This is a genomic window from Nocardiopsis sp. CA-288880, assembly GCF_050955985.1.
In the GTDB taxonomy this organism is placed as follows: Bacteria; Actinomycetota; Actinomycetes; order Streptosporangiales; family Streptosporangiaceae; genus Nocardiopsis; species Nocardiopsis tropica.
Genome location: NZ_CP192105.1, coordinates 4,430,665 through 4,487,971, shown reverse-complemented (window position 1 = coordinate 4,487,971; position 57,307 = coordinate 4,430,665). Strand labels below are relative to the sequence as shown.

51 protein-coding genes and 1 pseudogene (2 of these 52 running past the window's edge) are annotated in these 57,307 nt (G+C 69.2%); 26 read left to right on the top strand and 26 right to left on the bottom strand.

Annotated elements, in window-relative coordinates; genetic code table 11:
* The 6 genes in view from ACQPYD_RS19620 to ACQPYD_RS19595 are tightly spaced (at most 20 nt apart) and all read left to right on the top strand, a layout consistent with a single transcriptional unit that may run on beyond the window.
* Positions 1-309: the end of a type II secretion system F family protein gene (locus tag ACQPYD_RS19620; RefSeq protein ID WP_433697046.1), read on the top strand. 570 nt of this gene lie to the left of the window's left edge; the window shows 309 of its 879 coding nt (coding positions 571-879); its start codon lies off the left edge, out of view; it ends in the stop codon at positions 307-309.
* A gap of 20 nt (positions 310-329) precedes the next feature.
* The gene (locus ACQPYD_RS19615; protein WP_433697045.1) at positions 330-533 is read left to right on the top strand and encodes a hypothetical protein; all 204 of its coding nucleotides are present in this window, start codon (positions 330-332) and stop codon (positions 531-533) included.
* Positions 530-916: a TadE family protein gene (locus tag ACQPYD_RS19610; RefSeq protein WP_433697044.1), complete on the top strand. Its 387-nt coding sequence runs from the start codon at positions 530-532 to the stop codon at positions 914-916. Before ACQPYD_RS19615 ends, ACQPYD_RS19610 begins: the two co-directional genes overlap by 4 nt.
* Positions 913-1,335 (top strand): TadE/TadG family type IV pilus assembly protein, encoded by a 423-nt coding sequence (locus tag ACQPYD_RS19605; RefSeq protein ID WP_433697043.1) that lies wholly within the window; start codon positions 913-915, stop codon positions 1,333-1,335. The genes ACQPYD_RS19610 and ACQPYD_RS19605 overlap by 4 nt, the downstream gene beginning before the upstream one ends.
* Positions 1,335-1,712, top strand: coding sequence for a hypothetical protein (locus ACQPYD_RS19600; protein ID WP_433697042.1), 378 nt, complete (start codon positions 1,335-1,337; stop codon positions 1,710-1,712). The genes ACQPYD_RS19605 and ACQPYD_RS19600 overlap by 1 nt, the downstream gene beginning before the upstream one ends.
* A 14-nt stretch (positions 1,713-1,726) precedes the next feature.
* Positions 1,727-4,228, top strand: a complete 2,502-nt coding sequence (locus tag ACQPYD_RS19595; RefSeq protein WP_433697041.1) for an OmpA family protein — start codon at positions 1,727-1,729, stop codon at positions 4,226-4,228.
* Positions 4,229-4,723: 495 nt separating this feature from the next.
* Here the strand turns inward: ACQPYD_RS19595 and ACQPYD_RS19590 are convergent, their stop codons facing one another.
* The 3 genes from ACQPYD_RS19590 to ACQPYD_RS19580 all read right to left on the bottom strand — a co-directional run bounded on the left by ACQPYD_RS19590 (position 4,724) and on the right by ACQPYD_RS19580 (position 8,182).
* Positions 4,724-5,194 (bottom strand): HIT family protein, encoded by a 471-nt coding sequence (locus tag ACQPYD_RS19590; RefSeq protein ID WP_433697040.1) that lies wholly within the window; start codon positions 5,192-5,194, stop codon positions 4,724-4,726.
* Positions 5,195-5,410: 216 nt separating this feature from the next.
* Entirely contained in the window at positions 5,411-6,733 is a 1,323-nt protein-coding gene (locus ACQPYD_RS19585; protein WP_433697039.1) for a pentapeptide repeat-containing protein, read from the bottom strand.
* Positions 6,734-6,976: 243 nt separating this feature from the next.
* Positions 6,977-8,182, bottom strand: a complete 1,206-nt coding sequence (locus ACQPYD_RS19580) for a pentapeptide repeat-containing protein (RefSeq protein WP_433697038.1) — start codon at positions 8,180-8,182, stop codon at positions 6,977-6,979.
* Between the two features lie 428 nt (positions 8,183-8,610).
* Here ACQPYD_RS19580 and ACQPYD_RS19575 point away from each other — a divergent pair, with 428 nt between their 5' ends.
* Positions 8,611-9,741, top strand: a complete 1,131-nt coding sequence (locus ACQPYD_RS19575) for a tyrosine-type recombinase/integrase (protein ID WP_433697037.1) — start codon at positions 8,611-8,613, stop codon at positions 9,739-9,741.
* Between the two features lie 876 nt (positions 9,742-10,617).
* Positions 10,618-10,854 carry a helix-turn-helix domain-containing protein gene (locus ACQPYD_RS19570; RefSeq protein WP_433697036.1) on the top strand — a complete coding sequence of 79 codons (237 nt, stop codon included), beginning with the start codon at positions 10,618-10,620 and terminating at the stop codon, positions 10,852-10,854.
* A 106-nt stretch (positions 10,855-10,960) separates the two neighbouring features.
* Here the strand turns inward: ACQPYD_RS19570 and ACQPYD_RS19565 are convergent, their stop codons facing one another.
* Positions 10,961-11,944 carry a hypothetical protein gene (locus ACQPYD_RS19565; RefSeq protein ID WP_433697034.1) on the bottom strand — a complete coding sequence of 328 codons (984 nt, stop codon included), beginning with the start codon at positions 11,942-11,944 and terminating at the stop codon, positions 10,961-10,963.
* Positions 11,945-12,768: 824 nt separating this feature from the next.
* On the bottom strand, positions 12,769-13,719 hold the full coding sequence (locus ACQPYD_RS19560; protein WP_433697033.1) for a tyrosine-type recombinase/integrase: 951 nt from the start codon (positions 13,717-13,719) through the stop codon (positions 12,769-12,771).
* A 257-nt stretch (positions 13,720-13,976) separates the two neighbouring features.
* On the opposite strand from ACQPYD_RS19560, the gene ACQPYD_RS19555 reads away from it, so the two are divergent.
* The 3 genes from ACQPYD_RS19555 to ACQPYD_RS19545 all read left to right on the top strand — a co-directional run bounded on the left by ACQPYD_RS19555 (position 13,977) and on the right by ACQPYD_RS19545 (position 17,904).
* Positions 13,977-14,471 carry a hypothetical protein gene (locus ACQPYD_RS19555; protein ID WP_433697032.1) on the top strand — a complete coding sequence of 165 codons (495 nt, stop codon included), beginning with the start codon at positions 13,977-13,979 and terminating at the stop codon, positions 14,469-14,471.
* A 2-nt stretch (positions 14,472-14,473) separates the two neighbouring features.
* Positions 14,474-16,873 carry a tetratricopeptide repeat protein gene (locus tag ACQPYD_RS19550; protein WP_433697031.1) on the top strand — a complete coding sequence of 800 codons (2,400 nt, stop codon included), beginning with the start codon at positions 14,474-14,476 and terminating at the stop codon, positions 16,871-16,873.
* Between the two features lie 284 nt (positions 16,874-17,157).
* Positions 17,158-17,904 carry a hypothetical protein gene (locus ACQPYD_RS19545; protein ID WP_433697030.1) on the top strand — a complete coding sequence of 249 codons (747 nt, stop codon included), beginning with the start codon at positions 17,158-17,160 and terminating at the stop codon, positions 17,902-17,904.
* A 292-nt stretch (positions 17,905-18,196) separates the two neighbouring features.
* Here the strand turns inward: ACQPYD_RS19545 and ACQPYD_RS19540 are convergent, their stop codons facing one another.
* Complete coding sequence (locus tag ACQPYD_RS19540) at positions 18,197-22,456, bottom strand: PQQ-binding-like beta-propeller repeat protein (protein WP_433697029.1); 4,260 nt, start codon at positions 22,454-22,456, stop codon at positions 18,197-18,199.
* A 54-nt stretch (positions 22,457-22,510) separates the two neighbouring features.
* Complete coding sequence (locus ACQPYD_RS19535; protein ID WP_433697028.1) at positions 22,511-22,834, bottom strand: CU044_2847 family protein; 324 nt, start codon at positions 22,832-22,834, stop codon at positions 22,511-22,513.
* A 610-nt stretch (positions 22,835-23,444) separates the two neighbouring features.
* On the opposite strand from ACQPYD_RS19535, the gene ACQPYD_RS19530 reads away from it, so the two are divergent.
* From ACQPYD_RS19530 to ACQPYD_RS19520, 3 genes are all read left to right on the top strand, one after another.
* Positions 23,445-23,795, top strand: a complete 351-nt coding sequence (locus ACQPYD_RS19530) for a hypothetical protein (protein WP_433697027.1) — start codon at positions 23,445-23,447, stop codon at positions 23,793-23,795.
* Entirely contained in the window at positions 23,792-24,385 is a 594-nt protein-coding gene (locus ACQPYD_RS19525) for a hypothetical protein (RefSeq protein WP_433697026.1), read from the top strand. Before ACQPYD_RS19530 ends, ACQPYD_RS19525 begins: the two co-directional genes overlap by 4 nt.
* 151 nt (positions 24,386-24,536) lie before the next feature.
* Positions 24,537-24,725, top strand: a complete 189-nt coding sequence (locus ACQPYD_RS19520; protein ID WP_433697025.1) for a hypothetical protein — start codon at positions 24,537-24,539, stop codon at positions 24,723-24,725.
* 129 nt (positions 24,726-24,854) lie between these two features.
* On the opposite strand, the gene ACQPYD_RS19515 is transcribed toward ACQPYD_RS19520, so the two are convergent.
* Together ACQPYD_RS19515 and ACQPYD_RS19510 are read right to left on the bottom strand one after the other, a co-directional pair.
* Entirely contained in the window at positions 24,855-25,424 is a 570-nt protein-coding gene (locus ACQPYD_RS19515; RefSeq protein WP_433697024.1) for a peptidase inhibitor family I36 protein, read from the bottom strand.
* 280 nt (positions 25,425-25,704) lie between these two features.
* Positions 25,705-27,075 (bottom strand): helix-turn-helix transcriptional regulator, encoded by a 1,371-nt coding sequence (locus ACQPYD_RS19510; protein WP_433697023.1) that lies wholly within the window; start codon positions 27,073-27,075, stop codon positions 25,705-25,707.
* A 1,033-nt stretch (positions 27,076-28,108) separates the two neighbouring features.
* Here ACQPYD_RS19510 and ACQPYD_RS19505 point away from each other — a divergent pair.
* Complete coding sequence (locus tag ACQPYD_RS19505) at positions 28,109-28,339, top strand: hypothetical protein (protein ID WP_433697022.1); 231 nt, start codon at positions 28,109-28,111, stop codon at positions 28,337-28,339.
* A gap of 903 nt (positions 28,340-29,242) precedes the next feature.
* Here the strand turns inward: ACQPYD_RS19505 and ACQPYD_RS19500 are convergent.
* The 10 genes and pseudogenes from ACQPYD_RS19500 to ACQPYD_RS19455 all read right to left on the bottom strand — a co-directional run bounded on the left by ACQPYD_RS19500 (position 29,243) and on the right by ACQPYD_RS19455 (position 35,206).
* Positions 29,243-30,367 (bottom strand): protein-L-isoaspartate O-methyltransferase family protein, encoded by a 1,125-nt coding sequence (locus tag ACQPYD_RS19500; RefSeq protein WP_433697021.1) that lies wholly within the window; start codon positions 30,365-30,367, stop codon positions 29,243-29,245.
* The gene (locus ACQPYD_RS19495; RefSeq protein ID WP_433697020.1) at positions 30,364-30,798 is read right to left on the bottom strand and encodes a lasso peptide biosynthesis B2 protein; all 435 of its coding nucleotides are present in this window, start codon (positions 30,796-30,798) and stop codon (positions 30,364-30,366) included. Before ACQPYD_RS19495 ends, ACQPYD_RS19500 begins: the two co-directional genes overlap by 4 nt.
* Positions 30,795-31,040 (bottom strand): PqqD family peptide modification chaperone, encoded by a 246-nt coding sequence (locus ACQPYD_RS19490; RefSeq protein ID WP_433697019.1) that lies wholly within the window; start codon positions 31,038-31,040, stop codon positions 30,795-30,797. The genes ACQPYD_RS19495 and ACQPYD_RS19490 overlap by 4 nt, the downstream gene beginning before the upstream one ends.
* Positions 31,037-32,722 (bottom strand): asparagine synthase-related protein, encoded by a 1,686-nt coding sequence (locus ACQPYD_RS19485; RefSeq protein WP_433697018.1) that lies wholly within the window; start codon positions 32,720-32,722, stop codon positions 31,037-31,039. The genes ACQPYD_RS19490 and ACQPYD_RS19485 overlap by 4 nt, the downstream gene beginning before the upstream one ends.
* A gap of 65 nt (positions 32,723-32,787) precedes the next feature.
* Positions 32,788-32,937, bottom strand: coding sequence for a lasso RiPP family leader peptide-containing protein (locus ACQPYD_RS19480; RefSeq protein WP_433697017.1), 150 nt, complete (start codon positions 32,935-32,937; stop codon positions 32,788-32,790).
* Positions 32,938-33,275: 338 nt separating this feature from the next.
* Positions 33,276-33,563, bottom strand: a complete 288-nt coding sequence (locus tag ACQPYD_RS19475) for a hypothetical protein (protein WP_433697016.1) — start codon at positions 33,561-33,563, stop codon at positions 33,276-33,278.
* A gap of 13 nt (positions 33,564-33,576) precedes the next feature.
* Positions 33,577-33,909 (bottom strand): hypothetical protein, encoded by a 333-nt coding sequence (locus tag ACQPYD_RS19470; protein ID WP_433697015.1) that lies wholly within the window; start codon positions 33,907-33,909, stop codon positions 33,577-33,579.
* A gap of 140 nt (positions 33,910-34,049) precedes the next feature.
* Positions 34,050-34,253 (bottom strand): annotated as a pseudogene (locus ACQPYD_RS19465) (BldC family transcriptional regulator); the annotation flags it as partial.
* 243 nt (positions 34,254-34,496) lie between these two features.
* Complete coding sequence (locus ACQPYD_RS19460) at positions 34,497-34,724, bottom strand: hypothetical protein (protein WP_433697014.1); 228 nt, start codon at positions 34,722-34,724, stop codon at positions 34,497-34,499.
* The gene (locus ACQPYD_RS19455) at positions 34,721-35,206 is read right to left on the bottom strand and encodes an ATP-binding protein (RefSeq protein WP_433697013.1); all 486 of its coding nucleotides are present in this window, start codon (positions 35,204-35,206) and stop codon (positions 34,721-34,723) included. Before ACQPYD_RS19455 ends, ACQPYD_RS19460 begins: the two co-directional genes overlap by 4 nt.
* Positions 35,207-35,451: 245 nt before the next feature.
* On the opposite strand from ACQPYD_RS19455, the gene ACQPYD_RS19450 reads away from it, so the two are divergent.
* Positions 35,452-36,276 carry a helix-turn-helix domain-containing protein gene (locus ACQPYD_RS19450; protein WP_433697012.1) on the top strand — a complete coding sequence of 275 codons (825 nt, stop codon included), beginning with the start codon at positions 35,452-35,454 and terminating at the stop codon, positions 36,274-36,276.
* Positions 36,276-36,443: a DUF397 domain-containing protein gene (locus tag ACQPYD_RS19445; RefSeq protein ID WP_433702089.1), complete on the top strand. Its 168-nt coding sequence runs from the start codon at positions 36,276-36,278 to the stop codon at positions 36,441-36,443. The genes ACQPYD_RS19450 and ACQPYD_RS19445 overlap by 1 nt, the downstream gene beginning before the upstream one ends.
* Positions 36,444-36,940: 497 nt before the next feature.
* On the opposite strand, the gene ACQPYD_RS19440 is transcribed toward ACQPYD_RS19445, so the two are convergent.
* Together ACQPYD_RS19440 and ACQPYD_RS19435 are read right to left on the bottom strand one after the other, a co-directional pair.
* Positions 36,941-37,633 carry an SMI1/KNR4 family protein gene (locus ACQPYD_RS19440; protein ID WP_433697011.1) on the bottom strand — a complete coding sequence of 231 codons (693 nt, stop codon included), beginning with the start codon at positions 37,631-37,633 and terminating at the stop codon, positions 36,941-36,943.
* 233 nt (positions 37,634-37,866) lie between these two features.
* Complete coding sequence (locus ACQPYD_RS19435) at positions 37,867-38,865, bottom strand: GlxA family transcriptional regulator (protein WP_433697010.1); 999 nt, start codon at positions 38,863-38,865, stop codon at positions 37,867-37,869.
* A gap of 70 nt (positions 38,866-38,935) precedes the next feature.
* On the opposite strand from ACQPYD_RS19435, the gene ACQPYD_RS19430 reads away from it, so the two are divergent.
* From ACQPYD_RS19430 to ACQPYD_RS19405, 6 genes are all read left to right on the top strand, one after another.
* The gene (locus ACQPYD_RS19430; protein ID WP_433697009.1) at positions 38,936-40,294 is read left to right on the top strand and encodes an MFS transporter; all 1,359 of its coding nucleotides are present in this window, start codon (positions 38,936-38,938) and stop codon (positions 40,292-40,294) included.
* A gap of 5 nt (positions 40,295-40,299) precedes the next feature.
* Entirely contained in the window at positions 40,300-40,860 is a 561-nt protein-coding gene (locus ACQPYD_RS19425; RefSeq protein WP_433697008.1) for a hypothetical protein, read from the top strand.
* 403 nt (positions 40,861-41,263) lie between these two features.
* Positions 41,264-42,991 carry a SulP family inorganic anion transporter gene (locus ACQPYD_RS19420; protein WP_433697007.1) on the top strand — a complete coding sequence of 576 codons (1,728 nt, stop codon included), beginning with the start codon at positions 41,264-41,266 and terminating at the stop codon, positions 42,989-42,991.
* Between the two features lie 76 nt (positions 42,992-43,067).
* Positions 43,068-43,751, top strand: coding sequence for a GAP family protein (locus ACQPYD_RS19415; RefSeq protein WP_433697006.1), 684 nt, complete (start codon positions 43,068-43,070; stop codon positions 43,749-43,751).
* 264 nt (positions 43,752-44,015) lie between these two features.
* A complete protein-coding gene (locus ACQPYD_RS19410) occupies positions 44,016-44,489 on the top strand; it encodes a nitroreductase/quinone reductase family protein (protein WP_433697005.1) in 474 nt (157 codons plus the stop codon).
* 341 nt (positions 44,490-44,830) lie between these two features.
* Positions 44,831-48,268 carry a phosphodiester glycosidase family protein gene (locus ACQPYD_RS19405; RefSeq protein ID WP_433697004.1) on the top strand — a complete coding sequence of 1,146 codons (3,438 nt, stop codon included), beginning with the start codon at positions 44,831-44,833 and terminating at the stop codon, positions 48,266-48,268.
* Positions 48,269-48,853: 585 nt separating this feature from the next.
* On the opposite strand, the gene ACQPYD_RS19400 is transcribed toward ACQPYD_RS19405, so the two are convergent.
* Positions 48,854-50,134: an MFS transporter gene (locus tag ACQPYD_RS19400; protein WP_433697003.1), complete on the bottom strand. Its 1,281-nt coding sequence runs from the start codon at positions 50,132-50,134 to the stop codon at positions 48,854-48,856.
* Between the two features lie 457 nt (positions 50,135-50,591).
* Between ACQPYD_RS19400 and ACQPYD_RS19395 the strand changes: the two genes are divergently transcribed.
* The 3 genes from ACQPYD_RS19395 (at position 50,592) to ACQPYD_RS19385 (ending at position 53,493) form a co-directional block, all read left to right on the top strand.
* On the top strand, positions 50,592-51,044 hold the full coding sequence (locus ACQPYD_RS19395; RefSeq protein ID WP_433697002.1) for a CoA-binding protein: 453 nt from the start codon (positions 50,592-50,594) through the stop codon (positions 51,042-51,044).
* Between the two features lie 516 nt (positions 51,045-51,560).
* Positions 51,561-52,907: a condensation domain-containing protein gene (locus ACQPYD_RS19390; RefSeq protein WP_433697001.1), complete on the top strand. Its 1,347-nt coding sequence runs from the start codon at positions 51,561-51,563 to the stop codon at positions 52,905-52,907.
* A 313-nt stretch (positions 52,908-53,220) separates the two neighbouring features.
* On the top strand, positions 53,221-53,493 hold the full coding sequence (locus ACQPYD_RS19385; RefSeq protein WP_433697000.1) for a phosphopantetheine-binding protein: 273 nt from the start codon (positions 53,221-53,223) through the stop codon (positions 53,491-53,493).
* 33 nt (positions 53,494-53,526) lie between these two features.
* On the opposite strand, the gene ACQPYD_RS19380 is transcribed toward ACQPYD_RS19385, so the two are convergent.
* The 4 genes from ACQPYD_RS19380 to ACQPYD_RS19365 form a co-directional block, all read right to left on the bottom strand.
* Positions 53,527-54,807: a condensation domain-containing protein gene (locus ACQPYD_RS19380; protein WP_433696999.1), complete on the bottom strand. Its 1,281-nt coding sequence runs from the start codon at positions 54,805-54,807 to the stop codon at positions 53,527-53,529.
* Complete coding sequence (locus ACQPYD_RS19375; RefSeq protein WP_433696998.1) at positions 54,804-55,946, bottom strand: acyl-CoA dehydrogenase family protein; 1,143 nt, start codon at positions 55,944-55,946, stop codon at positions 54,804-54,806. The genes ACQPYD_RS19380 and ACQPYD_RS19375 overlap by 4 nt, the downstream gene beginning before the upstream one ends.
* 73 nt (positions 55,947-56,019) lie before the next feature.
* Entirely contained in the window at positions 56,020-57,198 is a 1,179-nt protein-coding gene (locus tag ACQPYD_RS19370; protein ID WP_433696997.1) for a threonine synthase, read from the bottom strand.
* 106 nt (positions 57,199-57,304) lie between these two features.
* On the bottom strand, positions 57,305-57,307 hold the 3' portion of the coding sequence (locus ACQPYD_RS19365) for a condensation domain-containing protein (RefSeq protein WP_433696996.1). 2,679 nt of this gene lie beyond the right edge of the window; the window shows 3 of its 2,682 coding nt (coding positions 2,680-2,682); its start codon lies off the right edge, out of view; the stop codon is at positions 57,305-57,307.

The following is a 57,307-nucleotide window of genomic DNA, read 5'->3' as shown; positions in this document are numbered from 1 at the left end:
TGCCTGCACGAGGCCAACCTGCGCACCCGCCCGCCCTGGGACGCCCTGGCCGAGCTCGCCGAACGCACCGGAGTGCGCGACCTGGACGAACTCGCCTCCTCCATCCGCCTGGCCGGGACCGACGGCGCCCGCGTGCGCGCCTCGGTCCGCGCCAAGGCCGCCTCCCTGCGCATCCACCGGCTCGCCGCCCTCGAGGGGGAGGCCCACCGGGCCACCGAGCGCATGACCCTGCCCGTCATGCTCCTGGTCCTCGGGTTCCTCCTGCTCATGGGCTATCCCGCCATCGTGCACGTCACCACCGGATTCTGAACCCAGGAAGGCCCGCGCCCGTGAACCAGGCCCTGCGCCGAGCACTCACCGCACTCGTCCGCGGCGGACGAGGCGGCCGCCGTACCGGCGACCGCGGATCCGGCACCACCGAGTACGTGCTGGTCCTGGTCATCACCATCGGCATCGCCACCGCCGTGGGCGCCATCCTCACCCCGATGATCACCGAGAGCGCCCAGTCCATCGACCTGGGCGTCGACCCGTGAAACGCCTCGCCGGACGCGGGGACCGGGGCAGCGCCGACGTCCTGTTCGCCGTCCCGCTGATGTTCGCGATGCTGCTCGGCATCCTCCAGTACGGGATGTGGACCCACGCCCACCACCGCGCCCAGGCCGTCGCCACCGAGGCCCTCGCGGCCGGGCGCGCCTTCGACGGCAGCGAACGGCAGGGGCGGGAACGCGGCCACGCCATGGTCCACGACCTGGGCGGCGCCGTCCTGCAGGACGTCCGCGTCCGGGTCGAACGCCGGGCCGGCACCACCCGCGCCACCGTCACCGGTACCGCGGTCAGCCTCGTCCCCGGCTGGTACCCGCCCGTGGAGACCACCCTGAGCGGCCCCACCGAACACGTCCCCGGGGCCGGGCCATGACCGGCGCGGGCAGCAGGGACCGGGGGAGCGCGGCGGTCGAACTGGCCCTGCTCGTCCCCGTCCTGCTCGCGTTCCTGGCCCTGATCGCCCTCACCGGCCGCGACTACACCGCCGCCCTGGCCGCGGACGCCCTCGCCCACTCCGCCGCCCGCGCCGGATCCCTGCACACCGACCCCGCCACCGCACAGCAGGTCGCGGCCCGGGCCGTCGCCGCGAGCGTGGGCACCTGGGGCCGCGCCTGCCAGGACCCCGCCGTCCGCCTGCGCCCCGCCACCGTCGCGGGGGCGCCGGCCGTGCGCGCGGAGGTCACCTGCACCGTCCACCGCGACGACCTCCCCGACCTCGGCGCCGGCGACACCCGCACCGTCACCGCCCGGGCCCTGTCCGTCACCGACCTGCACCGCGAACAGGCCCCCTGATGTTCGGCAGCAGCCCCAGCGCCTTCGTCGTCGCCATCGCCGCGACCCTCATCGCCTGCCTTGGGCTCGTCCACGACGGCGCCCAGATGCTCCGCACCAAGACCCGCACCACCGTCCTGGCCCACGAGTCCGCCCGGGCCGGCGCCCAGCACCTGGACCCCGACCTGCTCCGCACCGGCACCCGCGCCCTCGACCCGGCCGCCGCCCGCACCGCCGCCACGGCACACGCCCGGGCGGGCGGAGGCGACGCCGAGGTGTCCGTGGGCGCCGACACCGTCACGGTCACCGTCACGAGCACCCACCACCCCGCGCTCCTCACACTGCTCGGCGACGTCCACATCTCCTCCCGCGCCACAGCCACCGCCCACACACCGTGAGACGAGGGGGACCCGTGCACACGACGACCCGGACGGCCCTGGCCGCCGCCACCACATCGGCGCTGCTCATCGCACCGCCCGCCCTGCTGAGCCGACAGCCCTGGCCCGACACCGCAGGCGTGAGCGCGGAGCACCTGCGCCTGTCCCTGCTCAGCGGCACGCTGCCACCACCCCTCCCGCACACCCTGGCGCTCGCCCTGCTGTGGGCGCTGTGGGCCGCCTTCGCCCTGCTGGTGGCAGCCGACACGGTCGCCCTGCTGCGAGGACAGGTGCCCCGCATTGGACTGCTGCGCCTGGCCGCGACCGGCATCGCCGGAAGCTCGGTGGCCGTGTCCGCCCCCGCGGTCGCCGCCGTGGCCCCCCCCGACACCGCGCCCACCGACGGCGCACACGACGCCCACGGCGCGCCCACCGGAGAACCCGCACACGTGCTGGAGCGCACCCGCACGCTCACCGGGTTCGGACTCGACTCCGCCGACCTCACCCCCGCCATGGCGGACGAACTGGGACCCACCGTCGAACTCCTCCAGCTCTTCGGCGACCCCGACACCGCGATCACCGTCACCGGGCACACCGATGCCTCCGGCCCCGACGAGCACAACCGCGCCCTGTCCCTGCGGCGGGCCGAAACCGTCGCCGCAGCTCTCACCGACCAGCTCGGCGACGGATGGACCGTCACCACCGCAGGCGCCGGCTCCGACCACCCACGCGAACACCCCGAACTCGGCCCCACCGCCGACCGGCGCGCCGAGATCACCTACACCCTCACCACCCGCCCCCACACCACCGCCGACAGCGAGACCGAACAGAAGGAGGCGGCCGTCGGTGCCGCACCGGTCGCGCCCGCCGCCGAGGCACAGGACACCTCTTCCTTCCCCGTCGGCGCGGTGCTCGCCGGAGCCCTCGCCGGGGGCGGGGTCGGAGGCGCCCTCGGCGCGGTCGCCGGACGGCTGACGGCCCCGGGGCACCGAGGGAAACACCAGGCCGGTGAGGACGAGCACGACACCGAACCCCACGACGAACCCGGCCCTGACGACGACACCGGCGCCGACCCCGAACAGCCCCTCGGCGCCCCTGTCCCCGTCACCAGGGACACCGGCAGGGCGGTGATCAGCCCCCAGGGCCACCTGCGCGTCGCCGACAACCTCAGCGTCAGCGCACACGACGGACTCGCCGTGACCGGAACCCACGCCCTGGGCGTGTGCGCCTCCCTCATCGGCCGCGCCCTGACCGATCCGGGCATCCGCGTCATCACCACCCGCGAACTCGTGGCCCAGGCCGGGGCCTCACCCCGGGTACGGGCCCCGGGCATGACCGTCAGCGCGGACACCGCCTCGGCCGTCACCGAGGCCGAACTCGCCTACATCACCGCGGCCCGCGACGAAGGGGGCCCGTCACGCACCCTGCTCGTCGTCAAGGCCTCCGCGCACACCCTCGCCCAGGACCGGCTCCAGGCCCTCCGCGACGGGGAGGAGGAAGGGGAGGTCACGGTCGTGATCCTCGGCGAGGAATGGGGCGTGCCCGTCCTGAACTGCGACTCCTTCGACACGGTCGACGTCACCGCCCCCGACGGGAGCACCGACACCTACGACGGGCTCCGGCTCCTCCACATCGACCAGGCCACCTTCGCCGCCGGTTTCACCACCACCGCCGTTGGGGAACCCGACCGTGCCGGGGAAGCGGTGCCGACGCCCCCGGAAGAGGAGAGGGAAGAGGCCGTTCCGGAGCCGGCGGCCGAGCCTGTCGGGGCCGACCCGGAACCGGACGCCGAACGACCTCCGAAGGTCGACATCCGCCTGTTCGCGCCCCAGCCGAGCATCACCGTCGACGGCGTCGACATCGGCGTGAAGATGCGCAGCTCCTCACGCGCCATGCTCGCCCACCTCGCGCTCCACCCCCACGGGGTGGGCACCGACGCCCTCACGGAGGCCCTCTTCTCGACCGAGCCCGGCAAGAAGAGCCGCCAACTGCGCAGCAGCGCCTGCACCAGCGCACGGGTAGCCGTCCGCGAGGCGCTGGAGAACCCCGACGCGGAGATCATCGACGTGGTTCCGGGCCGCTACCAGATCCACCACGACACCGTCGACGTGGACGTGTGGCGCTTCGACCGGGCACTGCAGGCCGCAAAGAAGGCCGAGGACGACAGAACCGCCCACACCTGCCTTCGCGCCGCCGCGGCCGAGTACGACCACATGCTCCTGACCGAGAGCGACCTGCCCTGGATCGAGGAGAAGCGCCAGGCCTACCGCAGGGCCGCCGCCGACTGCTTCGTCGGCCTCGCGAAGGCGGCCGACGACCCCAGGCAGGCGCTGGCCTGGCTGGAACGGGCCCGTGAGGCCGACGACCTGAACGAGAGCATCTACCAGGAACTCATGCGGACCCAGGTCGGTCTGGGCCGCCCCGACGCCGCCGAGCGCACCTACCAGGACCTCGCGGGCAAGCTCAAGTCCATGCGGGCGCGCCCGAGCGCCGCCACGAGGAACCTCCTGGAGGACCTCACGAGGAGTCGGCGGTGAAGGGTGGGTCCACCGTTGGGGAGCGTCGGCACCGGACGCCTGTCCGGGCCGGAGGACTTAAATGAGGAACCCTGCGGCAGCCAACGGCTCCGTGGAAGCTTGCCCAGGGGGCTTTTCCTGATGAAGCCCGCCTCATTCATGGTCAGGGATCCCGTGGAGGTCGGCGGCGACCCGGTCACAGACCTCGACGCCGACCATCGGATTAGAAGTTCGCTGGTTTCGCGCCGCCACGTGTCACTACATACCGTTTCGTGCCACTCCATCCGGTCTGCTGTGCCGCCTGGGGCCGTGTGGTGCCGCTTGGTTCCGTGTCAGTACGGAACTGCGGAGCACAAACGGAGCACACACTGGCCCTTGATGACGTCCGATGGCATCTTGGTGAGGTCCTCGTTGTGTGACCGACGCTTGGGTACGTCATCAGGCGCGGTCGGAGTCGTAAGAGCGACCCACCCAAGAGGGGCGGGCCGTCGACCACGGTGGCGCCTCTGGGGGCGGTCAGGCGAGCCGGTCCAGTTCTTCGCCGATCGTCTCGCGCAGGCCGTCATGTTGCGGGCCGAGGGCAGGCCGCCCGTCGCTCCATCGCTCACGCGGATACAGCCACACAGGCCTACCGACGAGATCGGCCGGCTCCCAGACGAACCGTGGCCACACGTGCGCGTGTAGGTAGGGGCCGGTGTTCCCGAGAATTTCCAGGTTGACCCGCCGGAAGTCAGGATCCCGCTGCTGACAGGCCCGTTCAACGGCCTCCCCCAGCCTGTCCATGCTGGGCAGGAACGTTAGCCGCCTGCTCCTGGACAGCTCGGACAACCGCTGAACCTGTGGGTCATCCACCAAGAGCACCGAGTATCCCGGTAGGAATTGGACGTCCCCGATCACCGCGAAGCCTGTGTCCAGCCTCCGGAGCACTGTGGGGTTCTCTCCCCGGAGGGCACTACCGATCCGGTCGTTGCGCCAGTCGTCATCCATGATGGGCATCTTGGCGCACGGCTGATCAGGATGAGTGGGGAGCTCTCTGGTGGCGAGCGTTGCGGAGGCTGTGCTATGTGCCGGAAGCGATTCCCGGGACTTCCGCCGGAGGTGGCGCGGTAGGCGGCGGAGCAGGATCCGGGTTTGTGGCCATTAGATTACAAGGTCCTTGCGTGTGCGAGCGTGCCTTCGCGAGGCGTTCTTTTCTCGGTGATATTATTCTGTGGCATTTTCGGGACGAAGTCGATGCCAGGGCCCCTGCTCTGAATCAGATCGGAGGATCCAACCTGGGATCTTGTTTCCCCAACCGTCCTTGTCGACGAGTGCTCCCCTGAACTCAGGGGCGCGCTTGTACTGAGCTCCAGTGAAATTAACACCCATCTTCAACCTGGTTTCCGTTCCCACGGTTACTGGCCCTAGAAAGGAGGAATCACGGAAGGTTACCTGGCTCAGGTGCGACTGGGCTATAGTCAGATATCCGATAGAGGCTCTCTCGAAGTCTGTGTTGAGGATTGTGGCATTGACTGCCCACACTCCTTCGGAAATTATCGCATCAGTGAATTTTGTTCCCCAGAGCGTTGAGCTATTTATCGTAATGGGATTGACGATGACGGAGCCGCTGAAGTCGGCGTCCCGCAGCTCCTTCCCGCGTAGCTCCAGGTTCGGGATCACGGCTCCTGCCAGTTCCCAAGGGTGATGCCCCCATTCGCCGTTCGAAAATTCTATGCCCCCACGCCACTCTGTCTCGTTATTGCTAGGTAGGTGGCGGACTAGGATATTGATTGCCTGTAGGCGCTCTTGATAGGCCTCCAGCCAGTTGGGTGAAGGTGTCTCGCTGGGATCTGGTATTTTTATGCCTGAGGGCAGGGGGCGTTGAAGAAAAGAACAAAGCGTTCGAACAACCGTGGACTGCCAGTCCGGGTATTTTTCACCGATCGACTCAAGGAGTGCCAGGCCACCTTGGCGTGTTTGAGAGATTTCAGATTCCAGTAGTTGCAAGGCTGTGTTAAAAGACTCGAGGAAACGCCGTTCGTCAGCGTCACGTTGCTGTTGGGTGGCGACCCGGCGTTCGTGAAGATGAACGTTCTCTTGATGCCACTGTTTCCGTGCGATGAGCGCCAACCCAAGAGCACCTCCTGTCCCGGCAGCGACCGTCAGGCCAGATTGGATCGCGGAGAGCTGCTGTTCAGGTTGGGCGACCGAAAGCATCCATGTGGTGCTGGACCAAGTCGCGGCGATCACCGCTACGATGCCGCCAAGGACCCACCAGCGGGAGAACGGTGCAGGCGTCAACGTGTATCTCCGTTGAGCCCGCCACATCAGAGCTCCGTTGGTGAGGAGGATTGCACCACAGAGGAGACCGAACCATCCAACTGGAACGATTTTGAGAAGGGAGGAGAGCTCGCTGGCTACGTGATTATGGGAGGCTGTTATCACCCACAGGCCCAGTCCCATGACAAGCAGCGGCAGTAGCCAGGCCACCACAAAACGGTGAACGACGGAGGCCGTGTCCAGTAGCATCTGCTCAATGGTACGCAAGAGCCGCTCCTTCGAATTCTGGTCGAGATCGCCAGCGATGCCTGCTATGTACAACGTACATCGCCTTAAGCTTTTGGAGGGAAAATAGAAAACCTGAGTACCGCAGTCCGACCCTACTGACCCCGGCCCCCAGAAGGTCTCACTCATCGAGCCTGCTGGCGCATGCTGTACAGGGCGGTAGCCACATGCGGTACCTATCGGTTGATGGATCCGTTCCGCTTCCAAGGAGCCGGACAGAAGCTGTCAGTCATGATCAAAGACCTTCGGTGCGCGTGTGCTGCTGTTCGTGAACACAGATTCCCAGCGCTGTTGTGTGAATCCAAGAACATCAGAGGCATCAACGAAGGCGAAGTGGGCCAACTGAATTCCATCTGCCCCCCGGAAGCTGGTGCCTCGCATAGTTGAACGATGAAACATCGTGCCTTCCACGAGCGCCGAGGACAGGTCAGACCGAGTCAGGTCAGCGTTCACCACGAAGGCGTCTCGCAGGTCGGCGCAGATCAATGTCGCATCTTTAAGACTTGCCTGGTCGAGATGTGTCTTGGTGAGCTCAGCCTTAAGGAGGTTGGCCCCGTCAAGACGTGCCTCCTCAAGGTGAGCTCCGCTGAAATTGGCCCTGTGGAGATCGGCGTTCCTGAGATCAACCTGGTGGGCTCCCGCGTTGCGTAGTGTCGCGGAGGTGAGGTCGGACTCTCTTAGGTTCGCGTTGCCCAAGTCGGCTGCGGTCAACACTGTTCTGGAGAGGTTAGCCCGTGTCAGGTGAGCGCCGGTCAGGTCAGCACCGAGAAGATAACTGCCGTGCAGGTTAGCGCGGTCCAGACGGGCACGGGGCAACCGTGCTCCTTCCAGGTGCAACCCGGAGAGATCGATGATGAGGTCGTCTTCGGGGCGGTCAGGTCGGCGGGCGACGACCGTTAGAGCAGCTTGGATATCCGTGCGGGGAGGAACCAGAGGACCGGTCTCCTCCTGCTTGTCTGGGTGGGAGGGCGGTGCGTGCTCGCGGATGAAGGCGCACAGCACCTCGACAACCGTGGCGTGGTCCTCAGGGGACTCCCGCATGACGTGTTCCAGGGAGTAGATGCCCGCGATGCGGGTGACGACGTTCTCGGATCCCAGGTGTTCGCCGGCGTCCTTGAACCGCTGGGTTTGCTGTCCGCGCCGGTTGAGTAGATAGGAACGGGCGGTGAAGACCAACGCGGCCAGCGCCGCCGCACCCCCGGCCGCCTGGAGGATCAGCTGTCGAGTGGCATCACGTGCCTGAACGCGTTCCCTCCCGGTTAGGGTGCGTACTTCTTCTCCTGCGAGCAGGCTGGTGAACGGCCCCATCAGTAGCCAGAACACGAGCATGACTGTGGGCACAGTCATTCCGAGGAGCAGCCAGGAGGGTGGCCAGGAGCGCACCGTTGCCCATACGCGGTCGAACTGGAGTCGCGTGATCACCTTTCGCATGGCGCATTCCTAGCAGCCCCTCCGGCTCCGAACGGGTCGAAGGCCACTCTTGGCCATCTCGGGGAAACTGAGCCGTGCTCGAGTTCGTGAAGGCTGCGGTGAGTGCTGGGATCGCCTCCCGGCACTCACCTTCTCTGGCCCTCGGGGTGAGACTGGGGTTGGAGGTGGTGGTGATGTTGGGGTCGGGTTCGGTGTTCAAGCGGTGCGGGTGCCGGGTGGCCGGGTCTTCGAGCAGGTTGGGGAGTGGTTGTCCGCGGTTGCGGTGCCGTGGGCATGGGAGTTGGTACTTCTCGCTCGATTCGGACCGGGCTGCGGGTGGTCGGTGTCGGGTGCGGCGGGGCGGGTTCGCTTCCCGTGAGGCCGCGCGTGCGGCCTTGCGCAGGGCCCGAGGCGACGAGGCTGGGGCTGCGGCGCCGGTGGTGTGGACGGTGGCGGCCTGGTTGCAGCGCTGGCTGGACGGCCGAACCAGGTTGCGTTTGCGCACCCGGGTCAGCTACCAAGAGCACATCGACCGCTACCTCATCCCGCACCTGGGAGAAGCGGTGCTGGAGGAGTTGACGCCCGACCGGGTGCAGCGGGCCGTCGAGGGCATCGCCGAACACATCACGCCCAGGGGCAGGCCGGTGGCTGCGGCGACGGTGCACCGGGTGCGGGCCACGTTGCGGGCGGCGTTGAACACCGCCGTGCGCGAGCGGTTGCTGCCTTCTAATCCGGCCAACGGTCTGCGGCTGGATAGCGGGCAGAGTGCGCGGCCCATGGTGTGGACCGAGCAGGCCCTGGCCGACTGGCGTAACAGCGGGGTGCGTCCTGCAGTGGCGGTGTGGACCGTGGAGCAGACCCGCGCATTCCTGGACCACGTGGGTGAGGACCGGTTGTACGCACTGTTTCACCTGGCGGTGATGACCGGGCTACGCCGGGGCGAGGTGGTGGGGCTGCGGTGGGAGGACGTCGATTTGGAGCGGGGGACGGTGCGGGTGGTGCGCCAGCTCCAGGCCCACCGGGGCCGGGGGTTGGTGGAGGTGGCGCCCAAGAGCGCGGCGAGCCGGCGCACGCTGATGGTGGACCACGCCACTGTGGGTGTGCTGCGCCGCCACCAGTGGCGCCAGCAGAAGGAGGCCGAGAACCACGGCCGGGTGTGGGGTTGGGGCGGTTATGTGTTCACCGCGGTGGGTGGCGGTGTGTTGGCTCCGGAGCGGTTGTCGCGCTTGTTTCGGAAGGTGAACACCGCCAGTGGGTTGCCGCCGGTGCGGTTGCATGATCTACGCCATGGTGCGGCGACGTTGGCATTGGCGGCGGGGGTGGAGTTGAAGGTGGTCCAGGCGATGCTGGGTCACGCGAGCATCGTGCTGACCGCGGACACCTATGCCAGTATGCTGCCGCAGGTGGCGCGCGAAGCAGCGGAGCGCACGGCCTCACTGGTGCTCCGGGACGCGGGTCAGGTTCGCCGACAGGTGCGGGGCAGGGTTGGTCGGCGGGGTCTGGAGTTGGTCCCACCTGGGTCCCACCCTGGACCCACCACAGGGAGACCTCGGTCAGGTCAACTTCAGAGAAGACTTTGACCTGGGGTTTTGTGGCGCACCCGGCAGGATTCGAACCTGCGGCCATCGGATTAGAAGCGCCGGTCCAAAACTGCGGAGCACGAACGGAGCACGTAGCCAGGGCGAAGCGTCCGATGGCAACTCACGAGGTGGCCGGCGCTGAGCACGTCATCGGGCGCAGCCGGTGCTGTTGACCCCATCGAGTCGAGGTGGGGCTCCGATCATGACACGCTCCCTGCGGGCAGTTAGATGAGCTGGGCCAGCTTCTCACCGATGGCCTCACGAAACCCTTCCGGTTGTGGGCCAAGGCGCTGCACTCCGGTTCCGAGGGGTCTGAAACCACTTGGGGTAGGCGTGACCGATACTGGCCAGCACTGATTACTTAGGGTTCTGTGAGGGATGCTCAAAGCGAACGGATTGAGAGGACTTCATGGCTCACCCTGATCCCAAGCGCCGGTCCCAGATTGCTTCCCTCGCAGCCCACTGGTCGTGGTCAGATACCAAGGACCGGTCCGCTCGCACGCTCCCGGCTCGTAGGGCGTCCATCGCCCGCTGGCAGCGCGTAGTTGATCCCACCGGTGCGATGCCTCCAGAAGAGCGGGCGAGAGCTTCCGAATCCGCGCGTCGTGCACATTTCAAGGCCATGGCCAAGAAGCGTTGGGATGCTTACCGGGCTGAGAAGCCCGTGAATGTGCGCTGATGGCTCACCCGCGCCCGGGAAACGGCGGCAGTTCGCTCGCAGCTGTGCCAAAATCAGATGGTCACAGGGCCTAGTTTTGGCAGACGCCGACGCACGTTCAAAGGCCGCTGTGTCAGTCCATCGTGCGCACTATCAGCGGCTCGCCGTGAAAGGAGCGCGGATGCGCGCTGTTGTGGAAATTGCCAGAGGGAGATCACGTGAAGTCCGGTTCTGGATTAGTTCCCCAGTTAGCTTACAAGGTTCCCGAGGCCGCCGAGGCTCTGGCGCTTAGCGTGGCCACCGTCTGGAAGCTCGTGAAGTCCGGTGAACTGCGCTCGTACAAAGTCGGTAGCTCGCGCTTCATCCCGGTTGCAGCGCTCACCGAGTTTGTGGAAGCGCGTCTCGCAGAACAACCGATCCCTGGCTGCTGTGGTAATCACCCCGATTTCACCTGATCAATCGAAAAATGTTGAAAACTCTCTCCCGGGCGGCTTCGTCCAGCGCGACGTCTTCGACCTGAGGTAGAGCTCTGCGCCAAAGCATGAGGACTGGACCAGAGCCTCAAGCCGACGCGACGTTGCTGTCGACATGTTGCTTGAGGAGTAGGATCTCTCCACACAGGACATAGGTGTTTAGCGCGCAGAGGTTCGCAGCTTGGAGGGCTATGGAGGCGTGAACGGCCTTGTTGGTCAACTCGTCGATGGCGACAAACTTCTCATGCAACCCCCTGCCCAGAGCAACGGTTACCTTCGCCGCTGACCTGCTGCTGTTCGCCTGCTTGATGAACTCGTAGAGACGGTTGCGGTAGGCGGGCTGGTCGAGTTTGTGCCCTGACTCGCTGGGCTCGCCCTGTGCAGGAAGCACGTGGTCAACGACAGCCTCCAAAATACGTCGGCACGTCGTGAGGGCCTGCGAGAGTTCTTCGGTAGCGAGCCCGTCCGGAGTATTGTCGGCTTTCTCATTCATACGCCGGTATACTGCGGTGAACTTCTCTACCAGATCAGGAACGCCCTCAGTCAGCATCTTGTCGACCTGAGTCTTGTAGGTGCCGAAGATGGACTCATTCACTGATGTGTAGCCGAAACGCCGTTCCCATGCCAACAAGTACGAGAACGTCCGTTGCCGTGCTCTGTCCTGGATCTGACGAAAAGCCATGTCGGCTTCAAGGCCGGCGGCGCTGTTCGTGCTCGGCAAGTGCAAGATCAGGTACTCGATGTCTGCTAGCGACTGATCATGCATCAGGTGCGATCCGTCACCTTTTGCACGGTCCTTCAGGTACTCACGCATGGCTTCTACATCAGGACTCGGATCTTCGCGGTCTCCCCAACGCGACGGGTCCGCCATCAGTCGCTTGAGGTTATCGCGGTTCTGTGCCGGGTCACCACCGCGTGGCTGTAAATCGAACCCCAGCCGTACTGCCGCGTGTGAGTCGCCAGCGAGGCTCGCAATCCGTATTGCACGCCGGACTGATACCTGCAACGGGTGATCATCGAACTCGTCCAAGGCCCTACGGATGAGGGTCATGATGTGCTCAGTGGAATCCATTGGTCGAATGTATCAGTGATCCTTTTCATCCTGTCTCGCATAGCTGAAGCACGAGCGCGGCCCGGGAGATCTCGCCCGCTTGTTGTGGACAGCGGCGGAGCTTGCGCAGGGTGCGCCAGTTCTTCATCTGGGCGATGGCCCTGGGTCTCGTACCGGGGTCGATAGAGGCAGCAGCGTGTGCCGGGATCGCCTCCCGTCACTTCCGTGCAGAGAGTGGCTGTCGAAGGTGGTGTTGGGTCTGGCCGGTATTGTGTCGCCGGATGCGGCACGGTGGGCAGCTGAGCGGACCGCGTGGCTGGTGCTGCGGGTTCCCGGGGAAGGCCGGTCGGTGCATGCAGCCGCGGGGCGTGAACAGGGGTCTGGTTCCACCTTGGTCTCACTCTGGACCCACCGGCAGGATGCCCCGGCTGATTCCCGGCTCTGCGGGGATGTGAACTGGAGCTTTGCAGCGCACCCGGCAGGATTCGAACTTGCGCCAGAAACCAGCCCAAGAGACCGCCAGGTGTGCTTGGCTCCTCACTCACGGCCCTGGTGCGTGCCAGGCCACCGGACGACATCGATGTTCCGTGCCCCCCGTCCTTACCTTCGCTGACAGGCACTCTGAAGTCGCCGCCACCTGGAACGAAGTGAAAAACGGGAGGACGGCGGCCCAGCTCTCCGCTTCAGCGACAGGGAGGTGGCGCTGCCCTCGAGGCCACGAGTGGATCCAAACGGTGCGCTCTCGCATCGCCATGCCCAAGTGGAAAGCCGGCGACAAGACGGCCTGCCGCGAATGGGGGGTCGAGGAGGATTGCTACAGGATTTGGTGGTAGACCTCCGACCGCTCAGTGGTCGGTGGTGAGCACCTCCAGGGCGCGGGTCTTGTCCACCTCGGTGGGCAGGGCGTAGCGGCGGGTGGTGTTGAGGTCGGCGTGTCCCATCAGCTCCGCGACCAGGACCACGTCGACCGGCCCGGTGGTGGTGAGGTCGCCACGGCCGCGCACGAGGTCGGTGCCGAGGGTGTGGCGCAACACGTGCGGGCCGAAGGATTCGCCGTCGTCGGCCGGCCCGATCCCCGCCGCGGCTCCCAGGGCGCACACGACGGTGTTGGCGGCGCGGGTGGACAGCGCTCGGCCGTCGCGGTTGCGGATGAGCGGCCCGGCAGAGGGGCGGCCGAGCTCGTCGAGGAGCGCCTCCAGGGTGGTGCGGGCCTGGGCGTGCAGGGGGACGGTGCGGTCCCTGCCGACCGACCGGCCCTTGCCGCGCACCCGCACGCTCCCCTTCCTCGCCGAGAGGCGCAGGTCGGCCACGTCCAGGGCGACGATCTCGGCCACCCGGAGCCCGGCGTAGTAGGCCAGGTGGCAGATGGCCCCGTCCCGGGGCGAGGCGTCGCGGGCCGCGGTGCGCAGGAATCGCAGCAGGGTGCGCTGGTCCAGGGCGCCGGGCGCGGAGGGGAGGGGCAGGTGTTCGCGCACCACCGCCGGGTGCCCGGAGCCGCGCAGGGCGAAGAAGGTGTCCACGGCGGCCAGCCGGTTGTTGATGGTGGCCGCGCCCAGGCGGGTGCCCGAGCGGGTGCGGGTGTTCTTCAGGTACCAGCGCCAGTCGCGCACCGCCCAGTCCCGCGCGTCGGGGTCGGTGAGGGGGTCGCCGTCCACGGCACCGGCCTGTCTGGCCTCGGCCAGCCAGACCAGGAACGCGGCAGCGCTGCGCCGGTACTTGTCCCGGCTGACCGCACCCAGGTCGGTGGCCGAGGCCAGGCGGTCGGCGAACGCGGCGAGCTCGCCCGCCAGGTCCACTGGGAGATCGACGGTTCGGCGTGGCCGCCCAGTGCGTGTGTTTCCAGAAGTTGATTCGGAGGGCTGCGTCGGGCCAGGGAGCGTGTTTCCAGAAGTACAACGCCTGCCCCGAGTCCCTCCTTGTGACCGGTTGCGGTCGGGGCAGGGCTTTTCGCCGTGAAGCGCAGATGGGCAACCCCGCGGGCGGTTAGCGTGTCTTATCCACATGTCCCCTCCCGGCCCCTCCGAGGAGGGTGGGAGAAAGGGCGGATGCGACCGTGGTCAACGACAGCTCAGATCTGGTGGAGCAGGCCGCCACCGCCCTGGTTCGGGTCATGGCCTCCCACGACGACGGGTGGGCGCTGGTCCGAGAGGAGTTCTCCTCCCTGTTCGCCAAAGCCGCCCACGTGGCCTCTTCGGAGCTGGAGCGCTCCCGCACCGAGGTGGTCCAGGACCCCACTCTGGTCGGGGAAGCGGTGGGGGAGTGGAAGGCCAAGCTGCGCCGCCTGGTGCGCGCCAACCCCGAGGCGGCCGCACCGATGCGCGAGATCCTGGGCCGGCTGAAAGCCGACGATGCGCAGCCGCAGGTGTCCAGCACCATCACCGGCAACGTCACCGGCACCGCCGTGCAGGCACACAAGGTCCAAGGCGGGGTGGGCAACACCACCTACGGCGGCGACCACGTCGAGCAGTCCAACGTCTCAGCGGGACGGGACGTGATCGGGGTGCAGAACAACCACCACCACGGCCGCGACTCGGACCAGGAGCGCTGAGGGTGCCCAAGAAGAAAAAGAAGGCCCGGCCCCAGGCCTCGACGCGTGTGCACCAGGCCGCCTCAAAGGCAGGTCGTGACTTTGTCGGCATCGCCAACCACTTCTACGCGGACGCGCATGCCCAGGGTGCGGCTTCGCTGGTCGCGGACCTGCCCGCGATGGAGGCCGGGTTCACCGGCCGCGCAAGCGACTTGACCCGCCTCCGAGCCGCCCTAGACCCCGACCAGGCCGATAGCGCGCCGGTGGTGGTCGCGGCCGGGATGGGCGGGATCGGCAAAACCCAGCTGGCGCTGGCCACCGCCCACGCGCTGCTGCGGGACAAGGTCTTCTCCCGGGCGCTGTTCGTGGACCTGCGCGGCTACACCACCCCGGTCGACGCCCACCGCGCCCTGCAGGCACTCCTGGTGTCCCTGGGCGTCGACGAGGACACCATCCCCGAGGACGGTGATGCCCGGTCGGGCCTGTACCGGGCCACCCTGGCAGCCCGAGCCCGTGAGGGGGGCGGTCCGGTGCTGGTGGTGGCTGACAACGCCTCCCACCCTGACCAGGTTGAGCCCTTGACCCCGGGTCCGGGTGGGCACCGGCTTGTGGTCACTTCCCGCGAACGCCTGGGTTCCCTGCCCGCGCGGCAAGTGAAGGTGGGCACGCTGGCCGACCCCGAGGCCTTCCAGCTGTTGGTGGCCGATTTGCATTTGGCTGACCCCGACGACGAGCGCGTCCACGACCTGCAGGGCCTCACCCTCCTGGCTGGGGCGTGTGCGGGGCTGCCGCTGGCGCTGCGCATCGCGGCCGGGCAGCTCAAGAACGCCCCCGACCTGGAAGCGGGCGAGCTCGCCCAGACCCTTGCCCAGGGCGCCGACCGCATCGCCCACTTCACAGACCACCGCCGCGAACTCCAGGCGGTGTTCAACTCCTCCACCGCCCGGCTGCCGGCCGAACAGAAAGAGCTGCTCACCCTGTTGGGGCTGGCCCCGGGCCCGGACATCTCCGCTGCGGCGGCCGCGGCCCTGGCGGGGACGGACGAACGCGAGGTGCTGGTGCGCCTGCGGGGCCTGGCCGCCTCCCACCTGGTGACCGCCTCCGGGGGACGGTGGTCGATGCACGACCTGGTTGCCGCCTACTCCGCCACCCTGACCGGACCCAAACCCCCCGCCCGGTACGCCCGGGCCCAGCGCCGCCTACTCGACCACTACACCGACCAAACCATCGACGCCGCACAGCACCTGGAGGCGCTGCCGGGACAGCAGGTGCCAGGCACCTTCGCCGGCCAGGAGCAGGCGTGGGGGTGGTTGGACGCTGAGCGGGCGGTGCTGATCAACGCCGCCCACACCGCCCACCGCATCGGGCATACCCGGGCCACCATGTCGTTACCGCTCAACCTGGGCCACTACCTTGGCCGGCGGCGGCTCTTCCACGACTTGATCACCATCACCCGCCTGACCCTGCACACAGCCCAGCGCATCGGTGACCGGCCGAATCAGGCGGCGGCCTGGAACAACCTCGGCAACGCCCTGCGGGAGGTGCGTCGGTTCGATGAGGCGATCGGGGCCCACACCCGCGCCCGCGACCTGTACCAACAACTAGGTGATGCCCACGGCGAAGCCATGGCGTGGAACAACCTCGGCGGTGCCCTGCGTGAGGTGCGTCGGTTCGATGAGGCACTCGAGGCCTACACTCGTGCCCGCGACCTGCACCAACAGCACGGCGACACCCACAGTGAAGCGGGGGCGTGGAACAACCTCGGCGGTGCCCTGCGTGAGGTGCGTCGGTTCGATGAGGCACTTGAGGCCTACACTCGCGCCCGCGACCTGCACCAACAGCACGGCGACACCCACGGCGAAGCCATGGCGTGGAACAACCTCGGTAACGCCCTGCGTGAGGTGCGTCGGTTCGATGAGGCACTCGAGGCCTACACTCGTGCCCGCGACCTGTACCAACAGCACGGCGACACCCACAGTGAAGCGGGGGCGTGGAACAACCTCGGTAACACCCTGCGTGAGGTGCGTCGGTTCGATGAGGCACTCGAGGCCTACACTCGCGCCCGCAACCTGTACCAACAGCACGGCGATGAGCATGGTGCGGAGAACGCTGCTGCCGGGGTGGGTATCGTGCTGGGCGGGCTTGAGCGTTGGGAAGAGGCGGTCTCGGCCCTGGAGCGGGCGGTGGCCTACTTCCGCCAGGAGGGCGACCAGCACTCCCAGGGGCGCGCAGGCTACGAGTTGGGCCTAGTTCACCACAGGTCCGGGTCCCAAGGCCGGGCAGTGGCGGTGTTGGAGGAAGCGGTAAAGCTGTTGGCGTCCACGAACGATCCCTACCGGCACGACCAGGCTCGCGAGGCGTTGGACAAAGCCCGTATCTGCATAGGAGAGAGCGAGGAGCACCCGGACGAAGGCCCACGCTAAGTGCGGATTTTATTCGGATGTCTCCACGCCCCGGGCTGGCGGGTCTCAAGTGGGTGAGCCATCTTGTCCATATGCAGGCCTGAGGTCGAACTTGTGGGTGGATAGCCCCCTTAACCAGCACTGGCGTCCATGTAGTGCCCTGTAAATGTCGCCACCCCTAGATATGGTGCCCGAGACTGATGTACGCGCCGGGAAGGTCCCGGCGGGTGTATCGCGGGAGGTTCGAGATGGACCCAGTGACCGTGACCTTGGCCACCGCGGCGGCGACGACCATAGTCCAGGCCATGGCCAAAGACCTGTGGGAGGCCACCAGGGACAAGCTGGCCAACCTGTTCGGCGGTGAGGGTGCCAGCATCGCCCGTGACCTAGAGGCATCTCGCCAGGACGTCCTGCAGAACCAGGATCTGGCACCAGTCGTGGAGGACGAATGGCGCAGCAGGCTCACCCGCCACCTCTTGACACACCCGGAGGCAGTGAACGAGCTGCGTGAACTCCTGGAGGAGATCGCCCCCAAGGCCGCCCAGATGTCGGTCACCAATCAGATCACCGGTGACGTGCATGGCACCGCGGTGCAGGCCGCCAACGTCCATGGCGGGGTCAACACCAACTTCAACGGCGGTACCCACCAGCACGGTGACCCGTTGGGCCGGATCAACGCCCAGACCGAGGCGGAGCTGGTCCGGATCGAGCCCAGCTTCAACGGCGGATCGATTCACCTGCACATCACCAACGACGGTTCACGGCCAGTCCGCAAGGTCGAACTCGTCTACATCGCGCGGGTCGACGCTGCTCCCGAGGAATCCTGGAAGCTCAACCCCAACGTGTGGAATGTGCGTGACCGTTGGGACATCCTCAAAGCGGGGGAGGAGAAGCAGACCTTCGTCTGGCTGCTAGACACACGAGGCCAACACATCTCGAACCGGAACGAGCTCAAAGGCGTGGTGTACACCGTGCGCTTCGTGGACTACGAAGGCCAGTGGTGGGAGAAAACCGCAGACGGGACCACGCGCCAGGTTCCATCTCCGTCTTAACAGGATTCGCTCTTCGCCTCCAATAGGTGAACCTTATCGGCGGTGCGTCAGCCTGGGTTGACGCATCCGGACGCGGGGAAGCCCCCGCGCAACGGGGCGTCGCGCGGGGGCCGCCGTGATCCCGCCGTGACCGAACGGAGGGGCGTGAAGTCCCTCGGCCTTCCGGAGGGGTGTCAACAGAGGTGACCGTTGCCGGGAGTGACTGCTCTGCTCCTACCCGGACCCCAGGCACCCGGTCGGGCAAACCGATGGCTTGCCGGATGAGCTCTCAGCGAGAGGCCGTGGCAGTGTGTCATGTCGAACACACCGGCTCATGCGGCACATCTTGCAGATACCGCTCCTGTTCATCGGCAGTGAGTTCTCGACGGAGCGCTTCGCAGATCTGGCTCATGGCCTCGTCCACGTCGAAATACGCCGCGTCCCATACCCGCACTGTCCTGTCCTGGCTCCCGCTGGCCAACAGCTTCCCGTCCGGGGAGAAAGCTATTGAACCCACCCCACCGTCGTGGCTTTCGAGGACCTGGAGCTGTTGCCCGGACTCGGCGTCCCACACCCTCACCGTCTCGTCGGCACCCGCGCCGACCAACAATCGCCCATCCGGGTCGAACATGACCGACCACACCGCGTCCCCGTGACCGGTCAGAGTGCGGATTTCTTCTCCAGTCTCGGCGTCCCACACGAGCACCGTCCTGTCATAGCTCCCACTGGCCAGCCTCTCCCCATCCGGGTCGAAAACCACCGAATCCACCCAATTGGCATGGCCAATGAGCCTGTGGAGCTGCTCCCCGGTGTCAGCGTCCCACACCCGCACCGTCGCGTCGGCACTCGCACTGACCAGTTGCTGCCCGTCCGGGGAGAACACTGCCGAGAACACCCCCCCGTCGTGGCCTTCGAGGACGTGGTGTCCTTCCCCGGTACCCGGGTCCCACACCCGCACTGTCCCGTCCTCGCTCGCGCTGGCCAGTTGCTGTCCGTCCGGGGAGAAGACCACAGCCTGGACAGGTGCGTCGTGGTTGGTGAGGGAACGGAGCTGTTCCCCGGTCTCGGCGTCCCACACCCGCACTGTCTCGTCCTCGCTCGCGCTGGCCAGTTGCTGTCCGTCCGGGGAGAAGACCACAGCCTGGACAGGTGCGTCGTGGTTGGTGAGGGAACGGAGCTGTTCTCCGGTCTCGGCGTCCCACAGTCGCACCGTCCCGTCATTGCTCGCGCTGGCCAGTTGCTGTCCGTCCGGGGAGAAGACCACCGCATTCACCCAGTCGTCGTGGCCTTCGAGGACGTGGTGTTCCTCCCCGATACCCGCGTCCCACACCTGCACCGTCCCGTCACTGCTCGCGCTGGCCAACTGCTGCCCATCCGGGGAGAATGCCACCGACCTCACCCAGTCGTCGTGGCCGGCGAGCACGCGGAGTTCCTCCCCGGTCTCGGCGTCCCACAGTCGCACCGTCCCATCAGTGCTCCCGCTGGCCAGTTGCTGTCCGTCCGGGGAGAAGACCACAGCCTGGACAGGTGCGTCGTGGTTGGTGAGGGAACGGAGCTGTTCTCCGGTCTCGGCGTCCCACACCTGCACCGTCCCGTCAGTGCTCGCGCTGGCCAGTTGCTGTCCGTCCGGGGAGAAGACCACCGCGCTCACCCAGTCGTCGTGGCCTTCGAGCACGTGGTGTTCCTCCCCGGTCTCGGCGTCCCACAGTCGCACCGTCCCGTCATCGCTCGTGCTGGCCAACCTCTCCCCGTCCGGGGAGAACCCCGCCGGGACCACCCCCTCCTCGTGGCCTTCGAGGACGTGGTGTTCTTCCCCGGTACGCGGGTCCCACACCTGCACCGTCCCGTCGTCGCTCGCGCTGGCCAGTTGCTGTCCGTCCGGGGAGAAGACCACCGCCTTCACCCAGGCGTCGTGGCCTTCGAGGACGTGCTGTTCCTCCCCGGTACGCGGGTCCCACAGCCGCACTGTCCCGTCGTCGCTCGCGCTGGCCAGTTGCTGTCCGTCCGGGGAGAAGACCACCGCCTTCACCCAGTCGTCGTGGCCTTCGAGGACGTGCTGTTCCTCCCCGGTACGCGGGTCCCACAATCGCACCGTCCCGTCAGTGCTCCTGCTGGCCAACCTCTCCCCGTCCGGGGAGAAGACCACCGACAACACCGGCTCGCTGTGGCCGATGAGCGTGTGGAGTTCCTGTCCGGATTCGGCGTCCCACACCTGCACCGTCCCGTCAGTGCTCGCGCTGGCCAGTTGCTGTCCGTCCGGGGAGAAGACCACCGACAACACCTCGCCCTCGTGGCCGGCGAGGCGGTGCTCAAAACCGAGGCCGATGGCACTCAGGACGCTGCCGCGTGCCTGGTCGGTGGGAGAGAGGCGGTAGGCGTGTACAGCCAACAGGGCGGCTGTGTCGGGTGATCGGTTGAGTACGGCAGTGGACTGGATAGCGAGCTCGCGCGACTGGTCGGCGAGCCGGGTCTGAACAACGTCCTGCCACACGGTCAGTCCGGTAGCGACCAGGATCACGGCCACCAGACTGGCGAGGAACCTGAAGCCCACGGTACGGCGTTTGGTGGACTGCTGGTATTTCTTGCTGGCGACCACAAATGTGGAAACCGGACCGGGCAGCGAGCGCTGATCGGCCCATTGAAGGGCTTCGGTCAGGTAGGTGCCCGACAACAGGTCATCGAGTTGCTTCGTAACCGCATAGCGGTCGGCCTTCCTGGAGACATCGCGGAGCCATACCTGGAAGTGGCGGTCGCGGTCGGACCACTTGCGCAGGCTCACCCAGTCGCGGATGAGCGCGTCGTGGACCAGTTCCACGATGGGGTCGCCAGCACGGGCGTCGCCGGGGCTGGTGGTGATGATGATCCGGTCCGCGCTCAAGGAGTCCAGGACCTCGTCGAAGTCCGCGTCGGCGGCGGGCGTGCCGGCGGCCAGTGCCCTGAGCTCGGAGAGGGGGACCTGCCTGCGTGTGGCGGGGAGGGCCGGGTCCTCGTCGGCCGGGTGTACCAGGGCGGTGAGGATGCGCTGGGCGACCATGTACTGGACCTGCGGTAACTGCCCCACCGCGTTGTCGCACCAGGCCGCCAGGCTTCCCGAGACCTTGCCGATGTTCTCGTAGGCATGGTGGGTCAGGCGGCCGTGGGCGCGCCGATCCCACAGCTGGCTCAGGGCGAGCTGCAGCGGAGGGAGCAGGGTGGCCGCGACACGGTGGCCCGTGCTCGCCTGGCGCAGGTCCTCGATGATGCGCTGGGGCAGGCCGTCCTCGAAGCGGGCGCCCGCGTCCTGGGCGGGGCGGGTGATGATGGCGTCCAGTTCAGCGGTGCTGAGGTGGGCGGGGATGTTGACCACCCCGGGTTGAGCGGCTTCCAGCAGGTGCGGGGCCGCCTCGGCCAGCGGGGAGTAGAAGTCGTTGCGCATGATCAGGACCACGTTGAGCGGGGTGTGCGCGTCGAGGGCGTCGAGTAGCTCCTCCACCAGGTCCAGCCCTCGTGTGCGGCTGGCCTGGTCACCAGGGGCGGGCGTGCGGGTGAGGAGTTCCTCGAACTGGTCGATGACCAACACCAGACGGTCGAAACCGGGCCCGGATTCCAGGCGGCGTCGCACCGCGGCCCCGATACCGCCGCTCTCCTCCCCATTCAGGCCCGCCCGCGCCAGCTCCGCGGCCAGGTCACGACCCGGACGCACCAGGACGGGCAACCACCGGTCACTGCCCGGCACACCGCCAGCAGCCAGCGCCGGCAGCACCCCGGCCTGGACCAGGGAAGACTTGCCCGCCCCCGAGGGCCCCAGCAGCAGCACCAGCCGGTGGCGGCGCACCCTCTCCAGGAGCTCCTCCACCGCGCCCTGGCGGCCGTGGAACCAGTCCGCGTCCTCAGCGGTGAAGGACGCCAGACCCCGATAGGGAAAGATCTGCGCCTCACCCAGCTCCGGAACCACCTCGCGCAGCACCTCGGCGGGCGTGGCGTAGACGATGCCCTGGCCCCGCTGGTAGCGGTCCTGGGCCGCGATCTCGGTGACCATGGCGACCACCAGGCCCGTCACTTCGTCCAGCACGGGCGCGCCGCTGAACCCGGTGGTCAGGTCGTTGGCGCCGGTCAGCTGCAGCCGTGGGCCCACCCGGGCGCCGGGCAGCAGGTCCCCGGCCGTGCCGTAGCCGAAATGCCCATCCCCATCCGCAGGGGCCTGGGCGGGGAACCCGTAGGAGGCGACCTGGTGCCCGCGGGTCCCCTCCGCTCGGCCCAGAAGCATCGGTCGGGCCATATCCGGCACCTGCTCCAGGCGAATCGCGGCCACGTCCTCGGCATCCTGGGCGCGCCATTCCTGCTCCAGGACCCGACCTTGGACCACGGGAGCCTGGGGCAGCAGGGCGAAGCGCAGGGCCACCGTGGCGCCGGGGGCGCTTCGCGCGGCCTGCACCACGTGCGCGCAGGTCAAAACCAGGTTCTCACCGGCCAGGAACCCCGCGCCGACCACGCGGTCGTCGCTGTCCAGGACCTGGACGACCCCTTCGCCCATCCCCGAGCCCTGCCGGGGGGCCGAAGCCGCGCCCTCGTCGCTGTGGCGGCCCGTACTCATCCCATCAACTCCTGACTCCTCCTGTGCTGCCCCACACCCCCGGCGCTTGTCGCCCTACTTCTCGTCGTCCTTCTTCCACAGCACGCGCACCTTCAGGTTCGCCTTGCCCTCGCCCTTGCTGACGATGGCGCCGACCTGCGCGGACAGGTCCACACCGAAGGTCACCTCGACTTCTGAGGGCTTGGCCTTGCTCAGCTGCTCCACGACCGTCTCGGCCATCTCCCGTACCGGCTTCAGGGCCTCCAGGAGCGTGTGCGGCAGCTCGCCGACCGCGTCGGCGATCCGCCCCGCCTTCACCGGACCGCCCTCGCCCACCTGTTCTGATGCAGCCAGCGGAGATGCTTCGAACAGGATTTCCCCGCCGCTTTCCAACGGCATCCGTCCCACTGTTCCCATCGGCCCTCTTTCGTAGCGAAGAATTGATCACCTATTACAGCAGAGCCGTTTTTATGTCCTGCCGCTCCCGGGCGGGGGTGGCCTGTGGCAGGCCCGTACTTGGCCCTCGGATCGGCTGCGAAGGCCCGGGTTCCCCTGCGGCCGGTAGAGGGCAGTATTCACCCTGACACCACCCCTTAACAGGGGTTTTCCCAAACAGCAGCGCGAATCGTCCCGCAGGTGAGAAGGGCACCGCAATATACCTGCGAACGCCATCCGCCGCAGGCCGCGTTCTTCTTTCTCCACCTGGCTGGCCACATGTGGCCGAACGCCCTGCAAAGGGGTCTGGACGGGATACGCCGGAAACCGGCAACGGACGTCCTCCAGTGGCACCCTGGTGCGTTCTGGCCGCACTGATAAGAGTAGTTACCGGCGGTCAGAACCGACCGATACCGTGACGAACTACATCGGATCGGTAAACCACTCCGAACGGCCGGATTGGTCTACCTCCTGACCTGCTGAAACGTAGGCCCGTTGCCCCTTTCCGGCGTACTTGGTTCTCCCCCCACGCTCGCCCTCCCACGGTCCCCTGCGCGTCGTGCAAAATCGGTTCATGACCCTTTTGGAGCGCATCCTCTACATCATGGGCGGGGCCGGGATCGTGGCCGTGCTGGCCTGGATCGGGATCACCCGCGAGCTGAGTGCGTGGAACTCGGTGGCCGGCGTGCTGGCCTGCGCGGCAGTTGCGGCCGGGTGGATCATGCGCGCCGTCTTCACCCGCCGTGCCACCACCGAGCAGCGCGGCGCTGGCGATGTGGTCGAGCAGCACGGAGTGCGCACCACCGGCTCAATCACCGGCAAGTCGGGCTGGCGCCGAAGTCGCGACCGCATCAGCCAGCGCCGTATCCGCGCCGGTGGCGACGTCATCGGCAAGCAGGAGCGCCAGCCCGGGGAGCAGTCGTGATCGACCAGGGAGAGGACGACGCGACCGGCGAACGCATCGAACAGAGCAGGATCAAAGCTGGCGGCAATGTCATCGGCAAGCAGGACAACTCGGTCCACTACCACCTCGCACCCCGCTCGCAGGCGGACAGGACCGAGGAGGCGGGCCGGGTGTTCCACGAAGCCGCCTGCGGCTACCGGTCGCAGACCAAGATGCCAGCCTTCACTGCCGCTCTGATCATCTCCATTGCGCTGGCCGGAGAACTGTTCGACATCGACTCTGGGCTTCTGGCCAGCGGCATCAGCCGTGAGCAGCTCGACGAACTGCGCGCCTTCGAGGACCCGCCCGCGGAACTGACCCCGGCGGAGCTGCGTCCGGCCGCCGACGACCTGCGCACGGTGTGCGCCCCGCTGTACCCGGCCGCCGACGAGGTCTGCCGGGCCGCTGTCGGCCTCCACCTAGCCCTGATGAAGGCCGCCGAAACGCTGCGCAAGCCGCCTCACCCTTTCGCCTGGTGCGAGCCCGATGAGGCCATGATGAAGCACCAAGCGCTGAAGGAGAGCATCGGCAGGTTCGCCGACGCGCTCAGTGCCCGGCTGGACGCACGCTAACTCTGATCGGCCCCGCCCCTTAGGCGCCCGGCCTCCTGGCACCGCACGCCCAGCAGTACGGGCCGCCCCGCGGATTCCACTCCTTGCACCGCGAGCACGTGTACCTCGGGGCGGGGTCGACGAGGCGGTGGATCCAGCTACCGTGGCGGCCATGGCCACCCGGCACGAGCTCTTCCAGCGTCATCCGGACGTCGGCATCACCAGCCTGCCACCCGGCGCCCACGGGGCCGGGGCGATCTGGCGAATCTCCCCGGTGGGCCCGACCGCGCCGACCATGTGGGCGCACACCGACGACCAGGCCGAGCGCTACGCCCGGGTGGTGGCGCGCATCTCCGGCTGAGCCCCGGAACTGCGGTCCTGACCCCGGACACGACGAAGCCCCGTCCGGGAGATCCCCGGGCGGGGCCGGTGCCGTCAGTACAGCATGACGTACCTACATCAGGTGCGGCCGGCGGCGAGGCCAGCTTCCTCAGCAACCTGTTTCGGGACAGATCCTCACCTTGTCGACTCGGTTGTTCCATGGAGTGCTGAGAGCACCGAGGTCGGCTCTCTCAGCGCCGGGCCCGAAGGACATGGTGTGGTCTGGCTGCCAAGACCTGACATCGATGATCTGCGCCGGGCGATCGGTCCTGTTCCAGAGACTGTTGGCTTTGTCCTGGGGGACGTTGTAGGTGCCCTGGCCTCGAACTTGGACCAAAGACACCTTGAACTGTGCGTTGTCCCAGAGACAGAGGAAGCCGTCACTGCAGTCGCTCTTGTTAAGGGTCTCGACGTTGCCGGGCGGCAGACCCACCGCTGTGCGATATTCCTCTACGTCGTCATAACACCTGAACGGTTTGCCGTTCTCTTCCATGCACACTTTTGCGTCGTGCTCGTCCGTGGACAGGTCGATCACTTCGCCGTTGAGCACCCCAAGGGTGCTGGACGAAGCTGAGGTGGTCTCGGGGGTCGGACCGGCGTGCGCCGGGGAGGCGGCGAACAGGCCGGTAGCCATGAGGCCGACTGTGGCAAGGGCGACCACAGCTTTCTTGATGCGCATGGGGGACTCCAACTCTGTAGCGGTGATTCGAGCTTGGCAGACCCCCTTCGAAACGTCGTTGGCCCTGAATGACCTCTTTTTTGACCGTTAGCCCACTGCCCGCAGGGTGGCTCCCGAACGCAGAAAGGCCCCCTGCTCGGCGATGCCGAACAGGGGGCCTGGTGTTGCGGGTCAGTACATGGTGGTGTTGTACAGCTCAGGCGTAGCCGCCGGGTCCGGCCGGGTTCATAATTTCGACCTCATCCGGGGCGGGCCTGGACGGCGGTTCACCGCTGCCGGTTCAGCGGCGCGGGCCCAGGACCTTGTCGAGGAACTCGTTGCGCACGTCCTTGTCGAGCTTGCTGTCCAGGCTCAGGGCAGTGCGCAGGGAGCGGGCGGTGACCTCACGGGGGATGTCCAGGCGGCGCTCGGCGCTTCCCACGATGGAGTCGATGGTGCGCTGGGCCCGGGCGGGGTGGTGGCGCACCAGCCAGTCCAACATCGTGGCGACCTGGGCGCCGATCCCGTAGAAGCTGACCTCGTCGTCGGCGTTCCTGGTGGTCTTGGTCCGGTTGCCCTTGCCGAAGGCCAGTTCATCCAGGACGGCGTGCTGGATGGTCACGGTCAGCGCCTCGGCGGGGATGATCTTGTCCAGGCTCTTGGCCACGTCCCAGGCGAGCTGGTCGCTGACCTGGCGCACCGATTCCTCGGTGCGGTGGCGCAGGGCCCACTTCTTGCGCCGGTCGGGGTTGCCCCACAGGCGGGAGAAGAACGAGGCGCTGAAGCGGCGCATCACCTCTCCCTCGCCGAGGCTGAGGGGGATCTCGCTGTCCTGGTCGGCCAGGGTCTGGGCCACGCTTTCGGGGGAGCGGTGGCGCTGTTCGGCCCAGTCCTTGACCACCGGCAGCGACCACGCGTTGCGGCCTCCCGGTGAGGCCTGGGGCAGGGGGACATCGCCTTCGCCGCGGGAGATGTAGGCGCGCAGGGTGGAGGCGGCGACCCCGCCGGCCTCGGCCATCTCGGGGACGCCGACGAGCTCGTCGGGGGCCAGCTCGGGGGCCGACAGGGTGATCACGCACCGGTCCAGAGGCAGACCCTTCACCCTCTTGGCGCGGTGCTGGGCCCACAGGGCGAGGTGGTCCTGCCACCGTCCCTGGAGCGGGGCCTGGGCGTCGAAGTTGGAGATCTTGACGACGGTGCCGCGGGCGGGGTCGGTGGTGCCGTCGATTCGGTCGTCCGCGGTGACGGTGATCGCGCCGGAGACGCGGCGGTGTTCGTACTCCTCGGTGGCGCCGTTCCAGATCTGGTTGGGGCGGTACCAGGTGGTTCCGTCCCACCAGTAGCCGCCGGCCCGCCACAGCAGGGTGTCGTTCCACCATTCCATGTGGACGCTGGCGGCGTCGGCGTCGGTGTAGACGAGGACGGTGCGGCCGTGGTCGGGGTGGTGGCGCACGGCCCATCCGAGGTCGTGGCGGTAGGGGTCGGTGGTGAAGGCCAGCCAGCCCTCGCCCTGTTCGTCGTAGCGGCCCCACATGCCGTGGCCGACCTCGCGGCCCACGGCCTCGATGGCTTCGGGGTTGTCGAGGTCCAGGTGGGAGTCGTCGACGAACGGCAGGCCGGGGACGGGGTGGTCGGTGCGCAGGCCGTTGGCCAGGGGGGTGGGGAAGTTCATGGGTGCTGTACCCTTCCACAAGGAAGCGATGTAGATATCTACATCATAGTGTTGTCTCCTTGTGCAGCGCAGCTGAAACCGGGGAGGGGTGGGAATTTCCGCCTCTGGCTGCGCACTCGCACCCCGGACACAGAGAGCCCTGGTCCCGGACAGGTGTCCCCGGGGGTGGAGCGGGGTCCTAAGAAGGCGGTAGCCCAGTGTGCACGTAACGTCACGGCGGTTGGCTGGATCCGGACTCAGGGGGACGCCTTCGGCGAGGCGATGACGTGGAACAACCTCGACCTGGCCCTGCGCGAGGGGCGGCGGTTTGAGAAGGCCATCGACGCCCACCACCACGACCTGACCTACTGCCAGCATTCGTGCCCTTGGGGATGACCACAACGTCACTGTTGCCCTCGGCAACCTGGCTTGGCTGCGTCGGCAACCATGATGGTGGCAGCGGTTCTCGGAGCGCTGATAGTCAAGAAGTGAACCTCATCGGCGGTGGCGGTCGCTCTCTGGCTCGACCGAGGATCACAACGCTCTGCGTCGCCGGTGAAGGCTGGAAGGTCCTATCCGTATACGGACAACATGAGTTAGGGCCGCCCCTGCAGGGACGGCCCTCTGAGGGCACCTCACCACCGCGAAGAGGTCTCCAGTCCCGCCGCGGTGCCATCCAGCCGAGAACCCTCTAATTACGGCGCACCCCAATATGGGTAACCGCACGACCGCAAACGATACTACGGAAATCACTGTGCTCGTGGCACCTGTACCCACCGTGCACTTTTTCAAAGCTACCGAACGCCCCATGCGGCATCTCGAACACTGTCGAACGCTACCGAACAAATCGGAACCTGCGATGATGCAAAAGTGGTGCCTGGCAATTTCCCTGACTTAAGCCACATTGAGTCTCAGGCATGGACATTTCCCCAACATGCCGGTGGGCAAGGCTCCTCGGATGAGGTAATTTCCTCGCATCGGCGCCGCAAGTCGCGTCCCTGCCTGACCATGGCGTCTCCGAACGCTTGTCATGGTCTGGGTGTAAATGGGTCATGTGGCCATCCAGTCGAATACGAATCCATCTTTTGAAAGGCCGCTGGTGACCGTAATTATCTCTTTGGATTCCCTTATCGGACGAATCCTTGTTTTGATCGTCGTCGTGGGGGTCGCTTGCGCCCTCCACTCTCAGGACCACGGCCTCGCTACGTCGGTGCTGCTCGCCGCCGCAGTCCTCGGCGTGGCCGCCGACGTCACCGCCCGAGTGATGCCCTGGGAGGCGAAGTGAACGGCGGAGAGTCCGGACCCCGGTACATCGTCGCCTCTGATGTCGAACCGCAGAACATCCGGATTGACCCAGAAGGACGCATCTGGGGAGAAGTCCCCGTCATCCTCGTGCAGGGCCCGATCGGCCCTGACAAGACATCCCACGTATGGTCGGTTAGTGAAAGGTGCTTTGTGCCAGCAAAGTTCGCTCCCGAGGTCCCCGATGACCTCCCCGGGGGAACCCTCAAGCCGGATCCATTGGAGGTGAGGACCGTTGCGGAGTTCGTGGCGACCATGGACCGGTACCGGCGCTGGACAGGAAACCCTTCGTTCAGAGTGATGGCGGACCGGGTTGGTGTTCGATCGTCGTCGCGTTTCTGCGAAGCCCTCAAACCCGATGCCAAGCTGCCAACTTTCGCGCTCCTTGATGCGTTCGTTGTCTCCCTGGGCGGCACCTCTGCTGATTTCCAGCGGTGGGCGGCTGCATGGCGGGCTCTGGAGGGGCAGACACCGGCTCGAGCGCGTCGGCTCCCCCTTCCTTCGAACGAGAACGACTAGGTGCTCTGGCTGCCCCTGCCCACTTCCGGTGCGGTGGGGGCAGCCAGCGTCCAGGAGTTCACGGCCCGGACTCGCTCCAACTGCCTCCCGAGCGGAGTACGTGATCACCGCGTCTGCTCCGGCCCGTTTGTACATCCGCGGTTGCTCCAAGAGGATGCCCTCCAGATCGCTGCACAATGATGGGGGCCACCCCCGGATCTTGGGGGCGGCCCCTTTCGGGCGGACACCGTTCACCAGCGGTCCGAGGTCTCGATCCCCAACCGCCGGCCATCCAGCTGATCCCCCACGAACCGCCCCCGGGACTACCGGGAAGCGCCCGGCCGCGGGGTCCAGGTCACCTCTTCGGCTGCCGGGCCCGGGTGTGGCTTCACCGCCTCTCCAAGGCCCACGGCCCCGGGGCCAGGAGCGGATCTGGGGTCTGCGCCTTCGCCAGGGGGGCGCTCCACTCGCCCAGGCGGGGGGCCGCCGCGGACCAGACGGTGAGGAGCCCTCGCGTCCTTTCCAGAGTCGGACTGTCGCCGGTGTGGACGAGGGAGCCGTCGCGCTGGACCCACACGCAGCTGGTGGGGTCCTCGACCACGGCCAGGAGCCCTAGGGCGGGGTCGAGGAGGGGGTGGTCGGCGTAGGCGCGGGTGGTGTGGGGGTCGCGTGTGCCGAGGAAGAACCACAGGTCGGCGTACCCGGCCTCCGTCAGGGGTTCGATCACCCCGGGAACACGGGCCACCGGCACAGCGGGAAGCACGGTCTCGGGCTGGTGGAACCCGTCGAACACTGAGGAGGGACGCAGCGGTCCGGCTGCCGGCATGAAGTCGCACCAGATCCGCGGGCGTGCCGTCCCCTCCGGGTTGATCGCCATCGCGGGGTGGTAGCCGCCGTGGGCGAGCGGGGCGAGGATCATCCCGCCGGGAGCCAGGAGGTCGAACCATCCCGGGGGGATGCCGGCGATGCCCACCGTGGCCACGATCCGGTCGAAGGGCCCGCCGACACCCGGGTGGTAGCCGTCGCGGTGGAGCACACGGACGTGGTCGGCCAGTCCCAACCGGTCGATGGTGGCCGCCGCCCCGGCTGCGGCTTCGTCCCCGGCCTCGACCGTCACCACATCCGCGCCGGTGATCGCGTTGATGAGCGCCGCGTTGTAGCCGGTGCCCGCCCCGATCTCCAGCACACGCATCCCGGGTTGGAGGTCCAGGGTTTCGAGCATGCGCGCGACGAGGGAGGTCTGCGATCCCCCAGAGGGAGGTTGGTCGCCGTGGGCCCGCACGGTGGGCAGGGGGCTGTCGGAGTAAATGACGTCCAAGATCTCAGCGGGCAGGTCCGCCTCCTGGGGGACGTCGATCCGGCGCCCGGCCTGGAGGAACCAGGTCACGGTCCGGTGGCGCGGCACGCTCGCGAACGCGCGGTGGACACGGTCGCTGGTGATGGCCCCCTCAGCTCGTAGCTGATCGGCCAACCCGCGCTTACGGTCGTGAACTGCGGTGGTGCTGGTGGTCACGGTGTCCTTTCCACGGAAACGGTCATGATCGGTACGTAGAGACGACGCGGGTCTTCGTGTTCCCCCACAGGTGCCCCTTCGACTTCGACCCAGGCGTGGGAGACGGAGGGGGCGCGCACCCCCACACGCCAGTCGGGGTACTCGCCGCGGGTCCGGCACAGCAGCACGATCGCCAGGGACCGCAGGAGGCACCCGTGTGGGCTCGCGCACCGCAGGCTGACGGTGGTGACGGCGGTGTGTGCGGCGGTCGCGGTGTGCAGGTGGGCGGGGGTGGCCCGGCGGCCGATCCGGGTGAGAACCCGCCGCAGGCGGGCGGGCCGGGCCCGGGTGGTGTGGAGCAGCAGGCGGGCGGCTGCCACGGCGGTGTGCGCGGCCAGGCGCTCGCGCATGGTCAGCGGTTGGGGTGCGATGAGTACGCGGGGAACGCTCACGCGAGCAGCCCCCGCTCCTGGAGTTCGCGGAGCAGCTGGTGGGCGTCGTGCCGGGCCCGACCGGGGTCGAGGCGGTACGTCGATTCCAGCCAGGCGGCAGCTTCCACACCGTTCCCGTCCAGGGCTGCTTGGAGGCATCCGTACCCGGAAGGGTTGAGGTGGACCATCGCCCCGGTGCCCTCGTCCAGGACGATGGCGCCGCTGTCGGTGGCCGCGATCGATACCCCGGGTGTGAGTTTCATGGTCCCTCCACGTCGCGCAGCCAGTACTCCACACCGAGCGCGCGTTCGATGTAGGCGCCGGAGAGCCGGTGTTGCGGCCACCCCGGTCCGGTGGTCGCCAGGGCGTCCCGGTCCAGGAGGCCGCGGTCGGCAAGGCGGCCGTCGAGGAGTTCGGGGAGCACCGTGTGGTGGTGCCGTCCCCAGCTTCGGACCAGGGCGTCGTCGTAGCCGTCCTTGGTGGTGCGGGTGCGCAGCTCCTGGGGCAGCCACCCCCGCAACGCCTCCCGAAGGAGCGGCTTGAACTCCCACGGGTTGTACCGGTCGGCGGGGCGCACGACCAGGCACGCCTCGATGACGGCCCGGTCCAGGAACGGGAACTCCACCCCCGGGGCGCCCATGGTGGCGAGCGCGTCGGCGTGGAGCCGGGCTCCCGCCGCGCTGGTGCGGATGCGCGCCATCAGGGTGTGCCAGCGCCGCGACGCAGGGGTGACCGGCGCGGCGGTGAAGGCGTCGCGGACCAGGGCCTTGGCGCGGGGTGTGGCCCAGGGACCGAGCTGGGGGTGCACCTCCCACCCGGCGAGGTCGCGGCCCGTGTGCCCGCCGTCGATCAGCCGCTTCGGGGCCCGCCGCATCCACCGTTGCAGGGAGGCCGGGTCGTAGGCGTGGCGGACCAGGGAGAGGGTGGGGGTGTTGAGGAGCGCGGCGTGCGCCCGCACCCTCCCCATGTTCCGCAGGCCGAGGTCGCGGACGGTCGCGCCGATCGGCGGTTCCAGGACCTCGTCACCGCCCTGCCCGTTCAGGTGGACCCCGGGGCCGAGGACCTTCGCCAGGTGTGCGAGCCGGGCCGCGCCGGCGGCTGCGTCGGGTGCGTCCATCCCGTGCGGGAACGCCTCACCGATGCCGGTGTAGAAGTCGGGCAGGTCGTCGAGGAGTTCGTGGTGGGCGCCGAGGTGGGCGGTGAGTCGGGTCGCCCACTCCTGGTCCTCGTTCGTGGGGCTGGTGGAGGAGGCCGTCACCATCCGCGTTGCCGGTTGGGTGGCGTGGGCCAGGGCGGCGAGCGCGGTCGAGTCCATCCCACCCGAGAGTTGGACCGTCGTCTGCTGTCCGCGCACACGGCCTGAGACCGCAGCCTCCAGTGCGTCGGCGAGCGCCGGCGCACCCTCGGCCAGGTCCCGGTGGGGGTGGGGCGGCTGCCAGTAGGCGCGGGTGTGGGTCTGGTTCCCGGTGGTGGTGATCGAGTGTGCGGGCGGTACTGCTCGCACCCCCACCCAGGGGGTGTGGGTGGCCTGGAGGGACTGCGGGGGTGCGGGGAGCAGGAGAAGGGACGCGACCCCGGCATCGTCCAACCGGGCGTCAGCTACCTGGGCGGCGGCGCGGGCGTGGCTGGCCACCACCGGTATCCCGTTCACGGTGCAGGTGTACAGCCGTCGCATCCCGGCGACATCGCCGTAGGCCACACACCGGTCGGGCCAGGACACGAGCAGGTGAAAACTGCCGGGCCAGGCCATGAGTGCGTCCGCGGTGCCCTCGGCGGCGGCACGGTGGACACCGGCCTCCAGCTCGGCGCCATCCACCAGGCACGTGCCGATGACAGCGAGGTGCACGCCTCGGGTGCGCGCGGTGCGCACGGTCGTGTTGCCCATGATCCACGGGGTGCCGGAGGGGTGCCGGACCAGCGGCGGTGACGGGACCGTGCCCGCCACCGCCGTGGCACCCTCCCGGTCAGGTAGGCATACCCACCCGCCGGACAGGGTTGTAGGGGTGATCATCAGGTGTAGAAGCGCCCAGCGCCGGTGCCGTCGTCGGAAGTCCCGGCGAAGACGTTGCCCCGGGTGAGGTCGCCGAAGCGGCCGAGGTCGGTGACCTGCGGGGGTTCGTAGGCGACGGGGTCGCTGGTCGGGGTCTGGTCGGGGTTCACGGTTCTCCTCTTGGTGGGGTTTCCATTTTCGCTTGGGGGTCTTTCCCGTCGATGGGTTTCGACAGGGCGGCCCCCGGGCCCGGCAGGGTTTGGGTCCTGCCGGGTGGTCTGGTGGGCGGGACGGGTAGCGGTGCTCGGGCGGGCACCGGGGCGCTACTCGTCCTGTTCTGCTTCTTTCCGGTCCTTCTGCTCCTGCTGTTCCTTGGCGGCGTCGCGGCGGCGCTGGGCGTCGTCGGTGTCGAATCCGGGGAAGCTCTCGGTCACGGGTATTCCATCTCGGGTCGCAGGGGCGTGGGGTGTGGGGTCCGTGCGTCACCCCCGCAACGCACGGACCCGGCTCATGGGGTGGATAGGCGGTGCCACTGGCGGATGGCTGTGCCCAGGTGCGCGGTGTCGGCGGCGTCCACCTGTTTCCGTGCGGATTCCAGGCGGGCCTTCGCGGCGTCGAACTGCTGCTGGGCAGCGATCTGTTCCAGGCGTGCCAGCCCGGCGGCGGCATCAGCGGCAGCCCGTTCCCGCTCGCGCATCACCGCGTCCGCGCGGTCTTCGGCGTGCGCGGTGTAGCGGGGGATGATCGGCGTCCCGTCGCTGGCGTGCGCCGGCCTTGGCCGGGTCTGGGCGGTCACCACGCTCTCCTCCCTACAGCCCGTACTCGGTGCGGGCGGCTCGGATGCGGCTGACCAGCTCGCGCGGGGTCTCGGCGTGCACCACCACGTTCTCCATGGGCTGTTGCGCCCAGAATCCGTCCAGGCGCTCGACGGGGATAGCGGGAAAAAGGAACCCCACGTACCAGTCCGGGTGGTTGCGTTCGATGCTCTCCAAGGCCCGAAGGTCGGCGCGGACCTGGTCGGGTCGCAGGGCGCTGATGGTGTGCCGCTCGGTCTCCCACGGGCGTCGGAAGGATAGGGCGGGCCAGTTTTTGACGGAGGTGTCCTCGATACGCCAGGTCACCGGGGGCGGCAGGGCGATCATGAGGGCTCTCCGGTTCCGGTGCGCAGAGTGGCGATGAGGGCCGCAATGTGCCCCGCGTCCCCGACCGCCCCGACGTCCAGGGCGAGAGCGCGGACCTCCTCCAGGGCGCGGACGACCTCGCTGCTGCCCGTCCCGGCGTGCAGGACGTGGGTGATCTGTGCCTTGGGGTAGCGGCGGTGGCCGCCCAACGTTTTGACCGAGGCGAGGCGGCCGTCCTTCTCCCAGCGGGTGACGGTCTTGGGGTCAACGCGGAAGAGGCGGGCGACCTCGCCGGGGGTGAGGAGGTCGTCGGCGGTTTCGACGAGGCTTGGCCGGGGCGAAAGGGCGGGCACAGGGGTCTCCATCTAGTCGGGTCGGGGCCGGGCCGGGGAAGTACGCCCGGCCCCGGGAAGGTGGGGCGGGGCCACCAGCCCCCTCGCTGGTGGCCCCGCGCGCTAGTGACGTCGCACCAGCGGGGGGTCTTGGAACCCGGGCCAGGCGAACCACCAGCTGCGGCCCGGGGGTAGTGCGACAGCGGAAACCCTCCGTGGGAGAAGGGCGCATCATCGCCGTACCGGTCGCCGGGTATGGGGCCCGGCGGGGTCTTCTCAGGGGGAGCGGCTGGCAGCCAGGATGTGGAGCACGTACCGCATCTGACGGGAGAGCCGGTCAGGGTCCGCGTACCGCAATGGAGCCACCTCGGCGGGGCCGAGGAAGAACGCCACCCACACGCGCAGGGAGTAGGACCACATCACCCACCAGCCCGGATGGTGAAAGGTGAGCGAGGCGGCCACCTGCCGGTACTCGCGGTCCAGCTCCCGCGTCCACCCGCTCACTGGTTCTCCACCTTCGCGCGGATCGTCAACGGCCCCCGGCCGACCCCGGGGAGCGCCCAGTCCCACTCCCAATACACGGCGAGCTGATCCACCAGGTGCAGACCGGGCAGCGGGGCCAGGCGCGGGTCACCCAACCGCGGGTAGGCGATGACCGAGTCCGAGCGGGGGCCGCCATCGGTGACCGCGATGGTGATGAGGAACGGATCGACGTCGATGACCACCCGCACGGTCCCACCGGGGTCCCCGGACCGAGTGTGCTTGTGGGCGTTCGAGGTGAGCGCCTCGGCCACCAGCGACACCGGTTTCGCAGCCCGGCGCGGGACTACGGCCCACACCCAGTTTGTGAGGGCGGTGTAGTCGCGGTCGTGGCCGAACAGGATGCCGTGCCGGTGGGGCTCGGGGAACGCGATCCGGTGCGGGTACGGGGCGCCGGCCTCAGGGGCGGGGCCTTGGGGTGGTGCGGTGGTGCCGGTATGCTTCATTCGTCTCACCTCGGGGCTTTCGGGGTGGGGCACTAGCTCCGGCAGCCGCTTCCGACTTCGGCTTCCGGGGCTTTTTGTTGCCTTTGTGAGTTCTCGTGCGCTGGCCGGGTTCTCGTGTTGTCCGACGTGCGATCCGGGAACCACCATGCCTGAACTGGGGATAGCTCCTCTAGGTGTGGCCGGATATTGAATCCGAAGACCTACAGGCCCTTCCCACGCGTAGCCACCCGTGGTTTCATGTGGCCATGTCGATGAAAACCAGCCCCGCTGAGCGTGCCGCAATCAAACAATTCGGGAACGAACTCAAGCGACTGAGGTGTTTGTCCGACATGTCCCAAAAGGAACTCGGCGACCGAATTGGTGTATCAAAACAGCAGGTCGGGGCCATCGAGCGTGGAGTTCGGAGGCCATCCAAGCAGTTTGCAGAGCTCGCGGACACAGTCCTAGAGCGCAAAGGAAGGCTACAAAACCTGTGGCCTGGGGCCCGGCAGACGCAACCGTGGTGGTTGCAAGAATTCGTGGACCTAGAGGCGAAAGCACAGGTGAGGTACGAGTTCCAGCCACAAGCCGTACCAGGGCTACTGCAAACGAAGGACTACGCTTCCGCTCTGGTCGAAGCCGCGTTCCCGCCGCTGTTGCAAGACGAGAAGGATCAAGTCGTTACAGCTCGATTTGAACGGCAGGAAATCCTCAAGAGGGAGACCCCGACCCCACCGCTGTCTCTGTTCGTTGTCGACGAGGCGGTCCTCCACCGTCCCGTAGGTGGAGTCGAAGTCATGAAGGCACAGATGAGGGCACTGTTAGACGCTGCCCGCAACCCGCGTGTGCAGATCCAGGTCCTCCCCATCGCTCGGGGTGCCCATAGCGCCATGAACGGACCGCTGGTCATACTGAACATGGCGCACGCGGAGTCGCTTGTGTACGTCGAGATCCCCGGATCGGGGCAGGTGATCTCAGATCCTGACGTCGTGGCAAACTGCGTTGAGCAGTTCGGAGACCTGCGTAGCGTCTCGCTGTCGCCAGCCGAGAGTTTGAGCTTCATCGCTTCACTAGGAGGAGAAGGCACGTGATCCACGAGTGGCACAAGTCCAGCTACAGCGGCAACACCGGGAACTGCGTCGAGGTGGCGGAGGGTCCTGTCACGGGTATCCGTGACACCCAGAACCGGGAGTTGGGCCACCTCGCGGTGCCGGCCCCGGAGTGGACCGCGTTGGTGAACGCGGTGCGCGGCCGGTAACACCCCCCCGGCACGCGGAGAACCGCACCTCGCCAGGATTGGTGGCGAGGTGCGGTTCTCGTGGTTCTGCGGCATCAGGGTACCCCGGCGGTCGGACACACCACCAGGACCAAAGCCCCCACCCTCCTACCGTCCGTCCAGGTGCTCCGCCCACGCCTCAGCCGCCGCGAGCATTGCTTTTCGCCGCTCCTTCTCCGATCGACCCTCGACCACCCACCGCTGAATCACCACATGCGTCAGCGAGAACGCTGGGGCGAACTCGTGGATCCGGACGCGCGAAAACTTCCAGTCGGCGGTGTACTGAACCGATCGACGCGGTGCTGTGCGCACCCTGTTTCGGCCGGATAGCTGGACGGGGGAGCGCACCGGGGCAGTTGAACACCCCCGGCCCCCGGCCGTGTGGCGGATTCACCTCACCTGGCCTGGAGTTTCCGTCGTAGACGGGGCGCGTGCGGGATCGGATCAAAGGTCCCCTGGCACCACAATGGCCATCTTTGTTACTCCAAGAGTGTTCGGCGGACGGCGGCCTCGGCCCTGGCGACCCAGGCGAGGTACCAGTCCGCGAATCCGATCCGTGCGCCCGGGGCGCCGAGGGGGCGCATGCCACCGTCGGACGGGAAGCCGTCGACCCACATGGATCCGCGCTCGGGTCCCGTCACGACGAGCCAGTGGCAGTGGCCGCAGCCCTCATGGCTCAAGCACAGCGCCCCGGAGGTGAACCGGCGGAAGAGCGTGTCATCGGCCTCCCTCCACACGCGGCAGGCGGTGTCGAACCCCTCCTGTGTCCCGAAAGCGGAGCGCACCGGCTCCCGGTCCTCGTGCTCGGCCAGGAGTCGCGATCGTGCCTCCGCCGTCGGAAAGACGGACCCCAGGGAAGCGTGCCGCATATCGCCGCTCGGGTCGGCCCACTCCCACCCCGTGTCCGTCCGGTGCAGGGCGCCGAGGCCGTACCCCGGCCCGGCACCACCGGCACCCACCTCGAGCAGGAAGTCGCGGTAGTCCGCCGGCAACGAGACACCCCACAGGGTTTCCGCGGAGGAGACCTCCCGCTCCGTCAGCGGGGCGGCGAGCCGGAAACGGTCTCCTGTCACGCCATGCCCGTCCCGAGCGCCGAAGACGTCGCTCGACCGGTCCTGTCGGGCCAGGGCTTCGACCCGTTCACGGACACCGTTCCAGACCGTTGCTCGCACGGGCCGAAGCGTAGTCCAGGGAGGCGGAGCCGGTCCGAGAAGGTCGGTGCGTCGAGACGAGCAGCACCGTGTGTTGCCCGCCGGGGCAGAGGCCGGGATCGCCTCCCCTCATGCTCGGGAGATCGGAGCCGCTTGCCGGTTTTCCGCGTCCGGATCGGCGTTCCGTACGCGACCCGTCGAACCTGCCCGCACTGGAAACCCTCGTGCGACGCCACCGCCGTCGGCCCGGGGGATCAGGGCGCTGCGTCCGTGCTCCCCTGGAAGGTGCGGCGGTAGGCGCTGGGGGACACCCCGAGCCCGGCGTGCATGTGCTGGCGCAGCGACGCCGAGGTGCCGAAACCGGCTTCGTGCGCGATCCGGTCCACCGACAGGTCCGACTCCTCCAGGAGCTGCCTGGCCCGGTCGAGCCGCTGCTGGGCGAGCCACTGGCCCGGTGATTGGCCCACCTCGTCACGGAAGCGGCGCGTGAACGTGCGCACGCTCATCGCCTCCTGGTCGGCCATGTCGCCCAGGCTCGGCTGGAGGTGCAGGTGGTCCAGGGCCCAGGCCCGCGCCTTGGAGGTCGAGGACCGCTCGGGGTCGGGCACCGGGTGGCGGATGTACTGGGCCTGTCCGCCGTCGCGGTGCGGCGGCACCACCGTGTGCCGGGCCACCTCGTTGGCGACGGAGGCGCCGTGGTCGGCGCGGATCATGTGCAGGCTGAGATCGATCCCGGAGGCGACCCCGGCGGCGGTCAGCACGCGGCCGTTGTCGGTGTACAGCACGTCGGGGTCCAGGTCGATGTGCGGGTACATCGCGCGGAAGTACCCGGCGGACTGCCAGTGCGTGGTGACCCGGCAGCCCTCCAGGAGCCCGAGGGCGGCGAGCACGAACGCGCCCGTGCAGATGGAGGCTATCCGTGCGTGCTCGGGGATGCGGTTGACGACCGCCGCCAGGGCCGGGGAGATCGGGTCGTGCGGGCGCTCCACGTAGTCCTCCTGCGCCGCGGGCAGGATCACCGTGTCCGCCTCATCGAGGGCCTCGGGGCCGTGGCGGACGTTCAGGGTGAAGTCGGTGTCAGTGGTGATCACGCCCGGTTCCAGAGCACAGGTCACGACCTCGTAGAGGGGTTGGCCGTCGGTTCCGACGGCCCGCCCGAAGAGCCGGTGGACGATCCCCGTCTCGATGGGCAGCAGGCCGTGCCGGGCGAGCACGGCCACGCGGTGGCGGGCCGGGTGGACGAAAGCGGTCATGGCTGGATTCTTTCATATGTTGGCTTTCTGGCCACTGTCGGCGTGGGGCCCCGCGTCGGAGTCTGGACACATGACTTCGACGAGCCCCTCCAGGAGCACCGGGAAGACAGCCTCCAGCGCCGGGCGGGCACCCGCACGGGTCCACCGGGCCTGGCTGATCGCCCTCGTCGCGGGCGCGACCATCGTCGCCGCGGCGGCCTTCGCCGCGATGCCCGGGCTCCTCGTGGACCCCCTGCACACCGAGTACGAGTGGTCGCGCGGATCGATCGGTGCCGCCGCTTCGGCCAACATGATCGTGTACGGCCTCATCGCCCCCTTCGCGGCGGCGCTGATGGACCGGTTCGGCATCCGCCGCATCGCCCTGGCCGCCCTGGCGACCGTCATCGCCGGGGCCGGACTGACCACGGTGATGACCGCTCCCTGGCAGCTGACCCTCTACTGGGGCCTCCTCGTCGGCGCGGGCACCGGGTCACTGGCCATGACCTTCGCCGCCACCATCGCCGACAACTGGTTCGTCGAGCGCCGGGGCCTGGTCATCGGCGCGCTGACCGGCGCCGGCGCGTTCGGCCAGCTGGTCTTTTTGCCCGCGCTCGCGTGGATCATCGACCACCAGGGGTGGCGTCCTGCCATTGTGACGCTGGCCCTGACCGCGTTCGTGATGATGCTCCTCGTCGCCCTGGTCCTGCGCGACCACCCCGCCGACGTGGGACAGCGCCCCTACGGGGCCGCGTCCTTCGTCAACAGGTCGAGAACGGAGCAGGGCGCGGCCCGCCGAACCGTCCGGGTCCTGCGCGATTCCGCGCTCAGCCGGCAGTTCTGGCTGCTCGCCGGGACGTTCGCGGTGTGCGGCGCCACCACCAACGGGATCATGTGGACCCACTTCGTGCCCGCCGCCCAGGACCACGGGATGGCCGTGACCGTCGCGGCGGCGCTGGTCTCGACCATCGGCGTGTTCTCCCTGGTCGGCACCATCGTGTCCGGCTGGCTCACCGACCGCTTCGATCCGCGCGGACTGCTGGCCGCCTACTACCTCGGCCGGGCCGCGCTCCTGGCCGTGCTCCCCGCGCTGTTCGGACCCGACGCCGGTGCCGCGCTCATCGCCTTCGTCGTGGTCTTCGGTCTGCTGGACGTGGCGACCGTGCCTCCGACGATCATGCTCTGCCGCTGGGTGTTCGGCGCGGACGGCGCGATCGTCTTCGGGTGGGTGAACGCCGTCCACCAGGTCGGCGCCGGCGCCATGGCGGTCTTCGGCGGCTTCACCCGTGACGTGACCGGGAGCTACGGACCGGTGTGGTTCATGGCAGCCGCAGTGTGCGCCGTCGCGGCGGTGCTCGCCCTCCAGATCGCCCGCGGCGGCGAGAACGATCCCGCATCCGGCGGGGCGCGGACCGCGTCTCCGGGCAACGACGACGGACAGGCCGGGAAGTGAGCACCATGAACGGGAACGGTGTCGGACACGACGTGAACAACCACTTCACGGGCCCCGGCGGGACGGACCCGCACGCCGCGGACGCCGCCGCATCCACCGGGAAGGCCGGGGCCCGGCGCCGACCCTCGCCTGCGTTCTCCCTCGTGCTGCTGCTCCTGGTCGCGGGCGTGGCCTACGTGGGCTCTGCCGGGCTCGACCAGAGCCTGAGAGCGGCGCGGGGCGAAGGGGCTCCGGGGGTGTTCACCGCGGCCGCTCTCAGCTGCGTCCAACACCCCGGGCACGAGTCGTGCACCTGCCACGGCCGCTACACACCGGACTCCGGCGGAGAGGCGCGCGGCGTCTACCTGCACGCCGCCGGACGCGACACCTGTCGGGAGGGCGAGGAGATCCCGGCGGTCGACGTGGGCGCCGAGAACCGGGTCTACGGACCGGACGGCTCGCGCGAGTGGATGCTGGCCTCGGTTCTCCTCATGGGGTCCGCGGCAGCCGTCGGAGGCCTGACGGTGACGTGGGTCCGCCATGTGCGCGGGTTCAGGACGGCGGGGCGGTCGAGCCCGGGGGTATAGGTGCAGACATCGGCCTCGGGCGAGCCGCAGGCGTCGGGGCGCCCAGGCCTGGAGGAGTGCGGTTCCCCCGGGGAGGGTGCGCCCGGCGGCCAGGTCCCGGGTGAACAGTCGGTCGCCCGGTGGCGTGGGAGTGTTCATCGGATCTCCTCCTGCTCCGGTGGACCCCTTTGGGGACACGGTGTTCTCGGAAGGAAGCCCGTCGGAGCCCGCCCGGCCTCTCGGCTCCCCGTTCCGCAGGAGCGGCGGGTACGGCGTTCCCGGAACGAGCTCCCTCCGTAGGCCGGAAAGAGGCAATTCTTCTTCCGGATTAGGTAGACGGCGCCGTGGGGCCGGGCGGGAACCGTGCGCGGTGGTGTGGTCTGAGGGACCCACGGGCTGAGATCCGGCAAAACGGAGGGCGGCGATGAGCGAAGAGCCGAAGGCACGCCCCTGGTGGACACCACCGGGACTCAGCGGTCCCCTGGGTCGATCGGTGCGCGGTGACGTCGTCGCCGGACTCACGGTGTGGGCGGTGCTGGTGCCCGAGAGCATCGCCTACGCCACCATCGCCGGGGTCCCGCCCATCATCGGTCTGTACGCGGCCCCCGTCGCCCTGCTCCTCTACGCGTTGCTGGGCTCCTCCCGCCAGCTGGTGGTCGGCCCCATGTCCTCCACCGCACTGCTGTCGGGGACCGTGGTCGCGGGCCTGGCTGCCGGCACGGACGAGGCGGTGGCCTTCACCATCGGCCTGGCGCTGGTCGCAGGGACCATCGCCTTGGTGGCCGGACTCCTGCGGCTGGGGTTCGTGGCCTCGTTCATCTCCGAACCCGTCTTGAAGGGCTTCGTGATCGGCCTGGCGCTGACCATCATCGTGGGACAGCTGCCCAAACTCGCCGGAAGCCCGGGCGGAGAGGGTGAGTTCCCGGGCAAGCTGTGGGGCTTCCTCACCGGACTCGGCCAGGTCGACGCGCTCACCCTGGCCATGGGGTCGGTCGCCCTGGTCGTCCTCCTCCTGCTCAAGCGGTTCCTGCCCCTGGTTCCCGCCTCGCTGGTGGTCGTGGTGCTCTCCATCGCCGCCACCTGGACCCTCGGACTGGACCGCTCTGGGCTCGCCATCGTCGGTCCGCTTCCGAGCGGTCTGCCGTCCGTGGGCCTGCCCGACCTGGCCTGGTCGGACTACGCGTCGCTGGTCGCGGGCGGGGCGGCCATCGCCCTGGTCGGGTTCGCCGAGGGGCTGGGGGCCGCCCGTACCTACGCCGCCAAGTCCGGGGACCGGATCGACACCGACCGTGAACTCCTTGGTCTGGGCGGAGCCAACCTCGCCTCGGGCCTGTGCTCGGGCATGGTGGTCAACGGCAGCCTGTCCAAGACCGCGGTGAACGGGGCGGCCGGGGCGCGTTCCCAGGTCTCCGGGCTGACCGCGGCCCTGCTCACCGTGCTCACCCTGCTGTTCCTCACCGGGCTGTTCGAGAAGCTGCCCGAGGCGGTGCTGGCGGCGGTGGTGATCGCCGCCGTGATCGACCTGGTGGACGTCTCAGCACTGCGGAGCCTGTACCGGCTGACCACCCCGGCGCTGCGCGACGTCTACGGCCTGGCCGCCCGTACCGATTTCCTCGCCGCCCTGGCCGCCCTGCTGGGGGTCCTGTTGTTGGGCACCCTGCCCGGGCTGGTCGTCGGTGTCGTGATGTCCCTGCTGTTGCTGTTGCGCCGCTCCTCCCGGCCCCACGTCGCCGAACTCGGACGGGTGCGCGGCCCGGGCGAGCGCCCCCGATGGGTCGACGCGGAGCGCGAAGCGGCGGCCGAGCCCGAACCCGGTGCGCGGGTACTGCGTGTGGAGGGCGGCCTGTACTTCGCCAACTCCGAGTACGTGCACGACCGGGTCGTGGACACCGCCCGGTCCACGGACGCGAGCGGTGTCGTGCTGGATCTGCGCGCGGTCCCCTTCGTGGACGCCACCGCCGCCCGCATGCTCGACCGCCTGGCCGACGACGTGGCGGTCCACGGCGCCCACCTGTACCTCGCCCGTGACCTGGGCCAGGTACGCGACATGCTCCAGTTCCCGGGGCCGATGTACCCCTCGGTCGAGGAGGCCGTACGGGCGGCCCGGGGACGCATGGACCGGGAGGACGGCGCGGGAGGGCGGAGCCCGTGAAAGGGCGCACGCGTGAACCGCCGTCGGCCCCAGGGCCCGCGTCCGCCCCGCACCCACGACTGCTCCCGGAGGAACCGTGCTCAGCGCGCTCGGACAGGTACTGCCCTTCGTCCTGGGACTCATCGCAGGCCCCATCCCGATCATCGCCCTGATCTTCGTGCTCATGGCGCCGGGCGGGCGGGGCAAGGCGGTCCTGTACGTCGTGGCCTGGATCGCCGTCGTCGTCGTGATCGCCACAGGGGTGGGTCTCGTCGCTGGGGGCGGTGACGCGACCGCGCCGGGGGAGTCACCCGCCTGGGTGGCGTGGGTCCAGCTGCTGCTGGGGGCGCTGCTGGTCCTGATCGCGCTGAAGACCCTCAGAGGCCACCTCACCCGTCCGGTCGCGGCCGAACCCGAAGCCCCGTCCTGGATGGCGGCGATCGACACCATGGGCGCCGGCAGGGTCATGGGGTTGGCCGCGTTGCTGGCGGTGGCCAACCCCAAGAGCCTGGCGATGGTCCTGGGTGGCGGCGCGGCTATCGCGTCCTTCGACCTCGGTTTCGCCGGGACGCTGTCGGCCGCAATGATCTTCGGCGTCCTGGGCGCCATCGGCCTGCTCGTCCCCCTGGCCACGGTGGCGCTCTCCGGCGCCCGGGGTGTGGAGAGCCTGCGCCGGGCCCGAACCTGGCTGGTCGCCAACAACGACGCCGTCACCATGACCGTGCTGTTCGTCTTCGGCGGTGTGTTCGCCGCCAAGGGGACGGGCGTGCTCCTGGGGTGAGGCCGTGCCGGGCTTCCGAGGAGGGCCGGACGCTCACCTCATGTGCATCGCGAACCCGGTGGTCTCCGGAACCGACAGGCCGGTGTTGCGTGCCGGGTGCGATGGAGGCTCTGGTGTGTACCGGGATCGCCTTACGCCTTCTTCGGGCATCTGTCCGCGGGGAAGCGACTTCTGAGAGGGGGCTCGTGTCCGCGGTCCGGAGCTGGCCTGCCGTGGCGGCGTGGACCGTGGTGGAGGCGGCTACGCCGCCCGTACGATGCGGTCATGGGACTGTTGACCCCGCTCGCCGTGCGGATCGGCGCCATCTCGTGGATGCCGAGACTGCTGCCCCAGATCACCGGACTCGACCGGGGCCTCCAACAGGTCAGCCGCGGATACATCGGGATACTCGACCTCGTCGGTCTGCCGAACATCATGCTCACGGTCAACGGGCGGATCAGCGGTGAGCCGCGCAAGACGCCCCTGCTGTGTGTTCGCGACGGCGCGCACCTGCTCGTCGCCGGCTCCTCCTTCGGCGCGCCCAGGACACCCCAGTGGGTGCACAACCTCAGGGAGGCCCCCACCGCCCTCGTCGAGAAATCGGGGCGGAGCGTCGAGGTCGAAGCCGAGGAACTCACGTCCCACGAACGGGACCGGGCCTGGGCGCTCATGCGCGTGGTCTGGCCCAACTACGCCCTGTACGAACGACGCACGGACCGCCTCATTCCCGTTTTCCAGCTGACCCCTGTCTCCGTCTGACGCCCGTCGGCGGTCGGCGCAGCCCGGCCCGCTATGGCACGGAGTGCACGCACCACCGGGCTCCGGGGGGACGCGTGGGTCTGACGCGTGCGGTGGGACTCCGCATGACGAGCGCGCTGTCTTCAGGTGAAATCTGGAGACGGGCGGTCCTGCCCGGGGACCGCTTCGACGCCGACGGCCGATGGGCGTGTCCGCTGGTCAGATCTCCGCGTGGACGGCCCCGGCCAGGGGGTTGAACACGATTCGGGCTCCGTTCGCTTCCTACACAAACGATCGGCTTGATGGTAGGAAGTCAACGCAGAGGGCTCTCCGCTATCCCCCGAGCCTTTCGGAGGCTTCCCATGATTCGCCGGTGGTCGATCCGCTCACGCACGGGTACCGCAGTGGCCGCGGGTTCCGTCCTGATCCTCACCCTCTCCCTCGCCCCGGTCGCCCAGGCGAGCACGGCGCGTGAGGACCCGCGCGATCACACCGGGTTCAGCGAGACCGTCGAGATCCCGCCGGGCGGCTCGGTCGCCACGGTCGAGGATCCCGAGCCGCGGCTGGAGACGTTCAACGCCGAGCGCCCGGTTGCCCCCGGTGTCACGCTGAACTCGTTCGAGGCCTACGGGCCGGACGGCTACACCGGGACGCCCACCTGGTTGCAGGCCGACCTGTTGACCGCCGACCTCACCGGCGGGGTGAGTGTCGACTACCTGTTCCCCGGCCGGGTGACCGAGCGGGAGCCGTTGAGCGTCCAGGCGGACCGGGCCGGTGCGGTCGCCGCGGTGAACGGCGACTTCTTCGACATCAACGCCTCCGGAGCGCCGCAGGGCGTGGCCGTGCAGGGCGGTGAGGTGATCCAGTCCCCGGCCACCAACGACTACCGCGGGTCGGCGGCGGTCTTCACGCCCGACGGGCTCGGCTCGATCGGGGAGGTGTTCTTCGAGGGGACCGTCGAGCTGCCGACCGGGGAGACGCCGTCGCTGGACGCGATCAACAAACCGGCGCTGGAGACCGGCGGGATCGCCGCGTTCACCCCGCTGTGGGGGACGTACTGCCGGTGCCGGGCGGTCGAGGGGGCGACGGAGACGCTGGAGGTGGTCGTCACCGACGGTGTCGTCTCCGAGATCGTGGAGGAGCCGCGCGAGGGCGGGATCGCCGACGATTCCTTCGTCCTGGTCGGTCGCGAGAGCGGCGCCGCGGCACTGGCCGACCTGGCCGTGGGCGACCCGGTAGGCATCGACTACGACGCGCGGGCCGCCGGGGACCAGGAGCTCCACGCCGCGCTGAACGGCCGTCAGCTGCTCGTCGTCGACGGGGAGGTCCAGCGTGCCAGCCAGGGCAACAACACCCCGGGCGCCCCGCGCACGGCCATCGGGTTCTCCGAGGACGGCTCGCAGATGTACCTGCTCAGCGTGGACGGCCGGCAGCCGTCGTTCTCCGAGGGCGTCGGCCTGGACGAACTGGGCGAGATGATGGTGGAGGCCGGCGCGCACACCGCGCTCAACCTCGACGGCGGCGGCTCGACCACCATGGTGGCGCGGGAGCCCGGCGCGGAGCAGGTGCGGGTCGAGAACCGGCCCTCGGACGGCCAGGAGCGCTTCGTCCCCAACGGGCTCGCCCTGTTCGCCCCCGAGGGCAGCGGCCGGCTCGACGGCTTCTGGGTCGAGACCCTGCTCGAACCCGGACGCGGCGACGGCCCCGCCTATGTCGCACCGACCCGGCCCTACCGGGTCTTCCCCGGGCTGACGCGGACGCTCACCGCAGCCGGTCACGACGAGACCTACGCACCGGTCCAGGCCGATCCGAACTGGCGGTCCGGTGACAACCGGGTCGGCACGGTGGACCGGGACGGCGTGTTCACCGCGCGTTCTGCGGGCACCGCCACCGTCACGGCCCGCCAGCGGAGTGCCACGGGGGACATCGAGTTGACGGTGCTGGGCGAGCTGGCCCGGCTCGAGACCACGTCCGGGCGGGTGGGGCTCGCCGACGCCGAGGCGTCCGCGGTGGTCGGGGTGACCGGCTACGACTCCCGCGGGTTCGCCGCGCCGGTCGAGCCGGCCGATGTCGAGCTGGACATCGACGAGAGCGTCGCGCGGGTCTCGGTGACCGAGGACGGGCGGTTCGAGGTCCGGGCCGCCACCGACAGCGGGGCCACGGTCGCCACCGTCCGGGTCGCCGGCGTGGAGACGAGCTTCGCGGTCACCGTCGGCCTGGAGGAGACCGTCGTCGCCGATTTCGAGGACGCGGCCGACTGGTCCTACTTCGGCGAGCGCGCGGACGGGGGCGTCGCCGTGGCCGAGGGGCGGGACGGCGCCGCGGTGGGGCTGACCTACGACTTCACCGCCTCGACCGGGACCCGTACCGGCGGCGTCCTGCCGCCCGGCAGGGAGCTGGAGATCCCCGGACAGCCGCAGGAACTGCGTGCCTGGGTGCACGCCGAGGGCAACGGGGAGTGGGCCAGCCTCCAGGTCTGGGACGGCTCCGGCCAGCTGCTGCCCGCGCTGCGTGCCGGATACCTCGACGAACCGGGGTGGCAGCAGCTGGTCTTCGAGGTGCCACCGGGCACGCAGTACCCGCTGTCGCTGCGCCGCCTCTACTTCGCCGAGACCGACCCGGGCGCCGGCTACCACGGCGAGGTGGTCGTCGACGAGCTGACCGCGATGGTGCCGCCGCCGGTGGACCTGCCGCCCGCCGAACCGGTCGTCGACCCGGTGGTGGCGTCCGGCGAGACCGTGGCCGGCCAGGACTGGCGGTTCGCCGTCCTGTCCGACGCCCAGTTCGTCGCCCGTGACCCGGACAGCGGGATCGTCGCCCAGACACGGCGCGCGCTCCGCGAGATCCGGGCCGGTGACGCCGAGTTCCTCGTCATCAACGGCGACCTGGTCGACGAGGCGGCGCCGGAGGACTTCGCGCTGGCCCGGCGCATCCTCGACGAGGAGCTGGAGGGCGAGCTGCCCTACTACTACGTGCCGGGCAACCACGAGGTGTCCGAGGGCACGCTGGACAACTTCCGGGAGGCGTTCGGGGAGACCCGGCACGTGGTCGACCACCACGGCACCAGGTTCATCTTCCTGGACACGGCGCGGTTCTCCTACCGGGCCGGGGACTGGTCGCAGCTGCCGCTGCTGCGCGAAGAGCTCGACCGCGCGGCCGACGACCCCGCCGTGTCGTCGGTCGTGGTGGCCCAGCACGTGCCCCTGCGCGATCCGCTGCCGACCCGGGCGAGCGAGCTGTCGGACCGCAAGGAGGCGGCCACCGTCGAGGGCTGGCTGGCCGAGTTCCAGTCCGGGAGCGGCAAGGGCGCGGCGTTCATCGGCGCGCACGTCGGCGTGTTCCACGCGGAACGGGTGGACGGCGTGCCCTACGTCGTCAACGGCAACGTCGGCAAGAACCCCTCGGCCGGTCCCGCGGACGGCGGCTTCACCGGCTGGTCGTTGTGGGGTGTGGACACCGGCGGTGACCCCGCGGAGGACTGGGTGGCGACCGAGCTGCGCCCCCACGTGGACGGGCTGGTACTGGAGGCGCCGGCCTCGGTCGGTGTCGGTGAGGAGGTCGAGGTCACCGCGACGGTGGACAACGACGGCACCGCGGTGCCGGTCGCCTACCCGGTGAGCGCGGACTGGTCCGGTTCCGACGGCGTCCACATCGGCCCGGCCGGGGATGCCGGGGCCGATGACGTCGCCGCGTTCGACCCGGCGACGGGCCGGTTCAGCGCGCTGGGGGAGGGGACGGTCGACCTCGCAGTCACGGTGAACGGCGTCACCGAACAGGTCACCATCGCTTTGAAGCCCTGACGTCGGACCCGGAGACCGCCACGACCGGCCCGGCTGTTCCCGGAACGAGGACCCCTTCCTCCCCGGGTAACCGGGCCGGTCCGGTGCGCGGGACAAGGGGGACATGGCTCGGTTCGCCGGTCCATGGGACCGCCGTCGCCGCGGTCCGTGTGGGTGTTGTGCACCGGGACGACAGCCGACGAGTCGGCGAAAGGCGCCCGGTGTCCACAGGAGTGGGCCCGTCCCGGCGCCCGTTGCGGTGGAGGGTCTCCGCCGTCGACAGGCCGGTGGCGGAGACCTCGCGGCGAGACCCTGTTGCGGAGACTGTGCCTCCCCCGTGAGGCGGATCGCGACGGCCGGGCACGCACTCATGGAGTTGCGGACGGCTGCGTACCCGGCCCGGGGCGGCGTCCTGCCGAGGAGCACGACGGTTCCGTCGCGTTCGTGCTGGTCGAACACCCCTGGTGCCACAGATGCGCACTGGTCGGCTCTGGGGCACGCTCTCCGGTCGGCGTGGACTCCCATGCCCTGCCTCTCCGTCCGCAAGGACGTCCATGAGTTGTCCGGGAGGCGGTCCGAGCTTCGGGCGCCAGAGCTGCTTACGGGCTACTTGTCCTGTGCGCCGGGCGTTCGGGGGAACCACCCGGGAGAGGTGGTGTCGGGGGCCGTGTCCGCGAAACGCGCCACTCCCGGTACGGCCAGGGGGAGCAGGGCGGTGAGGAAGAGCATGGCGATCGCGAGGAGCACGGGAAGGTGGAGGCCGAACGCCGTGACCATGAGGGGGGCCAGCATCAGTCCCACCGGCTGGAACAGGAACGCGCCCATCTCGTCGAGGGCGAACACCCTGCCCCGCAGGTGCGGGGGGACGGACCTCTGCAGGGCTGCCGGCCAGTACACGATGAACATCGCCGGTCCGAGACCGTTGACGACCATGGCCACGACGAACAGCCACATCGGGACGGGCACGAGGTAGCAGGCGAGCGCGAAGGACAGCGTCAGTGTTCCCAGCATCGCGGCTGCCCCCGGGTAGGTGGGGCGCCGGTGTGCGGCCACGGCCATGCCCAGGACGGATCCCAGAGCCGTCGACGCGGTCAAAATCCCGAACCACGCGACTTGGCCCCGCTCGTCGAGCACGATGGGGAGAAAGATGGTCATGGGCGCGAGAACGAAGAGCACCTGCACAGTTCCGGACACGATGGTCGCGGTGATCCAGGGCCGTTCCCAGACGGCTCGGACGCCGTGCCATGCCTCCCTCGCCACACTGGTCCGGAGCCCATCACGTTCGATGCGGGGTTCGGCGATGCCCAGGAGCATGATCAGACTGACGGCGTAGGTGACCGTGTTCGCCGCGAAGGCCACCTCGCTGCCTCCTGCGGTGATGACGGCCGCGCCCAGGACCGGCCCCAGGACAGCGGCCAGGCGTGCTCCCAGCACCTTCAGCGCGTTTCCCGACTCGAGGTCGCCGTCGACCAGGAACGTGGGGATGACCGCAGAGTAGGCCGGTCGGAAGAGGCCCCCGCCTGCGCCGACCGCACAGGTGAGTGCGATCCACACCCACAGGGGGCCCTCTGCGGGAACGAAGACCAGGCCGAGGACGGCGGCCCCGCGCACGAGGTCGGCCACGGCCATGACCCTGGTCCTCCTGAAGCGGTCGGAGACGACCCCGCCGTAGGCGATCGTCAGGATTCCCACGAGACTGCGCAGTCCGAGGACCAGGCCCAGGTCCACCGCCGACCCTCGGCCGATGACCATGGCGTGCACCAGCGCCACGTAGAAGACCCCGTCGCCGAGGTGGCTCAACAACTGGCTGCTCCACAGCTGAGAGTAGGCGCGTGATCGGAAGGGCTTCAGCAGCCGGGGGGTCCTTCTGGGTGCGGAGGGGGCCATCAGGGCCTCGTTCCCTGTCGCCGTGCCGGACGTTCGGTTCCTTGCCGGGGTGCTGCTTCTGGTCCGCCTGGACCCATCGGGTCGAAGAACCGGCTTCCTCGGATGACCGCCACCGGACAGTTCGGACGTATCCCTCACAGGCGATCGCGAGCACGTGAGAGCGTCGTCCTTCCACGCAGGACGTCGATCCCCATCAGACCCTACATATCAAGCAAGCGCTTTCCGAGTTGGTGGGCACAGTTGGCCGCATGCGGTCATCGCTCCGGAAACGGGCGCACGGTCATCCCCGTTCTCCGGTGGGAAGAGCCCTCATCGGCGGGCCTGACGACAGAGCTCGGAGACCGCTCCCGCCCTGCGCTCGGGGCGGGGGAGTCGCATAGGCGCCCCCGCCCCTCGGTTGCGTCCACCGCGCTCCCGGTGCCGGGGGCGGTACGCGGGAATCGGTGGCAGACCGGGGATGTTCTCCACGAACATGACCGAGCCGTGGCTGGACCCGAAGACCATCGACCACCTCCTCGACGACGCCCGGACCTGGGCCGTCGTCGGCCTGTCCAACGACACGGGGCGTACCGCCTACCGGATCGCAGAGTTGCTGCAGGCCAGGGGCAAGCGGATCGTGCCGGTCCACCCCGGGGCCGCCGCGGCGGGTGAGGAGGTCCTGGGGGAGAGGGCCTACGCGACGCTGGCCGATGCGGCCGCCGCCGTCGGAACCATCGACGTCGTCGACGTCTTCCGCCGTTCGGAGGCGGCCGGTGAGTTCGCCGACCAGGCCGTCGCGATCGGCGCCGGCGGTGTGTGGTTCCAGCTCGGGGTCCTCGACGAGGAGGCGTTCCGGCGCACGCGGGAGGCCGGGGTGCCGATGGTGATGGACACCTGCCCCGCCATCGAGTGGGGCAGGCGCGACGCCTGAGCGGTGGGGACCGGTCGGGCCGGGTGGCGTTCCCCGACGACTCCCGGCCCGCACAGTCCAGGGCGCCGGGTCACGGTCTCTTCCCGCGTAAGAGCTCCTCTCGAAGGTCCCGACCGCCGCCCTGTCCGTGCTCGGCGCAGACCCGTGCGGTGCCGCCCCGAACTGTTCGAAGGGCGTCCGTCCGGGACCGGACCGGACCCGGAACCGTGACTCTGTGAATTCGGACCCGGTATTCCTCCGTGGCCATTGCGCCCCTTTCGCTGTCGACGCCTCCCCGACTACTCTATGCTGCCCCACGCATTGCGGGAGTGCCCGGGAAGCGGCGGTGCGTCTTGGCGGAAGAAAGGCCTGGAAATTTCAGATGGAACTGCTAGGATTCTCCGCGAAGCATTATTCGGGAATCCGGTGTCCTGCTTTTTCGAGGGCGGAGCACCGACGGGTTTCGAACGAAGTCCGAACGCCGGTCCCCGCAGCGCTCGTTGACGAGACACCCGCTCCGACGGAAGAGGGTCCACCATGGTCGCCGACCGCCGCGCCGACATCCCCTTCGAGGCGTGGGGCGGCGCAGATCCGCAGCACGGCAGGCTGACCTGCGGTCAGCGTTTCATCTGGGACATCATCGACGACCTCGCCCCGAACGACGAGCACCTCAACTCCGAGCTCCTGTTGGACGTTCCCGGTGGCACGGAGCTCGAGGTGGTCCTTCGTTCGGTCCGCGCTCTGGTGGAACGCCACGCCTCGCTGCGCACCCTGTACACCGTGGACGAGGAGGGGGAGCCCGTCCAACAGGCGCACGCGCGGGGAACGATCCCCGTGGCGGTGATCGACACGGAGGAGGACACCGAGCGGGTGGCGGAGGAGACCGCGCGGGCGAGCGCGGGCGAGCGGTTCTCCCTGGACACCGAGTTGCCGGTCAGGTTCTCGGTGGTCACCCAGGAGGGAGCCCCCCGGGTCCTCGTCCTCGTCCTCTCGCACATCGTCGTCGACATCTGGGGCCTTCGCCTCCTCGTCGAGCAGACCGGCAGGCTCTTCGAAGGACAGCACCCCGACGACGTCCTTCCCGCCGACCCGTGGCAGCCACTGGACCAGCTGGCGTACGAGGAGTCACCCGCCGGTCGGCGCAAGCTCGAGCGGGCGCACAGATTCCTGCGTGAGAGCCTGGCCGACGTCCCCGCGGGCCCCTTCCCCGATTCCGCGCGAGTGCGGCCCCAGCCGAACCGCTACTGGATGGGCGAGCTCCTCTCGCAGGCGCCCGACAAGGCCGCCCGCCTCCTGGCCCGGCACCTGGGCGTCAGCGCCTCGTCGGTCCTCATCGCCGTCGCGGCGATCACCCTGCACCGGCTCTGCGGGGTGACGGAGTTCGGTTTCTCGCTGCGGACCCTCAACCGCTACGACGCCAGGACGCAGACCGCCGTGGGGCACTACTCACAGGAGCTCCCGCTCGTGCTGCGCCGTCTGGACCGGGAGCTGCCCGACATAGCGGGCGAGGTGCAGCGCAGTGCGGTCTCGATGCTGCGGTGCCCCTACTACTGGCCGCCGGAAATGCGCCGCATCAGGGAGGAGGCCGTGCCCCCCGCGCGTTCGAACGCCACGATCAACTACATCGGCAAACCGGGAGGCGGGCCGACGGAAGCGGAGGACATCCCCGCCGCGGAGCTCCTCGCCGACGCCGGGAACGCCCGGTTCCGATGGCTGTTCGAACACAGCGAGGAGAAGATCCAGTTCCTCCTCTCCTCGCACCCGCGCAGCCTCTCACTCCTCGTCGACACGGCCTACATGCCGCCCGAACTCGCGGAACGGTACCTGCGCACGGTCCAGGACTCGCTCGTGGACCCGGCCCTCTCGGCGGTCCACGGACACTAGCGGGGCGGGATCCGACGGCCGCGACTCGCGCGCGGGGGGCGGGGAGCGGTCGTTCCCGCGGTCCGTCCTCCGCCATGTCCACGGCCGGGGAGCCGCCGGACCCCACGGGGAGGGGCACGGAGAGCCGGCGACCGTGCCGCCGACATCGGCGACCCCGATCGGTGCGGGTCCGTGCCGACGGCGCGAGGACGGCCCGGCACGAAGTCCTTTCGCCAGCCCTGTTTCACCGAGGAAGGGCTGTTGACAGTTCTGCGGGCCGCTCAGTACTGTTCACTCGAAATGCCGGGAGCACAGAGGGTTGGGCGGTCGATTCATGGGATCCGATGTTCGTGAAATCACCGACGAAAAAGTTCTGGGCGTGGTCGTTTCCGGCCTCCCCGGTTTCAGGAACACCGAACAGCTGACCCCGCAATCGGACCTCTGGGCCGCCGGGATGGATTCCCTGTCCAATATCTCCGTCATGGTGGCGATCGAAGGCGAGTTCGATATCGAATTCCCGGACGAGTTCCTGACGCCCGAGGTTTTCACCAGCGCCGCGAACATCGCGGAGGCGGTCCGCGCGATCCTCGGCGGCCGGACCGGCTGACGGCCCGCCCGCGGTACGGGCGGGCCGCGCGTCTCACACCTGCCGCACCGGGTCCAGGCTCACCTCCCGCAGGGTCTGGGCGGACCCCTCGGCGATGCCGATCAGTCCGGCCTCGATGGCGGCGGCCGTCCTGGCCGGGCCGTCGCCGGGCATGAGGCGCTCGCTGGCCCCCACGCCGATCAGCGCCCCCTCGCCCACGGCGATCGCCAGGTGCAGGTTCGCACCGGTGCGCTGGCCGGACCCGCGCCACTGGACCCCGGTCAGCAGGGGGGAGCCCGGCGCGGGCTCCGCGTCCACCCCGCCCAGGAAGTTGAAGTGCCTGGCGAAGCCGGTCGGCTCGGGGTCGGGCTCCCCCTGGTCGCGCAGCCGCGCCGCGAGCGCGTCGACGTCGTAGGAGCCGTGCATGTAGGCCGACAGGCACTGCACGTAGGTGGCCTTGAGGAAGTCCAGGGGGTGGGCGTCCTCGTCGACGGCCACGGTCACCGGGGCGTACTGGTTGAGCGAGCCGACCACCCTTGCCCAGCGCTCGTCGACCCGGTTGGCGGCCATGAGCGCGAAGGTGAGCCTGTCGCGCGACTCGAACCGGGAGACCGCCAGGGCGCCGACGCCGAGCAGCACGGACTGGACCGACACCCGCAGGTCCTCCGAGAGCTTCCGGGCGGCGGCCAGGCCCTCCAGGCTGTAGACCGAGGCCCGGCGGCGCCTGCTGGTGTCGGCCGGATCGCGGTCCCCCAGGTCCTTCCAGACCCCCGCCCAGTGGCGCAGGCTCCGTTCGCCGGCCTCCGGGCGCTCCCGCTGTGCCAGCGCCAGGTCCAGGGGCTGGGGCCCGGGCTCGGGGTCCCGCCCCTGGAGGAGGCGGCCGAAGTCCTCCTCCAGGACGGCCAGCGCGGCGTTGTCCGCCGCGACGTGGTGGATGGCGGTCACCAGGTAGAGGGGTTCGCCCTCGAAGGTGGCCACGGCCGCGCGCCAGGGCCGGCCCGCGTCGACCGGGATCGGTTCGGCCGCGTACCCGGCGGCCAGTTCCAGCGCGGCGGCCGCGGTGTCCACGGCCAGTTCGACCGCCGGGACCTGCGACGGCTCGAAGGGGTGTACGCGCTGGGCGGGGGTTCCCTCGGCCGTGTACGAGCTCCGCAGGCCCTCGTGGGCCTCGACCAGGCGCAGCCAGGCGTCCATGACCTGGGCGGTCCCGACCCCGAACGGCACCTCCCAGGCGCTGGTCAGGTTCGCGACCGCCTGTGCGCCGGGGCCGTGCACGGCGAGGGAGCGCAGGACGGAGAGCTGGCCGTGCGTGAGCGGCCCGGTCCGCGCGCTCATGAGCGGGCCGCCTTCATGGCGTAACCGCTCAGCAGGGTCTGCTGGATCTGGGAGGTGCCCTCGATGATCTCCAGCACCTTGGCGTCCCGGTAGTACCTCTGCACGGGCGCCTCGGCGCCGATGCCCTGCGCCCCGTGGATCTGGACCGCGTGGTCGGCCGCCCGCACCGCCACGGTCGAGCTCCGGTACTTGGCCATGAGGGTGTGGTGCACGGCGTCGGGGTCGCCCTGTTCCACGCTGACGCCGGCGTGGTGGCACAGCAGCCGTGCGGCCATGGTGTCCGTGGCCATGTCGGCGAGCATCTGCTGGACCAGCTGGTGGTTGGCGATCTCGGTCCCGTACTGCACGCGCCGGCCCGCGTACCGGGCGGACGCCTCCAAGCAGGCCTGTGCCAGGCCCACCGCGCCCCAGGCGGTGCTGTACCTGCCCAGGTCGAGGGCGTTGGAGGCGACGAAGGCGAGCCCCATCCCGGCCCTGCCGAGCAGTCGGGCGGAGGGGATGCGGCAGTCGTCCAGGGTGATGCGGCCCAGCAGCGATCCGCGCAGGCCCATCAGCCCCCGGACGGGCTCCACGGACAGGCCCGGGGTGTCGCGCTCCACGAGGAAGGCGGTGTGCTGTCCCTCGAGCGAGGCGAACACGAGGAAGAGGTCGGCGGTCTGCGCGAAGCTGATCCACTTCTTGTCGCCCCGCAGGACGATCTCCTCGCCGTCCCTGGTCGCGGTGGTCGCGACCGCTTTGGCGTCGCTGCCCACATCGGGTTCGGTCAGGGCGAACGCGGCCGTGACCTCGCCCGAGACGATGCGCCCCAGCCACCGGTCGCGCTGCTCCGGTGTGCCCCACCTGGCCAGGGACAGCGCGACCATGTCCTGGCACGCCACGAAGTTGCGCACGGTCTGGCAGGCGCGGCCGAGCTGCTCCGAGAGCAGTCCGTACTCGACCATGGGCATGCCCGCGCCGCCGAGCTCCCCGGGGACGGTGGCCCCGAGGTATCCCCGCTCCGCGAGCAGGGCGACCACCTCGGGGGAGAGGGTCTGCCCGGCGTCGAAACCGTCCGCGCGGGGGGCCAGGTGTTCGTCGGCGAAGGCGCGGAACTCGCCGAGGCGGTCGGACTGGTGCTTGGTGAGGTGTGTGAGTGTCAACGGGGTCCTCGGCGTGGTGCGGTTCTGTGGGTCGGTGGTCCGGGACCGCCCGCTGCGGTCCGCGGGCGGCGCGCTAGTCGGGTCTGCGGGCGGTGCGGGGGTCGTCTCCGCCGGTCAGGTTGGCCAGGACCACCTGGTCGGGGGTGAGGCGTCCGGCCGCCGCCTCGTTGCGCAGGGCGGCGACGGTGGCGGCGGAGGAGTGGCACACTTCCAACCCCTCCAGCTTGTGGAGCAGTGTGCGCGCCTCGACCAGCTCCTCCTGGCCGACCTCGACGATGCCGCCGCCGGTGCCGGCGGCGATGTCCCTCATGTACGGGTAGGTGGCCCGGGCGTCGCCCAGCAGGATGGCGCGGGCGAGGCCGGCGGGGTCCTTGACCACGTCGTCCTCGGTGAGCTCTTCGCGCCCCTCCCGCCATGCCCTGGCCATGGGCGCGCAGGTGTCCTGCTGGACCATCAGCATGCGGGGCACCGCGGTGAGCCGCCCGGTCGCCACGTACTCCTCGGCGCCCTTGCGCGCCGCCAGCATCCCCATGCCGCTGCTGACGGCCTGCACGACGACGTCGGGCTGGACGTCCATGGAGTCGAAGGCCTCCAGGTAGGTCAGCTTCAGGCCCTCGCGGCGGGCCCAGTTGAAGAAGCCGCCCTCCCACACGAGCCCGTTCTCCTCGGCGAAGCGCTGCGCGGCGCGGCTGGCCTCCGCGTAGCTGCCGTCCACGACGGTGAGGGGGGTGCGTTCGCCGGGGACGGCGCGGTGGTCGCCCGCGAACTCGCGGCCGCAGAAGAAGTGCGCGCGCATCGAGCCGTCGTGCTCGACGGCGCGGGCCAGGGACGTGGAGCTGTTGCCGGTGCTGGAGGCCACCCACTCCTCGATGCCGAACTGCCGGAACACGGCCAGGACCACGGAGGCGAGCCGGTCCTTGGTGGTTCCGGTCGGCTGGCGGGACTCGTCCTTGACCCAGAGGTTGGGCAGGCCCAGCAGGGCGCCGAGCTCGGGGGCGGGGCGGCAGGGCGTGCGCACGCTGATCCCCGCCGCGGGGAGGAACCGCGGCTCGACCGGCAGGAAGTCCTGGTAGGCCAGTTCCGGTCGGCCGCTCTCGCGTGGGGCGGCTCCGTCCAGGTCCAGGCGGGGGTCGAGTGCGCCCGTACATCGTTCGCAGCGCAGTGTGAACTGCGGTTCGCACTGCCATCCGCACAGGAGGCAGGTCAGGGCGAAGGCGGGGGAGGGGGCGGAGGCGTCGGCGTCCACGGGCATGGAGGTCCTTTTGCGCGAGAAGGATCGGGGGTCGGGCGCCGGCTCTTCCGGTGGCGGGCGCGGGCGTGCGGCGCCGTTGCGGGCGGTCGGCCGGTGCGGTTCGGGGTCA

Bases quoted from the DNA above. Each gene is read 5' to 3' on its own strand.
- ACQPYD_RS19605 (WP_433697043.1), top strand. From the start codon at position 913: ATGACCGGCGCGGGCAGCAGGGACCGGGGGAGCGCGGCGGTCGAACTG.
- ACQPYD_RS19600 (WP_433697042.1), top strand. From the start codon at position 1,335: ATGTTCGGCAGCAGCCCCAGCGCCTTCGTCGTCGCCATCGCCGCGACC.
- ACQPYD_RS19590 (WP_433697040.1), bottom strand. From the start codon at position 5,194: ATGGATGACGACTGGCGCAACGACCGGATCGGTAGTGCCCTCCGGGGA.
- ACQPYD_RS19580 (WP_433697038.1), bottom strand. From the start codon at position 8,182: ATGCGAAAGGTGATCACGCGACTCCAGTTCGACCGCGTATGGGCAACG.
- ACQPYD_RS19565 (WP_433697034.1), bottom strand. From the start codon at position 11,944: ATGGATTCCACTGAGCACATCATGACCCTCATCCGTAGGGCCTTGGAC.
- ACQPYD_RS19545 (WP_433697030.1), top strand. From the start codon at position 17,158: ATGGCCAAAGACCTGTGGGAGGCCACCAGGGACAAGCTGGCCAACCTG.
- ACQPYD_RS19540 (WP_433697029.1), bottom strand. From the start codon at position 22,456: ATGAGTACGGGCCGCCACAGCGACGAGGGCGCGGCTTCGGCCCCCCGG.
- ACQPYD_RS19535 (WP_433697028.1), bottom strand. From the start codon at position 22,834: ATGCCGTTGGAAAGCGGCGGGGAAATCCTGTTCGAAGCATCTCCGCTG.
- ACQPYD_RS19530 (WP_433697027.1), top strand. From the start codon at position 23,445: ATGACCCTTTTGGAGCGCATCCTCTACATCATGGGCGGGGCCGGGATC.
- ACQPYD_RS19520 (WP_433697025.1), top strand. From the start codon at position 24,537: ATGGCCACCCGGCACGAGCTCTTCCAGCGTCATCCGGACGTCGGCATC.
- ACQPYD_RS19515 (WP_433697024.1), bottom strand. From the start codon at position 25,424: ATGCGCATCAAGAAAGCTGTGGTCGCCCTTGCCACAGTCGGCCTCATG.
- ACQPYD_RS19510 (WP_433697023.1), bottom strand. From the start codon at position 27,075: ATGAACTTCCCCACCCCCCTGGCCAACGGCCTGCGCACCGACCACCCC.
- ACQPYD_RS19490 (WP_433697019.1), bottom strand. From the start codon at position 31,040: ATGAAACTCACACCCGGGGTATCGATCGCGGCCACCGACAGCGGCGCC.
- ACQPYD_RS19470 (WP_433697015.1), bottom strand. From the start codon at position 33,909: ATGATCGCCCTGCCGCCCCCGGTGACCTGGCGTATCGAGGACACCTCC.
- ACQPYD_RS19455 (WP_433697013.1), bottom strand. From the start codon at position 35,206: ATGAAGCATACCGGCACCACCGCACCACCCCAAGGCCCCGCCCCTGAG.
- ACQPYD_RS19450 (WP_433697012.1), top strand. From the start codon at position 35,452: ATGTCGATGAAAACCAGCCCCGCTGAGCGTGCCGCAATCAAACAATTC.
- ACQPYD_RS19435 (WP_433697010.1), bottom strand. From the start codon at position 38,865: ATGACCGCTTTCGTCCACCCGGCCCGCCACCGCGTGGCCGTGCTCGCC.
- ACQPYD_RS19430 (WP_433697009.1), top strand. From the start codon at position 38,936: ATGACTTCGACGAGCCCCTCCAGGAGCACCGGGAAGACAGCCTCCAGC.
- ACQPYD_RS19425 (WP_433697008.1), top strand. From the start codon at position 40,300: ATGAACGGGAACGGTGTCGGACACGACGTGAACAACCACTTCACGGGC.
- ACQPYD_RS19420 (WP_433697007.1), top strand. From the start codon at position 41,264: ATGAGCGAAGAGCCGAAGGCACGCCCCTGGTGGACACCACCGGGACTC.
- ACQPYD_RS19410 (WP_433697005.1), top strand. From the start codon at position 44,016: ATGGGACTGTTGACCCCGCTCGCCGTGCGGATCGGCGCCATCTCGTGG.
- ACQPYD_RS19405 (WP_433697004.1), top strand. From the start codon at position 44,831: ATGATTCGCCGGTGGTCGATCCGCTCACGCACGGGTACCGCAGTGGCC.
- ACQPYD_RS19400 (WP_433697003.1), bottom strand. From the start codon at position 50,134: ATGGCCCCCTCCGCACCCAGAAGGACCCCCCGGCTGCTGAAGCCCTTC.
- ACQPYD_RS19395 (WP_433697002.1), top strand. From the start codon at position 50,592: ATGTTCTCCACGAACATGACCGAGCCGTGGCTGGACCCGAAGACCATC.
- ACQPYD_RS19390 (WP_433697001.1), top strand. From the start codon at position 51,561: ATGGTCGCCGACCGCCGCGCCGACATCCCCTTCGAGGCGTGGGGCGGC.
- ACQPYD_RS19385 (WP_433697000.1), top strand. From the start codon at position 53,221: ATGGGATCCGATGTTCGTGAAATCACCGACGAAAAAGTTCTGGGCGTG.
- ACQPYD_RS19380 (WP_433696999.1), bottom strand. From the start codon at position 54,807: ATGAGCGCGCGGACCGGGCCGCTCACGCACGGCCAGCTCTCCGTCCTG.
- ACQPYD_RS19370 (WP_433696997.1), bottom strand. From the start codon at position 57,198: ATGCCCGTGGACGCCGACGCCTCCGCCCCCTCCCCCGCCTTCGCCCTG.